The sequence below is a fragment of the Nostoc sp. genome, assembly GCF_036919675.1.
Lineage (GTDB): Bacteria > Cyanobacteriota > Cyanobacteriia > Cyanobacteriales > Nostocaceae > Nostoc.
Window position 1 is genome coordinate 1 of the sequence record NZ_JBALCP010000095.1, and the last position, 42,000, is coordinate 42,000.

The 42,000-nt window shown below is 41.8% G+C and carries 30 protein-coding genes and 1 pseudogene; 21 read left to right on the forward strand and 10 right to left on the reverse strand.

Annotation, left to right across the window (positions count from 1 at the left end):
* Positions 1-18: 18 nt before the first annotated feature.
* The 4 genes from V7K49_RS19765 to V7K49_RS19780 form a co-directional block, all read right to left on the reverse strand.
* The gene (locus V7K49_RS19765; protein WP_335207012.1) at positions 19-1,416 is read right to left on the reverse strand and encodes a PAS domain S-box protein; all 1,398 of its coding nucleotides are present in this window, start codon (positions 1,414-1,416) and stop codon (positions 19-21) included.
* Between the two features lie 4 nt (positions 1,417-1,420).
* Positions 1,421-1,660, reverse strand: a complete 240-nt coding sequence (locus V7K49_RS19770; protein ID WP_334871757.1) for a helix-turn-helix domain-containing protein — start codon at positions 1,658-1,660, stop codon at positions 1,421-1,423.
* Between the two features lie 768 nt (positions 1,661-2,428).
* Positions 2,429-3,904 carry a pentapeptide repeat-containing protein gene (locus tag V7K49_RS19775; RefSeq protein ID WP_335207014.1) on the reverse strand — a complete coding sequence of 492 codons (1,476 nt, stop codon included), beginning with the start codon at positions 3,902-3,904 and terminating at the stop codon, positions 2,429-2,431.
* An 828-nt stretch (positions 3,905-4,732) separates the two neighbouring features.
* A complete protein-coding gene (locus V7K49_RS19780; protein ID WP_335207016.1) occupies positions 4,733-5,359 on the reverse strand; it encodes a pentapeptide repeat-containing protein in 627 nt (208 codons plus the stop codon).
* A gap of 237 nt (positions 5,360-5,596) precedes the next feature.
* On the opposite strand from V7K49_RS19780, the pseudogene V7K49_RS19785 reads away from it, so the two are divergent.
* Positions 5,597-6,047: pseudogene (locus V7K49_RS19785) on the forward strand (FAD-dependent oxidoreductase); the annotation flags it as partial.
* Between the two features lie 115 nt (positions 6,048-6,162).
* Here the strand turns inward: V7K49_RS19785 and V7K49_RS19790 are convergent.
* Entirely contained in the window at positions 6,163-7,983 is a 1,821-nt protein-coding gene (locus V7K49_RS19790) for a tetratricopeptide repeat protein (protein ID WP_335207017.1), read from the reverse strand.
* Between the two features lie 364 nt (positions 7,984-8,347).
* On the opposite strand from V7K49_RS19790, the gene V7K49_RS19795 reads away from it, so the two are divergent.
* The 6 genes from V7K49_RS19795 (at position 8,348) to V7K49_RS19820 (ending at position 13,530) form a co-directional block, all read left to right on the forward strand.
* Positions 8,348-10,138 (forward strand): hypothetical protein, encoded by a 1,791-nt coding sequence (locus V7K49_RS19795; RefSeq protein WP_335207018.1) that lies wholly within the window; start codon positions 8,348-8,350, stop codon positions 10,136-10,138.
* A 168-nt stretch (positions 10,139-10,306) separates the two neighbouring features.
* Positions 10,307-10,624, forward strand: a complete 318-nt coding sequence (locus V7K49_RS19800; RefSeq protein WP_335207019.1) for a hypothetical protein — start codon at positions 10,307-10,309, stop codon at positions 10,622-10,624.
* Positions 10,625-10,814: 190 nt separating this feature from the next.
* The gene (locus tag V7K49_RS19805; protein ID WP_335207020.1) at positions 10,815-11,069 is read left to right on the forward strand and encodes a SemiSWEET transporter; all 255 of its coding nucleotides are present in this window, start codon (positions 10,815-10,817) and stop codon (positions 11,067-11,069) included.
* Between the two features lie 148 nt (positions 11,070-11,217).
* Positions 11,218-12,864 carry a B12-binding domain-containing radical SAM protein gene (locus V7K49_RS19810; RefSeq protein ID WP_335207021.1) on the forward strand — a complete coding sequence of 549 codons (1,647 nt, stop codon included), beginning with the start codon at positions 11,218-11,220 and terminating at the stop codon, positions 12,862-12,864.
* 11 nt (positions 12,865-12,875) lie between these two features.
* Positions 12,876-13,064: a CPXCG motif-containing cysteine-rich protein gene (locus V7K49_RS19815; protein ID WP_334871764.1), complete on the forward strand. Its 189-nt coding sequence runs from the start codon at positions 12,876-12,878 to the stop codon at positions 13,062-13,064.
* A 19-nt stretch (positions 13,065-13,083) separates the two neighbouring features.
* Positions 13,084-13,530 (forward strand): SRPBCC family protein, encoded by a 447-nt coding sequence (locus tag V7K49_RS19820; protein WP_334871765.1) that lies wholly within the window; start codon positions 13,084-13,086, stop codon positions 13,528-13,530.
* A gap of 208 nt (positions 13,531-13,738) precedes the next feature.
* On the opposite strand, the gene V7K49_RS19825 is transcribed toward V7K49_RS19820, so the two are convergent.
* Complete coding sequence (locus tag V7K49_RS19825; RefSeq protein ID WP_335207022.1) at positions 13,739-14,557, reverse strand: SDR family NAD(P)-dependent oxidoreductase; 819 nt, start codon at positions 14,555-14,557, stop codon at positions 13,739-13,741.
* Positions 14,558-14,804: 247 nt separating this feature from the next.
* Here V7K49_RS19825 and V7K49_RS19830 point away from each other — a divergent pair, with 247 nt between their 5' ends.
* The 8 genes from V7K49_RS19830 to gshB all read left to right on the forward strand — a co-directional run bounded on the left by V7K49_RS19830 (position 14,805) and on the right by gshB (position 25,135).
* Positions 14,805-15,005 (forward strand): chlorophyll a/b-binding protein, encoded by a 201-nt coding sequence (locus V7K49_RS19830; protein WP_335207023.1) that lies wholly within the window; start codon positions 14,805-14,807, stop codon positions 15,003-15,005.
* A 311-nt stretch (positions 15,006-15,316) separates the two neighbouring features.
* Positions 15,317-16,078, forward strand: coding sequence for a beta-carotene ketolase CrtW (crtW, locus tag V7K49_RS19835; RefSeq protein WP_335207024.1), 762 nt, complete (start codon positions 15,317-15,319; stop codon positions 16,076-16,078).
* A 68-nt stretch (positions 16,079-16,146) separates the two neighbouring features.
* Complete coding sequence (gene cofG / locus V7K49_RS19840; protein ID WP_335207025.1) at positions 16,147-17,136, forward strand: 7,8-didemethyl-8-hydroxy-5-deazariboflavin synthase subunit CofG; 990 nt, start codon at positions 16,147-16,149, stop codon at positions 17,134-17,136.
* 517 nt (positions 17,137-17,653) lie between these two features.
* Positions 17,654-18,979, forward strand: a complete 1,326-nt coding sequence (locus tag V7K49_RS19845) for an ATP-binding protein (protein WP_335207026.1) — start codon at positions 17,654-17,656, stop codon at positions 18,977-18,979.
* Complete coding sequence (locus tag V7K49_RS19850) at positions 18,976-20,787, forward strand: tetratricopeptide repeat protein (protein WP_335207027.1); 1,812 nt, start codon at positions 18,976-18,978, stop codon at positions 20,785-20,787. The genes V7K49_RS19845 and V7K49_RS19850 overlap by 4 nt, the downstream gene beginning before the upstream one ends.
* Before the next feature lie 233 nt (positions 20,788-21,020).
* Complete coding sequence (gene hflX / locus V7K49_RS19855) at positions 21,021-22,790, forward strand: GTPase HflX (RefSeq protein ID WP_335207034.1); 1,770 nt, start codon at positions 21,021-21,023, stop codon at positions 22,788-22,790.
* A gap of 854 nt (positions 22,791-23,644) precedes the next feature.
* A complete protein-coding gene (grxC, locus tag V7K49_RS19860) occupies positions 23,645-23,917 on the forward strand; it encodes a glutaredoxin 3 (protein WP_298910682.1) in 273 nt (90 codons plus the stop codon).
* A 243-nt stretch (positions 23,918-24,160) separates the two neighbouring features.
* Positions 24,161-25,135, forward strand: coding sequence for a glutathione synthase (gene gshB / locus V7K49_RS19865; protein WP_335207028.1), 975 nt, complete (start codon positions 24,161-24,163; stop codon positions 25,133-25,135).
* Between the two features lie 784 nt (positions 25,136-25,919).
* On the opposite strand, the gene ftsZ is transcribed toward gshB, so the two are convergent.
* The 3 genes from ftsZ to V7K49_RS19880 form a co-directional block, all read right to left on the reverse strand.
* Complete coding sequence (ftsZ, locus tag V7K49_RS19870; protein WP_298910672.1) at positions 25,920-27,236, reverse strand: cell division protein FtsZ; 1,317 nt, start codon at positions 27,234-27,236, stop codon at positions 25,920-25,922.
* A gap of 54 nt (positions 27,237-27,290) precedes the next feature.
* Positions 27,291-27,581 carry a hypothetical protein gene (locus V7K49_RS19875; RefSeq protein WP_334871774.1) on the reverse strand — a complete coding sequence of 97 codons (291 nt, stop codon included), beginning with the start codon at positions 27,579-27,581 and terminating at the stop codon, positions 27,291-27,293.
* A gap of 730 nt (positions 27,582-28,311) precedes the next feature.
* A complete protein-coding gene (locus V7K49_RS19880; protein ID WP_335207029.1) occupies positions 28,312-29,166 on the reverse strand; it encodes a cell division protein FtsQ/DivIB in 855 nt (284 codons plus the stop codon).
* Between the two features lie 679 nt (positions 29,167-29,845).
* On the opposite strand from V7K49_RS19880, the gene V7K49_RS19885 reads away from it, so the two are divergent.
* On the forward strand, positions 29,846-31,177 hold the full coding sequence (locus V7K49_RS19885; RefSeq protein WP_335207030.1) for a P-loop NTPase fold protein: 1,332 nt from the start codon (positions 29,846-29,848) through the stop codon (positions 31,175-31,177).
* A gap of 109 nt (positions 31,178-31,286) precedes the next feature.
* Complete coding sequence (locus V7K49_RS19890) at positions 31,287-36,338, forward strand: nSTAND1 domain-containing NTPase (protein WP_335207031.1); 5,052 nt, start codon at positions 31,287-31,289, stop codon at positions 36,336-36,338.
* Between the two features lie 129 nt (positions 36,339-36,467).
* Here the strand turns inward: V7K49_RS19890 and V7K49_RS19895 are convergent, their stop codons facing one another.
* The gene (locus tag V7K49_RS19895; RefSeq protein ID WP_334871777.1) at positions 36,468-36,815 is read right to left on the reverse strand and encodes a hypothetical protein; all 348 of its coding nucleotides are present in this window, start codon (positions 36,813-36,815) and stop codon (positions 36,468-36,470) included.
* A gap of 1,176 nt (positions 36,816-37,991) precedes the next feature.
* On the opposite strand from V7K49_RS19895, the gene V7K49_RS19900 reads away from it, so the two are divergent.
* From V7K49_RS19900 to V7K49_RS19915, 4 genes are all read left to right on the forward strand, one after another.
* A complete protein-coding gene (locus V7K49_RS19900) occupies positions 37,992-38,825 on the forward strand; it encodes a photosystem II manganese-stabilizing polypeptide (protein WP_334792904.1) in 834 nt (277 codons plus the stop codon).
* A gap of 910 nt (positions 38,826-39,735) precedes the next feature.
* Positions 39,736-40,512: an RNA polymerase sigma factor SigF gene (locus V7K49_RS19905; RefSeq protein ID WP_334871778.1), complete on the forward strand. Its 777-nt coding sequence runs from the start codon at positions 39,736-39,738 to the stop codon at positions 40,510-40,512.
* 166 nt (positions 40,513-40,678) lie between these two features.
* A complete protein-coding gene (locus V7K49_RS19910) occupies positions 40,679-41,539 on the forward strand; it encodes a hypothetical protein (protein ID WP_335207033.1) in 861 nt (286 codons plus the stop codon).
* A 5-nt stretch (positions 41,540-41,544) separates the two neighbouring features.
* Positions 41,545-41,781, forward strand: a complete 237-nt coding sequence (locus V7K49_RS19915) for a hypothetical protein (protein ID WP_334871780.1) — start codon at positions 41,545-41,547, stop codon at positions 41,779-41,781.
* Positions 41,782-42,000 lie beyond the last annotated feature (219 nt).

Sequence of the window (42,000 nt, forward strand, 5' to 3'; positions counted from 1 at the left end):
TTGACCACTCTTCATCTGTTAAACTGCTTGAGTACATAAGTAATAAAAAATACTTTTAATCTCCCGGTACACCAGATCCCAAATGGGTTCTATAAATCCGGCGATGTGGCGAAGCGGTGCTCGCAAGTCGTGAGAGACTGAATAGGAGAAGGATTCTAGTTCCTTATTGGCAACTTCGAGTTGGAGGGTGCGCTCTTGAATCCGTTGTTCCAGCATTTCGTTCAGTTGTTGCAGGGCGGCTTCGGCAACTTTGCGATCGTGGATATCAACACAGGAGCCAATATAGCCGAGAAATTCTCCTGTTGGTGCAAACCGAGGCACACCAGTATCGAAAATCCAACGGTATTCGCCATCAAAGCGTCTGAAGCGATATTCCATTTTGAAATCTTGTCGGGCATCAAAGGCATTGATGTATGTGTCTAAGCAATGCTGAAAATCATCCTCATGAACATTTTTAGCCCACCCGTTGCCCATCTCTTGCTCCAGAGTCCGCCCGGTAAACTCTAGCCAGGGTTTATTGAAGTAATAACAGAGTTTGTCTGTGCCAGACATCCACACCAGTACGGGAGTGGTGTCTGCCAGATGACGAAAACGGGCTTCACTTTCACGCAACGCTGCTTCTGCCTGGTTGCGATCGCGTTGCGCGGCTTGTCGTTCGCTTAAGTCAAGAACAAAACCAATTATAGTCTCTTCCTGCTTGACAAAGCCAAGTAAGGCAGGAATTAGAGAGCCGTCTTTACGGATGTATTCCTGCTCAAAGGGCTTACAACTCCCGGCAATTCTCAGTTCTTGAATTGATCGCTCACTCACCTCAAGGTATTGGGGTGGGGTGATCTCGCCCCAGCGGATTCGACCAGAGCGCAAATCCTCGCGTGTATAATTGAGCATTTGCAGAAAGGCATCATTCGCTTCAAGGATCGAGCCGTTTACATCAGCCATAATGATTCCAATAATATTGGACTCTACTAAGCAACCAAACCTTGCCTCACTTTGGCGTAAAGACTTGAGGCTCGCTTCAGCTTTCCTTTGGGCTGTGCGGCGTGATTCGTTGAGCCAGATAATTAACCCTGCTGTGATCATGAACACGGCCAGCCGCACTAAAATGTCCCGATGTGTAATGTACAGCGGATAGAGCGGCTGAAGAAACAAGTAGTTGACTACCAAAGTAGACAAAACAGTTGCAACTAGTCCTGGTGCGAAACCCCCGTACCAGGCACTCACCATCACCGCTGCAAAAAATAGCGCAGCAGGCGTTGCGCTCAGAAATGGACGCAGCAGCAGCGTTACTCCGAGTGCTAAGGCAACGGATAGCAAAGCAATAGTATAGTGCAACAGTTGCTCTCGAATGATTGCGCCCTTGTTTGTACTGCTAGCAAAGATGTCTTTAGGTTTAGATGTCCTCACTTTATGAGTCATAACCCTACTTTGCTTCTGGAAAATACTGGTTGAGCAGCCTTTTACCAGGTTCACCCATCTTCGGTAACATTTCTTCTATAAGTTTTAATGCTATATTTGAAGGCACTGTATGCCCATTTTGCCAGCGATTGACTGTTTTGAATGAAACTCCTAATCTAGTAGCAAACTGTTTCTGAGAAAGATTGAGTTGCTGCCGAAACTCCCGAATTAAATCTAAACTTTTTAGCCCTTTTGTTACAGACATCTCCTTTTCCTGTTCCCATAGAATTACTAAGATAGGACAGGTGTCCTATTGTTTATCTCTTGCTTAGGGAATATTTATCAGGTTATACCAGGAAGTTAGGTTTTGCAGTCACTCTAGCCAATCTTATATCTTAAAAAGGTCACGTTTGAGGTTCAAAGGCTCGACGTTGAGCTTCAAAGGTTCAACTTTGAGATTAAAAGGCTCAACGTTCAGGTTCAAAGGCTCGACGTTGAGGTTCAAAGGCTCGACGTTGAGGTTCAAAGGCTCGACGTTGAGGTTAAAAGGCTCGACGTCGAGGTTAAAAGGCTCGACGTTGAGGTTCTAAGGCTCAAGTTTCAGAATCGTATAGCAGTTTTTAATTGCATGGAATACAGACCACTCGTAGGGGCACAGCATTAATACCTCGTTTCCAGCCTCTGGCTGGAAATGCTCTTCAATTGCGGCTCTGCCGCTAGTCTTGAGGCGGAGCCTCACATTAGGCATTCCCAGTCAGAGACTGGGAACGAGACAAACGAGACAACGAGACACACGAGACACACGAGACACGAGACAAAGTAAGCGACTATAACGCATGAAATAATAAATAATGCAAATACAGTAAATGAAATTAGAAATATAAATGAATTTCTGGGTGTGTCTGTGTTGTTATCAGACATAGATTATGTTTCTTCCTGATCTCCAGAATTGTTACGGAGACTTTTGGTAAAAACTATAGCATTAAGTGAAAACGGTAGAATGCGCCCAAATAACTAATGATGCTGCGCTAACTTAACCAGACTGCCGCCAATCTGTCGGTACTTCTATATAATCAGGTAGGCGAGTAGTGCGATCGCCAAGTGCCTTTCTAATCTGCTGCAACTCTAAGTTTTTAGCCCCTGTTAAAATTGTCCCTTCCAGTTTGACATTACTAAGGTTAGCTTCTGAGAAATTAGCTCCCATCAGGTTTGCCTGAGTCAGGTTAGCTTGATAAAAGGTTGCCCTATACAGGTTTGCTCCGATGAGGTTTGCTTGATGCAGGTCAGCTTCCGTTAAGCTGGCTTCAGAGAGGTTGGCAAAATAGACTTCTGTTTGGTGAAGTTTTGCTGCATTCAAGTTAGCCCCTGAAAGGTTGGCCCCATTTAAGTTAGCCCCTGAAAGGTTAGCACCAATTAAACCCGTCATGTGCAGATTGGCTTTACCCAGTTTTGCTCCTTGCAAGTTAGCGAGAAACAACTTTGCTCCAGAGAGATTGGCCATTTTTAAGGTTGCTTGTTGCAAGTTAGCTTTATAGAGGTTTGCTCCTTGCAGATTAGCTATACGCAGACTTGCGCCGCAGAGGTTGGCTGAACGCATGTTTGCCCCACAAAGATTAGCGCGGTTGAGATTAGCCCAACAAAGGTTTGCTCCACATAGGCTAGCTTTTTGTAATTTAGTTTCATAGAGAATAGACCTAACGAGTTTAGCGCCATTCAGGTCAGCCTCACTCAAGTCGGCTCCACGCAGGTCAGCCCCACTCAGGTCAGAACCACGTAAGTCTGCTTGTTGGAGATTAACTCCTAGCAGGTCTGCTCGTCTGATGTCGATATTGCGTAAATCAAGTTTCTGATCTTTTGGGTCTTCGAGTAAATTACGCCTGCCGATGACAGTTAGGGCTGCTTGAATATCAGTGCGGATGTTTGGCAATTCTTCATGGAGGTTTTGCTCCAACTGCTGAGTCGGACGCGATCCACCTCTACGCCTACCTGAGTAATCTGCTGGTGAATGTTCCGGCTTTTGTTGCTCTACCCTCACCGGCTGGATAGGTACATTCTCTCGCACAAAGGCAGTGAGGATTTCCATGATTGTCCAGTGTTCAGTAGGAAAATCCTGAGCAACTCTTTCTAATGCATAAATTGCACCTGTTCGGGTTTCAATCTTATCATGACCAAGCTGGGCAATTGCCCCCATAAAGCGTTCTGAAATCAATCTGTCTTGATTGATTTTGGCATTCTGAATGCCAATTTCCAGGTTTTTCTCAGCTGCGATCGCATTTTTCTGCATCGCTTGGGCACGCTTTGATGCATAATAAGTATTAAATATTGCTGCCGATGCTAGAAAAACTATTGCAGTAGTTGTTAATGCTTGGTTTCTATATTGGATTTTTTCCTGAATTGACAACTCCTTAATACTGGACAACGCGAATAAAATTACAGTCAATGAGAAGCCAAATATAACTGTTATAGTTATCAACCAATTCAACGGAGCGTCTGTCTTTTTAGAAGACATGGTAAAGATTTTCCTTACAACCTAGAATTATTACTTAGATATTTGGGAAAAATAGTATAGCATTTAGCAAAAAATTATAATAGGTGTCAAGGCACTCATTGAACTAAGGAATGACATCGAATATACTTATACGTTCCGACAGAAATAAACCACCCATTCCAAAACAATGAAACGCTTGTGGTACAAGAATTACGAATTCCGCCTTATCTACCAGAGCAAAAGCGAACACGTAGCGTCTCGTAGATAAACCGTACTATAGCAATCTTATTTGATATGATGTCCGGGCAATTACAGCAGTTTTCATGTATTTGAACCACATCTGTCGTAGGGGCGCAAGGCCTTGCGCCCCTACCGCGTGGTTTATTTACCTGAAAATAGCTGTAAGCATCATAAGAGAACCCCACCCCGCCCAAGCTGCGCTTGAGCTAACCTAAGAGGCTGCTCTTAGTGGGGGTGGGGTTCTTCTATGGGTAATTTAGCGGACATTATTATGTGAGTTGTAAAAATTATCGTAGACGCGCAGCGGCTTGCCGTAGGCTACCGCCATCTCTGCGAGAGGCTTCCGCCAACGCGTAGCGTCTTTAAGAGTTGCCGCCTTTCCTTCTCTACCAGAGGCTGCGCCAACGGAACGCTACGTGAACGCGCAGCGTCTCGTTAGAGAAGAGCGCCAAAAGAAGAAGGAAAGAAGTTTACGAATTATTTAGGACTGCTATAGTAAACTGTGGCGGAAGTTTGACTACTTTTAACAAGGGGATTTTGCCCGTTGTTAAGCCCCAAGTCTTGTTAATTGAAATGGTAGCTGGATTTACACCTTGCGGTACTAGTATTTTACTTAGAAAATTTGGCTTCCCTAAGATTTGCCCCATCAAGTATGGCATCATCGAGAATAGCCCCGTCCAACCTAGCTAGATATAAGCTTGCACAATGTAGGTTAGCTCCAGAGAGGTTAGCTCCTTTTAGGTTAGCTGCACTGAGGATTGCTCCTTCTAGGTTGGCTAGATATAAGTTAGCTCCTTCTAGGTTAGCTGCACTGAGGATTGCCCCAGCAAGATTAGCTTCTCTGAGATTAGCCCCAGCAAGATTAGCTTGATAGAGATTTGTCTGTTCTAGGTTCGCCCTATTCAGGTTTGCTCCTCTCATGTCCGCGTGACTCAAATCAAGTTGCTCATTTTCTGGGTCTTTATTTAAGTAGCTCGGCATAAATAATTCCAGGTTTGTAGTCAGGGCTTTAGCCCTAACATCAGGGCTAAAGCCCCTACTAAAAGCCAATCTCAATGTTTTCACATTACTTAACATAGTTTGATTTATTCCCGCCGATTTACTTACATCTCTTCTAGCGATAACGGTAAGGGCTGCTTGAATATCTGCACGAACTTTTGCCCCGATATTGCTTGTTACTTCCTTTTGGGGCATGTAATAAGCATTTTCTCGGACAAAAGTAGTAAGAATCTCCATGATTATCCAGTGGTACTGTGGATAATTATGGGCAATTTGCTCTAAATCATTAATAACAGCGAGACTGGTTTCTATTGTCTTATTCCCTAGTTGTTCAATTGCTATTTTTAAACGTTGTTTTTGTAAATTATACTGAGTTTGGTTAACTTTTTGCTGAAAAGCATGTATCCCCAGACATATTTTTGAGAATTGACTGTTATTTGTTGATGAAATATTTTTTGAAATATTTTTTACAGTATGAAAAGAATTAATGATTACTGTCAACATACGATAGTTAAAGACTTAGTGCTGATTGGTGGCAGTCACAGCCATGCAATTGTCCTGATAATGTTTGGAATGAAGCCGTTACCCAAAATCCGTTTGACGTTGATTACTGCAAATCAAAAGACAGCCGACTCTGGAATGTTACCAGAACACATTGCTGGATTTAACAGCCACGATGAATGCCATATTGATTTGCGACCTTTAGCGAACTTTGCTCAAGCACAGTTGTATATTAACAGAGTAGTTGCCCTAGACTTGGAAAATAACAAAGTTGTTTGTGCTAACGGACTTCCGGTAGATTTTGATGTGCTGTCTATTGATATTGGCAGCACTCCGGCCACAGTGTCTGTATCAGGTGCAGCAGAATATGCGATCGCAGCTATTGGAACATTGGTATGAACTAATTGAAGCTGTAGGTAAAAATTGGCGCACGCAATCTCATTTACATCGGATTTTACATCAAACTCAACAACCAATTCAAAATCTGGAAATTCATTTATTCCAGCGTGACAATGCCCAATGCCTAATACCCAATTTCTTCATTGAAGCTGTTCAATTAGCTGAATAATTTGTTGATAATACTGGATATTTCCTTCTTGATAATATAAGTCAGCGGATTTCCGGAAATCGGCAATTGCTCCTTGGGAGTCTCCCAGATTTTGGTAGACATCTGCCCGAAGGATGTAAGCTGAAGCCCAATTAGGCTGACGCTCTAAGGCTTTGTTTAAGTCTGCAAGCGCTCCTTGTAAGTCTTTTAATAAAGAACGGCTACGACCCCGATTGTACCAGTCTTCAGCAAAACTGGGGTCGATCGCGATCGCTCGACTGTAATCTTCTATTGCCCCTTGAAAATCTTCTAAGGCATAGCGAGCATTAGCGCGATCGCTGTAAAATGCAGCAGATTGGGGATTAATTTCCAAAGCTTGGGTGTAATCTGCGATCGCACTTTCATATTCTTCTAAAGCATAGTGGGTTGAACCTCGGTTGTAATATGCTTCAATTAAATTAGGATTAATTTGTAATGCTTGATTATAATCTGCGATCGCCCCCTGTTCATCTCCTAAAAGACGACGAGCATTTCCTCGATTGCAGTACGCTTGAGAAAATTCCGGCACAAGCTCTATTGCTTGGGTGTTATCGTCAATTGCTCCCTGTAAGTCTTGCAGGGCTTCACGGGCAATACCCCGACCATAATAAGCTGCGGCTAAGTTATCATTAATCTCTAATGCCCGATCATAATCTTTAATTGCTCCTTTATGATCTGCTAAAGAACGACGAGCCGCTGCGCGATCGCAATATCCTTCAGCTAAATTAGGATTGAGTTGTAATAGGCGATTGCTATCTTCAATTGCACCTTGATAATCTCCCAGTCGGCGACGAGCATTCGCCCGAAAGCCGTATACTAAAGCTAGAGTCGGATTTTCTTGTAACGCTTGGTCATAATCTGCGATCGCACCCTCATAATCCTCAAGAGTACTACGGACAAGACCCCGCTCACAATAGGCTTGCAGATCATCCGGATTCAACTTTAACGCTTGGTTAAAATCCTCAATTGCTCGGTGATATTCTTTGAGATGAGCAAGAACTAGACCCCGATTGTAATATGCCCCGGCAAACTTGGGGTTAATTTCTAGGGCGCGGTTGTAATTTGCGATCGCACTTTGATAGTCTGCTAAAGCGTAGTGGGCATTACCTCGATTATGATAAGCCTCCGCCAAGTTGGGATTTAATTGTAATGCTCGGTCATGATCCGCGATCGCTTCCTGATAATTGCCTAAGATATGATGAATATTACCCCGATTGCTGTAAGCTGCGGCAAAATGGGGATGCCACTGTAAAGCTTGTTGAAAATCTGCGATTGCTCCTTGATGATCACCGCTCTCAAAACAAGCTACACCCCGATTATGATAGGCATTGGCAATATCAACATTGATATTATCAGCTAATTGGGTACTAGTTTCTATTGTTTGGATATAATCAGCGATCGCTTTGTCGTAGTTTTCTAAGGCAAAGTAAGCATTACCCCGGCTGTGGTAAGATTGGGCCAGATTGGGATCGATTTCTAATGCTCGGTTATGATCCGCGATCGCTCCTTGATAATCGGCTAAAAAGTAACAAGCATTACCTCGTTGACAGTAGGCTTCGGCAAAATTGGGATTGATTTTTATGGCGCGATTAAAATCTGCGATCGCACCACGATAATCTTTAAGTTGACCACTGAGAATAATTCCTCGATTATGGTAAGCTTCGGCATAGTTAGGATTGAGCTTGATTGCTTGGGTGTAAGCTGCGTTCGCTCCTTGATAATCCCCTTGCGAACTGTGGTTTAATCCTTGATTTAAGAAGTCTTCAGCATTCATGTAATTTTTTGGGGTTTCGACATTCCCTAGCTTTCAGGCAACGGGATTTTTAACGATATGTTTTGAAAATCGTTACAGCTACTATTGTGCCTCTTGCTAAGATTTTAATTCCTGATTTTCTATTAGCCCAGATCAGTGCGACGTATTTCAAGCGACTTAAACAGCAGCAAGCACCGCAAATATAGCGTTTCCTAATCACATAAAGTACATCATAGCCCTTTCCTCGCTTGCGGGGTGGGGTTCTTGTACCTCACAACAGCCGAGAACCGCTATAAAAAGGGCGAGTCAGACACTCACCCTTTTTTATTGGTATTATAGTAGCGGATAACACATTTAACTAAGTGCGATCGCATTTGTTAGCAATATGGATAAAGAGGATCAAAACAGGTTAAAACACTTTACTGCCCTCAAGTTTAAATACCAAGCAAATAAATATAAAGATTCATCACCCTCTAGTTTTCTATATCTCATACTACGAAAAGTTGACTTAGGAATTGAACTCTTTGATTTAGAATTTAATTGGTTACAAGAGCATGAGCTTTTTGAAACCCTTGAAATTATCTGGCTACAACAATTTAGGATGGGAGAATCCAAAAGACTAGAAGCTGAATTTTCTCATCTTAGAGCTAAGTATAAAGTTGCCAAAAATTGGGAATCATCAGTAGGCAGTATTTTGTATCCGATACTTTGGAAACTTGAATCAGAAAATAGTTTGACTGATTCAGAAGTTAAATTATTGCAAGAGAATAATCTTAGTCAAACAGTTGCAATTGTTCAAGATATAAAATGCTTTGCTGATTTAAAGGAGAAATATCAAGCCACCAAGTATCAAGATTCATCTCCTGATAACCGACTGTATAAAATACTAAAAAAGTTAGATACAGAAGCAATTTTAAGTGATTCTGAATATGAGTGGCTGCTAAATCATGAACTTTTTGAAGCTATAGAAATTTTTGAAACACAAGAGTCTGCAAAACGAGCTAAAGTTACTCAGCTAAAGAGTAAGTATAAAGCAAGCCAACACCCAGACACATCCTTATTAAGTCAACTATATCAAATACTACAAAAACTTGATGCGGACAAAAAATTAATTTATTCAGAAATTTACTGGCTAGAACGGCAAGGACTTACCGAAACAATTGCTATTGCGGAGGAACTCGAATTAAAACGACAATTTGTTGCATTGAAGGCAAAGTATAAAGCTAGCCAATATGAAGATTTATCACCTGCTAATTATTTATATGCAATTCTGAAAAAAATTGATTCAGAAACTCATTTAAATGAGCAGGATATTATTTTTTTAATCCAGTCTCAATTGCCGGAAACAATTGAAATTGCTAATGACAAATATGCTTCTGTCTTGAAGTCAAAGATAATATCAGGAGTAGTCGTGAGCGATTTAGAAATTGACTGGCTGAGAAAGAATCAATATGAAGATATCGTTATTTTAGCTCAACACAAGCACTTTGCTGCGCTCAAAAGAAAATATGGATTGGCAGATCCTTCACTTCCACTAGAGCCATTTTACGCAATCATGGTCAAACTAGAGAAAAAAGAACGGCTAGATCCTAAGTTGGTTTTGCAGCTTATTGAAGAGGATCTATTATCTCGTGGCGGAAAAATTGCTCTTACATATTATAAACTAGAAGCAGAGTTTTATGAACAAGAACTTGGACGTACTGGACACAAGTGGAATATCCCCACAGCTAGTGGTTATTGGCGCAAAGCAAATGAACCTGAACGGGCTTTAAAACTTACTAACCTGGACTTAAATAGAGTCAATGATAGTAATCTAAAATCAGCTATTTTAGTCACTAGAGGAGCAGCATTTAGAGATAGTGATAAATTAGATGATGCCGAAACTTGTGCAAATAAAGCTATGGAGTATCAGCCTGATAGTCATCAACCTTACACCTTAATGGGTGCTATATGTTATGACAAATATGATTATGAACAAGGTGATTATTGGTTTGAACAAGCTATTGAGCGTGGGGCTGAAACTGAAGATATAGATGCTGAAAGAAAACGAGTAGTCAGGAGTACAAAAGATGAGAATAAACGACATGAAGCAGCAGAATATTTACTAAAAAAAGATTCACAACGCTACTCTTGGGCTAAGTCTTATCTCAATAAATCGTCAGATAATAGTAAATAAACTGGTTTGCATCACCAAACTACCAATATGACCAGATTTATTCACAACCAATTTGCCAAAGACTACCTCGAACAATTACTCGCTCCTTACGGCGAAGTTCAAAAGCAAGCAATTGACTAACTAGAAGCACTTACTCCTGATAATCCTTTCCGAAAAGCAGCGTTAGAATTGCTGTACAACTTGCAACAAAACTTACAAGTCACTCAAAATCAAGACGAGGAAGATAGGGAATTACTTATGCGATTAGCACCACTTTACCAACAAGACCGAGAACAGGCGATACAAGAAGGCGAACAACGGGGACTCGAAACAGGAATTCAGCAGGGAGAACACTTGGTGGTGGAAAACTTGCTGAAAGTTCGTTTTGGTGAAATAGATAATGAGCTTCAAGAAATTATTAAACTTTTATTAGCGTTACCACCAGAAGAGTTTACGCCTTTACTATTGCAGTTATCCCGTGAAGAATTAATTAATCGGTTTTGCTAGTGTTAATCAAATATCCTTTAATGATTAGGAGAAAGCTTAAAAAAGAAGAAAAAAGTTAAACTATCTCCCCTTTTTTTCTCCACTTTCTACCTGGCGTTAAAATGCAAACTTGAAGACATTAATCCAGTATTATAAAAATTATTTTCTAAATTTTTAACTAAGAAAAACTTTATTTTATAGGTTTGTATAAATGGATTTTCTGACAATTATCGGATTAGCTGCTGCCACACTAACCACCACTGCCTTTTTACCACAGATGTTTCAGATATGGCGAACAAAATCAGCAGAAGATGTTTCTTTCATCATGCTGATTACATTTATCCTCGGTGTTTTTTTGTGGTTAATTTACGGAATTTATCTACAAGCCTTGCCAATTATTGTTGCTAACAGCTTGACATTGTTTTTTAACTTGATAATTCTATGGCTTAAAATTAAATATAGATAAAGAAGCCCTGACAACTATAAATAAGTCGCGGCTACACAAACTCTCGTCAGCCTGCGCGGACTAAAATCAAACCCACCTCGTGGGTTTTGCCTGTATAGGCGCGACTTAGAGTCGCCCACATTTTCACAAACACCCGTAAAAAACGCCTGTGACATCATCTGTATTTGACTCTGAACACCTTCTGTTTACACCCACCACCCCAGATACCAACGCTATCCCCATAATCTTCGCCTTTCCCAATGAGTACAGCGTAGGTATCACAAGCCTCGGCTATCAGGTAGTTTGGGCAACCTTGGCAATGCGTGATGATGTGCAGGTGAGTCGCCTGTTTACAGATACTCACGAACAACTCCCCAGAACACCGGAAATTGTGGGATTTTCGATTTCCTGGGAACTGGATTATGTGAATATTTTAAATTTGCTGGAATCTTTAGAAATTCCCATTTTGGCAACTTCTCGTGATGATTGTCATCCGATAATTTTTGGTGGTGGCCCCGTTCTCACAGCTAATCCCGAACCTTATGCAGATTTTTTTGATGTAATTTTATTGGGGGATGGCGAAAACCTACTGGGAAATTTCATTGAGGCTTACAAAGAAGTAAGAAATGCTTCTAGACAAATTCAACTAAAAAGACTTGCACAAGTCCCAGGAATTTATATTCCCAGTTTATATGAGGTGGAATATTACGCAATAGATGGTGCAGTAAAGTCAATTAAACCAATTTCTCCAGAAATTCCCGCAGTGGTGCAAAAGCAGACTTATCGGGGAAATACTCTCTCGGCATCGACTGTAGTCACCGAAAAAGCCGCATGGGAAAATATTTACATGGTGGAAGTGGTGAGAAGTTGTCCAGAAATGTGCCGTTTTTGTTTGGCGAGTTATCTCACACTGCCTTTTAGGACAGCCAGTCTTGAAGGTTCATTAATTCCAGCGATCGCCAAAGGTTTAGAAGTTACAAATCGGCTAGGATTATTGGGGGCTTCAGTAACTCAACATCCAGAATTTGAGACTTTGCTAGATTATATTAGTCAGCCAAAGTACGATGATGTCCGTCTCAGTATTGCATCAGTGCGAACCAATACCGTAACAGTCCAGTTAGCAGAAACTTTGACGAAACGAGACACGCGATCGCTTACCATTGCTGTAGAAAGTGGTTCTGAGAAAATCCGGCAAATCATCAACAAAAAGCTGCATAACGATGAAATCATCCAAGCTGCGATAAATGCCAAAGCTGGCGGCTTAAAAAGCTTGAAACTTTACGGAATGGCAGGTATTCCCGGTGAAGAACCAGAGGATTTAGAGCAAACTGTGGCGATCATGCGTAGTATCAAAAAAGCTGCGCCGGGATTGCGCTTAACATTCGGATGCAGCACTTTCGTACCCAAAGCACACACACCATTTCAATGGTTTGGGGTGAATCGTCAAGCAGAGAAGCGGTTGCAGTTTTTGCAAAAACAGCTAAAACCACAGGGGATAGAATTTCGCCCAGAAAGCTATAATTGGTCGATTATACAAGCTTTGTTATCGAGAGGCGATCGTAGAGTGTCCCAACTTCTCCAACTTACTCGTGACTTTGGTGACTCCTTGGGTAGCTACAAACGGGCTTTCAAACAACTCAAAGGAAAAATCCCCGATTTAGATTTTTACGTCCACGCCGAGTGGTCAACAGAGCAAGTATTACCCTGGAGCCACTTGCAAGGGCCTCTGCCACAGTCTACACTACTAAAGCATTTGGCTGATGCTAAGAGTTATATCAACCCATCCCCAAAGGAATTACAGCCATTGAATTCATAGCTGAAAACTTGATGCAAAACACAGCGGAGTATTACTGCGCCTATTGCGGCGAACCGAACTTAACTTTTATTGATTTGAGTGCTGGAGGACAACAATCTTACATTGAAGATTGTCAAGTTTGCTGTAACCCCAATATTTTGTATGTACGGGTTAATGAAGACACCCTAGATATTGAGATTGATACCGAATCCGAAAGTTGAATTTTAGGTTTTTCTTTCCATGCTGCACTTTAAACATTCCTCAGTAATTAATGCCCCGCCAGAAGTAGTTTGGAAATTTCACGAAAGGCCAGATATTTTGCAACTGCTGAATCCACCTTGGCAGCCAGTCCAAGTGGTTCGTCGTGAGGGAGGGCTGAACGTGGGCGCTATCACAGAATTTCGCTTGTTTGTCGGCCCATTACCCTTAACTTGGTTAGCGCGTCATACTGAATGTGAAAAATATCGCCTATTTGCTGACCAACAAATATCTGGCCCTTTTGAATCTTGGGTACATCGACATGAATTTGAACCGGAAAATGGCAAAACCAAATTAACCGATGCTATTTCCTTCTCTATGCCTGGGGGAGGAACAGTTGAATTTGTCAGCGGTTGGTTAGTGCAAGTGCAACTAGAAGCAATGTTTCGCTATCGTCACTATGTCACTAAACGCGAGTGCGAGTCCTGATAAACTAATGATCCTTCCTTTTTCCCGGATGATTCACTTTTAGGAACGTGGATTAGATAAAATGCAAAACTTCATCCTCTATCTTGCTTCCCTCTCCTTTATAAGCAGAGGGATTGAGGGTGAGGTAAGTCAGGGACATAAATTTGTATGTTATTTAATTCTTATTCCTTAGTAAGCGGCTCTAGCTCTTTAACTTATCTATCAAAAATTAATTATCCTGATTCTTCAAGGCTTGTCGAGAAACCCACTTAATCAAACCAGGAAACAAGCGATACAAAGCCTGCGATAAATTCGCCGAACCAACCATTACTTCTGGCTTCTTATTTTTAACTGCATCCCAGATAGCATTTGCCACATTTTCAGGCTTCTCAACTAGAGGATTTTTAAACACATTTTCGAGTTGTTCGCGCCGACTTTGAGCGTCTTGCTCATCCTTACCTCGAAAAACTGCTCGTTCCATCAAACTACTCTTAATCAAATTCGGATGAATGCCACAAACATGAATACCCTTTGGCTGCAATTCTACTTGTAGTGCTTCTGTTAACCCTGTGACACCAAACTTACTAGTACAGTAGGGAACCAAGTAAGCAGTAGGCACCTTACCACCGATGGAACTTAAATTAACAATGGTTCCACTTCCTCTCTGGAGAAAATGAGGTAGAAGGGCATTAATTGTATGGATATATCCCCATAAATTAGTGTCTATAATTTGATGCCAATCACTCAGAGAAAACTGCTCTACTGGCCCCGATGCGAAGATACCTGCATTGTTTATCAACACATCGATATAACCATAATGCTCCAATGCCTTTTGCACCAATGTGTGTACCTGAGATGCGTCAGTAACATCGCAGATAACAGTCAATGGTGCAGCACTACCAAAGCTTTGTACTTCCTGCGCTACAGCTTCCAAGCCCTCAGCATGACGAGCTGCAATTACAAGGTCATATCCTTGCCGAGAAAATAAAAGAGCGGTTGCTTTGCCAATGCCTTCAGAAGCACCTGTAATCAATACCGTAGGAGCCATAGTATAAGTTTGAAAAATATTATTTGCTCTTTTTTAGTTTGGGCAATAACACTCAGGAAACCTTCTAACTTTCGTTAGATTTTTTCTGATATCTGAAATACTATTTTGCTAATTTAAAAAGATTTCCTGAAAATCTTGAAAATCTCATCCTTTAGCTTGTTTACACTTTAGTACTACAGACAGATAGCTCTAATTTATTGGTTAAATAGGATTAAAAATATAATTTAATTCTTCAGGAAAATCAACAATGGGACTTTACCCAAGTGATGCAACAGAAAACGTCTACAATCGCAAGAATCGTAATGCTTTAGAGTTGGGGTTTACTCCTGGGTCCGAACTTTGGAACGGTCGTTTAGCTATGGTCGGTTTTGTCGCTTACTTAGTTTGGGATCTCAACGGCTACAGCGTAATGCGGGAATTACTCCACTTCATACCCGATTTCCGCTAATTATGTTACCATCTTTTTTCACCATCTTCGGCTGTTTAGTAAGTAATGAATTGAAAAATAGTTTTTATAGTTACGAATAGCCCAGTATTAACACTTATGCTGCCCAACCTCTCAACCGAAAATATTTGTTGGTATCGGCTTGCATGTGTAATAATAGTTAAAGTATCTTAATATTTATAAACAATTTCAAGTATTGGCACTGTCCAATGCGAAACACTGACCACTAAAAGGGTTTTCTGGCTCGTGGTTAGTACTTTTTGTGGTGACTATATTTTAGGAATTTTTACCTGAATACTAGGCGGAGTAAAAGCGTGATTCAATTAGAACAACCACCCAGTCATCAAACAAAACTGACACCAGTAGTGAAAAGTAAATCTCAGTTTAAGGGACTTTTCATTGCTATTGTCATTGTTAGCGCATGGATCATTAGCCTGAGTTTATTACTTTCCCTTGACATCTCCAAGTTAAAATTGTGGATGTTATCGCCTGTTATCCTATGGCAAACATTTTTATATACGGGATTATTTATTACATCACATGATGCTATGCATGGTGTAGTGTTTCCCCAAAACACCAAGATTAATCATCTTATTGGGACATTAACTCTATCTCTTTATGGTCTTTTACCATATAAAAAATTATTGAAAAAACATTGGGTGCATCACCACAATCCAGCAAGTCAAACAGATCCAGATTTCCATAATGGTAAACACAAAAATTTCTTTGCTTGGTATTTTCATTTTATGAAGGGTTACTGGAGTTGGGGACAAATGATTGCTCTGACTCTTATCTATCACTTTGCTAGTTACATCCTTCATATACCCCACGCTAATCTAACAACCTTTTGGGTGATTCCCTCGCTTTTAAGTTCATTCCAATTATTTTATTTTGGTACTTTTCTACCTCATAGCGAACCCATAGGAGGTTATATTCAGCCTCATCGTGCCCAAACAATTAGCCGTCCAATTTGGTGGTCATTTCTCACCTGCTATCATTTTGGCTACCACGAGGAACATCACGAGTATCCCCATGCTACTTGGTGGCAGTTACCAGAAATTTATAAAACAAAATAGTTATTGTTTATCTAATATTATGGCAACAAGAGTCACATGGTAATCTATATAGTTAGATTATCCTGCTTATGCCAATTAATAATTCTTGTCTTGTCACCTATAGCCCTGCTTATACAATCGTTCCCAGTTACGAGTGCTTTAATCGCTGTAGTTACTGCAACTTTCGCAGTGAACCGGGTAAAAGTCCCTGGATGAGTCTCTCAGATGCAGAAAGTATTTTAAAATCACTTCAAAGCGAAAAAGTCTGTGAAATCCTCATACTCAGCGGTGAAGTGCATCCCCATTCGCCAAGGCGTCAGGCGTGGTTTGGGCGGATTTATGATTTGTGTGAATTAGCGCTTTCAATGGGGTTTTTACCACACACGAATGCGGGGCCACTGAGTTTTGAGGAAATGCAAAAGCTCAAGCGTGTAAATGTTTCGATGGGGCTGATGTTGGAACAGTTAACGCCAACATTGTTAAATAGTGTACATCGGCACGCACCGAGTAAATTACCTGAAGTCAGGCTGCAACAATTGCAATGGGCGGGAGAGTTGCAGATTCCCTTTACAACTGGGTTACTGTTGGGAATTGGGGAAACTGTAGATGATTGGTGGGAAACATTAACAGCTATATCTCAACTGCATCAACATTATCACCACATTCAAGAAGTTATCCTGCAACCTCATAGTCCAGGAGATCAGCAAACCTTTGATGCACCACCTTTTGACCCCCATCAGTTACCAGAAGTCATTTTCAGGGCGCGTCAGATTTTACCGCCAGATATTACCATTCAAATTCCGCCGAATTTAGTTAACGATGACCGATGGTTACTCGCTTGTATCGCCGCTGGTGCGCGAGATTTGGGCGGAATTGGGCCAAAAGATGAAGTGAATCCCGATTATCCCCATGTTCAGGAACAGGCATTAAGAGAAATTTTACAACCTGCGGGGTGGGAATTGGTGCGCCGTTTGCCAGTTTATCCGCAATTTGATAGCTGGTTGTCGGGGGAATTACAAACAGTGGTGAAACGCTGGCGAAAGACTATAAGAGGTTGTTTGAAAAGTGTTTCGCTGTGACTTTAGGCACTTTTACATCCCCCCTAACCCCCCAATATATCGCTACGGTGTATACACAAGTCTGAAATAGTTTACTCATTTGGTTTTCGCGTTAGTTTTACCCCACCCTAACCCTCCCCTTAAAAAGGGGAGGGAACTAGATTCCTATTTCCCCCCTTTCTAAGGGGGGATTAAGGGGGGTAATTTGACTTGTGTATAACACAGTAGCTTATTCTGAACTCCGTTAACGAGTATTTGAAGTAGATGAATCCACCTCTGAACTCCGTTAACGAGTATTTGAACTAGATGAATCCACCTCTGAACTCCGTTGACGAGTGTTTGAACTGGATTCATCCACCCCTGAACTCCGTTGACGAGTCTTTGAACTGGATGAATCCACCTTTGAACTCCGTTGACGAGTCTTTGAACTGGATGAATCCACCTTTGAACTCCGTTAACGAGTCTTTGAACTGGATGAACGCACCTCAATTCTCTATAATCTTGATTATTATAAGTATCATTGCTATATTTTTTACTTATGGTTAATAGTACTGACTTACTCGCAAACCTCTACAACGCTTTTAACCCCTTTGAACCCTTACCCGCAGGTGACCCAAAATATGTAGATTGTCAGGATGTGCGGGGAGATGCGGATATTGAGCAAGAGTTGGGAAATCGAATGCGATTGGCAGATACAAATACTTGCCAATTGTATTCTGGTCATCGAGGTGCGGGGAAGTCTACAGAATTACTCAGGTTAAAGAAATATTTAGAAAATCGGCAATTTTATGTTGTGTATTTTGCGGCTGATGAAGAGGATATCGATTCTGAAGATGCCCAATATACAGATATACTCCTCGCCTGTACCCGCCGTTTGCTCAAAGATTTAAAAGAAATTGCCAGTCCTAGTCCGATACTGGATTGGTTAAAAAATCGTTGGGAAGATTTGAAAGATTTGGCCCAGACTCCCATAGAGTTTGAGAGTCTGGGAGTAGAAGCCCAACTTGCTCAATTTGCCAAGTTGACCGCAAATTTAAGAGCTGTTCCGGAATTACGCCAGAAGATTCGCCAAAAAATTGATCCTTACACCGTCACTTTAATTCAGGTGTTAAATGAGTTTCTGGTGGATGCAAAAAAGAACTTACCTACGGGTAAAACTCAACTGGCCGTAATTGTCGATAACTTAGACAGGATGGTGTTAGTCAAAGACGGAGAACGCACCAACTATGAGGAAGTCTTTTTAGACCGCAGCGAACAACTCCAAGCTTTAGATTGCCATTTGATTTATACTGTCCCCATTTCAATGGTCTATTCTACAAGGGCAACAGACCTCAGAGATATCTACGGCGACCCCCAAATTTTGCCGATGATTATGGTAAACACTCTCAAGGGAGATATTTACCAGCCAGGACTCAAGAAAGTTAAAGAAGTAATTAACAAGCGAGTCCGGCAAATTGCACCGGAATTATCACTAGAGAAGGAAATTTTCGACAGTCCCCAAACCTTAGACAGACTTTGTTTAATGAGTGGAGGTCATGTGAGGAATTTGCTATTGTTAACTCAAGATGCCATTGGACGCACTGAAGAATTACCTATTTCAGAAAAGGCGGTGCGACGAGCAATTACTCAAGCCAGAGATACTTATCGCCGCGCTGTCGAAAATCATCAATGGTGTCTGTTAGCAGAAGTGTCTTGTTCTAAGCGGATTATTAATGATGACTTGTATCGGAGTTTGATGTATAATCGCTGTCTTTTAGAATATCGGTATTTGGATGATGAGGGAGAGATGCAGCGTTGGTATGATATTCATCCATTGATTCAAGGAATTCCAGAATTCAAAGAAGCCGTAGCGAAACTTTCATGAACCCAAATTTAAGTGATTGGGATGATGATTTACCCCCAGAACCAGAAGAAGCTTATCAAGACTTGCTTCGCGCATTGAAGCGAAAATCAGGATTTGGTTTATTTTTTGTGCAATGTACACCTGGAGAAGCAGACAATTTCATTGTCAAACTTCCTCAGGAGATTCCGCAGAAGAAAATTGAAGTTTTGCGTTTTGTTGAGTCGATTGATAATTTATATGAGCGAGTAGTTGAGTTTGTTAAAGACAAGCAAGTTGATATTTTATTGATTAAAGGTCTGGAATATTCTTTATATAAATATGAAAAAAGAAGTTTTGGGGAAATTACGGAAGGACAATTTAGTAATTTAACCAGTGTTCCTCATATTTTAAATCACTTAAACCAACAGCGAGAACGTTTTAGAGATGATTTTCCCGTTAGCTTTGTTTTTCTTTTGCGTTCATTTTCGATAAACTATTTTATTCATCGCGCACCAGATTTTTTTGATTGGCGTTCTGGGGTGTTTGAATTATCTACAGCGCCAGAAGTGGTAGAACAAGAATCTAATCGCCTGCTGTTGGAAGGAGACTATGAGGAATATTTGAAACTTAGTCCTGAACAAAAAATTGAGAAAGTTATAGAAATTCAAGACTTGCTATCCGAAAAACATCAGCCAGAGAATCAAAAGCCAAGTTTACTATTTAAACTTGGAAATTTACTATTCGCTGCTAAGGAATATGAAGAGGTGATCGCATCCTACGATCAAGCACTGAAATTTAAACTAGATTATCACGAAGTTTGGAACAATCGGGGCATTTCGCTATTTTATTTAGGACGCAATGAAGAAGCGATCCTATCCTATGACCAAGCACTGAAAATTAAACCAGATTACCACGAAGTTTGGCACAATCGGGGCAATGCGCTACTCGAAGTAGGACGCAATGAAGAAGCGATCGCATCCTATGACCAAGCACTAAAAATTAAACCAGATTACCACGAAGTTTGGTACATTCGGGGCAATGCGCTACTCGAAGTAGGACGCAATGAAGAAGCGATCGCATCCTATGACCAAGCACTGAAAATTAAACCAGATTACCACGAAATTTGGTACATTCGGGGCAATGCGCTAGGCACTTTAGGACACAATGAAGAAGCGCTCGCATCCTATGACCAAGCACTGAAAATTAAACCAGATTACCACGAAATTTGGAACAATCGGGGCAATGCGCTAGGCACTTTAGGACACAATGAAGAAGCGCTCGCATCCTACGACCAAGCACTGAAATTTCAACCAGATTTACACGAAGCTTGGAACAATCGGGCTTATACGCTAAATGAATTAGGACGCAATGAAGAAGCGCTCGCATCTTACGACCAAGCACTGAAATTTCAACCAGATTTACACAAAACTTGGTACAATCGGGGCAATGCGCTAGGCGATTTAGGACGCTTTGAAGAAGTGATCGCATCCTTCGACCAAGCACTGAAAATTAAACCAGATTACTACCAAGCTTGGGTCCTTCGGGGCATTGCGCTACTCGAAGTAGGACGCAATGAAGAAGCGCTCGCATCCTACGACCAAGCACTAAAAATTAAACCAGATTACCACCAAGCTTGGTATTATCGGGGCATTATATTAACAAAATTGGGTCATAGCAAAGAAGGATTTGCCAGCATCAATAAAGCTGCTAAAATCAACCCTGATTTTGTAATAGAGCAGTTCCAGTCTCAGAAAAAACAAGTTATTAGTAGTATGCTTCAAAAATTTGGATGGGAGAAATTAACTCAGGTTTGGATAGGTTTATTGAAGATGATTGGTATTAGACCCTGATTTAATGTCTTTAACATCAGCGCTGACATTGTTGTCAACACAGCAAATTTTGTTTTGAGGCAGTGTGTGTTATTACGATTGCTCAATGAGGTGCATCAATATAGCTTCAAATCAATACCCTACACGACAAATTCCCAATGCATCCCTCAGAAGATAGAGATGGCAGTCTAAACCCTGTTGTAAAATAGACTTAATAAGGATTGGGGGGGCCATTTAACTGGTCATAAACGCCTATAGAGACTATTTTTGGAAATCTCCAAGGTCTGAAGTCCAGCCAGCTGAAACAACTACAGCGGCTCTATCACCAGCGCATACCAGGCGATCGCATCACCACGCCTGAGTTTTCTCAGCGTCTGGCAGCAATTAGCACAGAAGTCAATCAGCCTGTGTGCGCCTACATCAACCGTCGCGGGCAAGTGATTCGCGTCGGGGTAGGCACACCGCGTCAAACGCAAATACCACCGCTGGAATTGCCCCGTTACGGTGCAGAACGACTCAGCGGTATTCGTTGTATTGCCACACATCTGAAGCCAGAACCGCCAAATGAGGCGGCGCTCACGGCTATGGCACTGCAACGCTTAGATGCCCTAGTTGTCCTAAATATTACTGGAACGGGATTTACACGGCGGGGAGGCGGTGCGACTGGGTATGTCAAAGAAGCTTATCTAGCTCATCTGACACCCCAAGAGTCTCGCACCCTGATTCCTAGTCCTGCTGCTGTCAAATTAGAGGAAAGCCAATTCGGCTTCGCTCACTCTAAACAAATCCAATCCCCAAGTTGGAATATATCGCCACCTCTGGACTTGGATGATCTGGCAGACCAGGATTTAGTAGACTTGGTAGAAAATCTGGAAGCGGAATTTCAGCGGGAATTTGTCGCCCAGGAAGTAGATGCTGACCACGATCGCGTGCTGATTGTGGGGCTGATGACCAGTGAGGTGACTCCCCTACAATTCCAGGACACCCTAGTGGAATTGGCACGTTTAGTTGACACAGCTGGCGGAGATGTATTACAGACAATACAACAAAAGCGATCGCGCATTCATCCCCAGACAGTAGTTGGCGAAGGTAAGGTGCAAGAAATTGCCCTAACAGCCCAAACACTAGGAGTCAATCTCGTTGTCTTCGACCGCGACCTCTCACCCTCCCAAGTCCGCAACTTAGAAATGCAAATTGGTATCCGGGTGGTTGACCGCACCGAAGTGATTTTGGATATCTTTGCCCAACGCGCTCAGTCCCGTGCTGGTAAATTGCAAGTAGAACTAGCCCAGTTAGAATACATGCAGCCGCGACTGGCTGGTAGAGGTCGCACCATGTCCCGATTAGGTGGTGGTATTGGGACTCGTGGCCCTGGTGAAACCAAACTGGAAACTGAACGCCGTGCCATTGGGCAGCGCATTTCCCGATTGCAAAAAGAAGTCGATCAGTTGCAGGCCCATCGTTCGCGGTTACGGCAGCGACGGCAGCATCGGGAAGTTCCCTCAGTGGCTTTGGTTGGATATACCAACGCTGGCAAGTCCACTTTGCTGAATGCTCTCACGAATGCAGAAGTTTATACAGCCGACCAGCTATTTGCCACTCTCGATCCCACTACGCGCCGCCTGGTAATTCCTCATGGCGAAACAGATGAACATCAGGAAATTCTGATTACAGATACAGTAGGGTTTATACACGAGCTGCCTGCATCATTAATGGATGCCTTCCGCGCCACCTTGGAGGAAGTCACAGAAGCCGATGCCCTACTACATTTGGTGGATTTGTCTCACCCGGCTTGGTTGCGTCATATTCGCTCAGTCAGAGAAATCTTGGCGCAAATGCCAATAACTCCTGGCCCGGCGCTGGTTGTTTTTAACAAGATTGATCAAGCTGATAGTGAGACACTGGCTTTAGCTAGGGAAGAATTTCCCTTAGCAGTGTTTATTTCTGCGAGTCAGCGTTTGGGATTAGAAACCCTACGTCACCGCCTTGCCCAGCTAATTGAATATGCCGTTGACTGTGGGTAAATACTGAAATTAAAGTTTTGTATTTCAGTTAAAAATGCCGTAGTTCTATTGACTACGGCATTTGCTATTTAAAGATAAAGAATATTTCTACTCCACTAAGCTCAAATAGACTAAATATAGTAAAAAAGCTTTTGCCGTAATAGTTTGAGCGATTATGATCAAAACTGTATACTTTTATAGACTCCTTCTATGTACAAAATTTTCCCTTTTAACAGGATAGGCATTTACATGGCTAAAAAACTTGTATTTAGTCCTCTTGAGAAGAATACAAGCTATTAGCCTCGGAATTTATTCCCAAGCGGGATGACAACGAAGCCCAAAATTTATTTAATGTTGGTAATGACAAGCTCTTAAAGCTTGCTATACAATCGCTAAAAAGCCTCTAAAACAAGCTAGTACCGCAAGGCGGAAGTCAAAAGTCAAAAGTCAAAAGTCAAAAGTATTATGGAATAAGCTCTTTAGGGATTTTAAATGGTTGCTCTATTTACGCCGTGGCGTACTAGCTTTTTAGCAATTTTGATTTTTGAACTTTACGTACTCCTGCAAAGAAGCAAGCTTGGCGTAGCATGTGTCAAAGGGACTCATCTGTACTATAGGACTTACGCACACTCTACGAATTCTCGGCGCTCTTCTCTACGAGACGCTGCGCGTTGGCAAAGCCTCTCGCAGAGAAGGCGTCTTGGCGGTTCGATAAATTAAGCTTTTTAGCAATTTTTGCGTAAATCCTGTACTAGTAACTTAATGTGGCAAATTTAGTTAGCCACTTCTGAGGATAAAGTCAAAACGAGATAGAGCCGCTACAGCAAGTGGCAAAGTTCTAAAATTAAGAAGTATTAAATCAAGTTGAGGACATTATGGCTGCAAACGTAGAAATTTACACTTGGAGGACTTGCCCTTTTTGCATCCGTGCCAAAAGTTTGCTGAACAACAAGGGGGTTGAATTTATCGAATACAGCATTGACGGAGATGAGGTAGCCAGAAATAAAATGGCTCAAAGAGCAAATGGACGCCGCTCTTTACCGCAAATTTTCATCAATGATGAACATATTGGTGGTTGTGATGATATCCACGCTTTAGACCGTCAAGGCAAGCTCGATGAGCTACTAACTTCTAGCAATAGCGTGTAGATTCAGAAGGTTTTGCGATCGCTAGCGACAAGCCGCTGCAAATTACCCGGCAGTCGCAACAACTCTGGGAGGGAGAGCAACGCTGCCTTGTTTACAGACTTTTTTATCACAAAAGTCATATCTGTCCACAAGACTTTACCCTCCAGGTTCTACTCAGCAGTACACATGTACGTCAATTGGTGAGAGCATCAAGAGATAATAATTGAATAACCATTTAATTTCTTGGTGATTGAGGTATAAAGGGTGAAACTGGCTTTTATCATTGATCCTATCCATCAGCTTGACCCGTGTCATGATACCAGTGTTGCCCTGATTGAAGCAGCGCAAATCTTGGGACACGAAGTCTGGATAACTCAGGGAAACCTGCTGAGTGTGGTGGATAGCAAAGCTTGGGCTGTACTACAGCGAGTTGAAGTTGTACCAGTGCAGTTGGTAGAAGGACGCTGGATAGCGGCAAATCCTTGGTATAAGTTGAGCGATTCCTCCTTTACTTTTTTAGAGACAATGGATACCGTATTTATACGGACAGATCCACCAGTCAATGATTCCTACCTCTATGCCACCTACATTCTGGATTACATTGACCAAAATAAAACCCTGGTGGTTAACAGTCCCGGTGGCATCCGAGGGGCAAATGAAAAAATGTATGCCCTCCAGTTTACCAAAGCGATTCCAGAAACGATTGTCAGTGCTGATAAGCAGTTTATTCGGCAATTTGTCGAAGCAAAGAGAGCTGCGGTTCTCAAACCACTGGGCAACAAAGCTGGGGAAGGAATTTTATTTTTGCAATCAGGCGATCGCAATTTTAACTCCATTGTCGAACTCAGTACCCTCCAAGGTCGAGTGCCAGTAATGGTGCAGAACTATCTACCGCAGGCAAAAGAAGGAGATAAGCGAATTATCCTGCTGAATGGCGAACCGATTGGTGCGCTCAATCGCCTCTCTAGCGGAACTGATTTTCGCAATAATATGGCAACTGGTGGTACAGTGGCTCAAACTGAAATTACCCCAAGAGAAAATGAAATTTGTACCCAAGTAGCTGAACGCTTACGCCAAGATGGCTTAATTTTTGTGGGTATTGACGTTATTGGTGGTTATCTAACTGAAGTTAACGTCACTAGTCCTACCGGAATTCGTGAGATTGATCGCCTAGATGGTACTCACCTTGGTCATCAGGTTATTCAATGGATTGAACAGACACTAAAAAGCAAAAAATAAATATAAATTATTTTTTGCTTCGTGTCTTATTCTACGTGAGTTCGACGGCTGATGTGATATTCGCCTAATCAACTGAATCAAAAAACCTCTAAGAGGATGTTTGAAAACTATTGTTAGTAACAGCAATACCTGCCAAACCTAACTCCCCTTCCCGATGTTAGCGTTGGCGAACGCAAGAGCGTCTCTAAGAGTTGCGGCATCAAGTACGGGAATGGGGATTTCAAAGCCTCTCTCCCTCTGGGGGAGGGGAGTCTATAGTATACTTTGCGACTTTTCAAACATCCTTAAAGAGGTTTTACTACGCAAAACCGTCCCTCTCCAACTCTTAGAGAGACAGACTTGAACTTTAGTTCAAGTCTGGGAGAGGTTCATCGAACTCACGTTATTCTCCAGGAAACAGACTTCCTTCAACGCTTGCATAGGCGAGTTCCCCACGCAACTTTCTTTAAGTAAATATATTTACTTGTACCGAATATGAGTTTAATGGATCGCGGGGGTAGATGTAGCGATGTCTACACGGGCTGTTCAGCGTCGTATCTGTAGTCGGACATGCCTTCCTGTTTTTTATTTCAAAAGCACATCTGGACATGTGAGCCAGCAGACTCCTGCCCAAGTTCATTCTATAAGTAGCGTTAACGAGTTTCTTTACCAATTAACAAAATTGGGGATGGCAACGAATTGCTTACCCCTGCTTTTGGTAAAACCCTGGAACTAGCAGATTTTATACAGCACTCAGCCTAACCTGAAACTGCTAATTTAATCTAAAATCTCAAATCAAAATCTTTTAATTCCGTGGTGTTCGTCGGTTTCTCAAGAAGTCAGGTATATCCAATCCAGGTTTTTCTTTTGGTTCTGGAGTTGGAGTTGGGGTTGGAGTTGGAGTTGGAGTTGAGGTTGGGGGATTAACTGGGGGTTGCTGTGTTGTTGGTCGCTTCGAGGTATTAGGTGCGACTCGAACGTTAGCCACGCTTTGTTGTGGTACAGCTTGCACTTCACCTGTAAATCCAGTAGCAATTACAGTAATTCTTACCTCACCTTGAAGTCTGTCATCAATTACGGCCCCAAAAATAATATTGGCGTTGGGATCAACTACTTCATAGATTGCTTCTGCGGCTGCATTCACTTCATGCAAAGTCAGGTCAGTACCACCTGTAATATTAAAGACAACACCTCTGGCACCTTCAATAGAACATTCTAGTAACGGCGAAGAAATAGCTGCGATCGCAGCTTCTCTGGCTCTAGATTTACCAGAGCTAACGCCAATTCCCATCAATGCCGATCCCGCATCTGCCATCACAGCTCGGACATCAGCAAAGTCAACGTTTACCAAGCCGGGGATCGTGATGATATCAGAAATACCTTGCACCCCTTGACGCAGCACATCATCTGCATAGCGAAAAGCTTCTTGTACAGGCGTTTGTTCGGGGATCACTTCCAGTAGTTTGTTGTTGGGGATAATGATCAGTGTATCTACTCTACTTTTTAGTCCTTCGATACCTTGTTCCGCTTGGCTGGTGCGGCGGCGTCCCTCAAAGACAAATGGGCGTGTGACTACACCAACAGTGAGAGCGCCCATTTCTTTTGCTACTTCTGCCACAATCGGGGCTGCACCTGTCCCAGTGCCACCCCCCATACCAGCGGTGATAAATACTAGGTCTGCTCCCTCTAAAGCTGTAGCAATTTCGTCTCGTGATTCCTCAGCTGCCTTTTGACCAATCGCAGGATTACCACCTGCTCCTAAACCCCGCGTTAGCTTCTGTCCAATTTGCAATCTACTGGGAGCGCCTGCCAGAGTTAATGCTTGGGCATCAGTATTAATTGACCAAAACTCTACCCCAGAGACATCAGATTCGATCATGCGGTTAACAGCATTACCACCGCCACCACCTACACCAATTACTTTGATGTTGGCAACCCGACCAGGAACAATCTCGCCAATTCGACTATTTTCCGCAAAAATCTTCTTATTTTCGTGATTTGGTCCAAAGTTCACCCCAGAGTTATTAAAGGGATTGGTCGAGTTAACTGCCAGCGAGAACCCCGGCTGTCCCGTAGATTGGGCATTTTTATAGGTAAGTCCTTGGTTATTATCAAGTGTCATTGGATTTGTGAAAGGGTAGATAAACGACTTTTTCAGGTGTTATTCACTTAAGAGTCAACTATAGTTTGACACTGCCACAATACTATGGCACTGTTCTTTATTGTTTTCACTACTGCCAAGCCTAACAGAATTGGTAGTGTGAAAATTTGCTATGCGATAAGCTTTTAAGGCAGCCGATCGCACAGCCAATTCTAGAGAAGTATACTGACATTTATCTAAAAGTGTTCTGTATAACTTCAACCAGACATTAATCTCTTCATTCTTCTCAACAGAAGACATAGCTTGTAAAGACACGCCACAACGCATCTTATCTGCCTCAATAATATTGTTAATAGGTTTCACCATTGGGAATGATTGCAACTTTAAACACAAAATTTACCTTCTACTTACTTATTTTTAAGGTTGAAGTAAGTAAAAATTTACTTGTCAGACTATACCTGATTAATTTGTTGTTTGGGGGGTCTTAATGGACACTTTGTTAGAGCAATAGTCTATCTTACGAGAACCCCCACTAGTGTGGTCAACAAATCAAGATTTTCTCAGAGGTTTCGTAACCCAATAAGAATTACGGTACAGAATAGTCTAAACTGATTGCCCAGAAGCACTGCTTACGCAACTTGGGGTGGCATTTTTCGTTACAGATTGAAACTTCGGTAAACTGTCTTTGGAAGTGTCCTCAACAGACCAAAGCTAGAGCGTTTTTGGCTCTGCACTTGGATGGCGGCATAAACCGTTCTCATCAGTGCCCTCTGAAAAGCGAGTCTGATCTTAATGAAAAACTCAAGCATTTTTCTCTTTTCCGCACTGGGTTTAGTCAAATAATGTATGGGCAGAAGGCATTTTGCACGCCATAGACCATGATCAGATTGTCCGACATCTTGCACCCCACCATTAGATGTTAGGGTCACAATTGAGAGTGTTTTACTCGCAATGGAGACTTTATGATTGATCTTCTCATTTTAATTAGAAGTTAATGCCGATTTTCGTGCGGTTTGCTGGAAAACTGAAAATAATAAATATATTTATCAGCATAAAGCTTCTTAATTTACTAGGAGCGCTCAATACATTAAACATGCTAGATGTTTTTAGGGATTTTAGGGGTTAATTTTTGGTCTTTTTGGTTCATCTGTACTAATGGAAATTCCGGATTTTTCAGATCAATATACTCTATTTGGTCAGAATTGAGTTTTGCTGTTAAATGGCGCATTTGGGCGAGTACCTTAATTTGTTCAGACAACTGGGGTCCTGGAACACCGAGATGCACATCTCCTAGTTCTGTTTTCAAAATTAAATTCGTTGGATTTTGGCAATCAATTTCCATCACTTTCACAGGACTTTGGCTGACAGCTTGATGAAGCTGAGTCCAGTAGAGGCAGTATTGTTTTGGTAATCCAATTACTCTGAGATTGGGTAATTTCCTTGTGGGATTCAGTGATGTGTATTTTTCTAAAGGCATCCAGACCCCACTTGCATCTAGTAAGCCGATTATGACTTTTTTGTTGCTAGTACCCTGATTTTGCACATTTGGTGTTTGAGTCACCGCTACAGGGACTCGTTCTTGGATTTCGATGATTAATCCAGGAGGAAACAGGCGGCGTCTAACGATCGCTTGGGCAATAGTTGGTTGTTTTTTCAAAGAGTTAGCGATCGCTCCCGGTTCAATCCGCCACAAAGACTGGGGGTAAGATAGCACCAACAGTGACTGAGTTGTCTCATCCGACAGTAATTGATTGCCTGATTTCATCACTATTTGTTTGGGAGTTTTTAGCACCCACACTGGTTGAACTGCCACCCACAGCAATCCACCCGCCAAACCGATAATGGCAAAGGTTCGCCAAATAGCCTGAATAATTCTCATCTGCCGCTGCCGACGTAATTTCTGACGACGCTGGGCTAGATCTGTGCGGGAAACTGATATTATGCCAGCCATTCAAACCCCTTTCTGGTTGCAGTCCAAATTCCTTCATCCGCTTGTATCATTATTAATTTCAGTAAACACTGTTGGCATCTATTAGCCACTCTCCTCCAGACTTTTTTTATTTTTAGTAACACTTTACAGTAACAACACAAAGATCGTGGCGCTAGTCATCATTCCGATTAAAGTTTCCGGTGTCTATTCTTAACTGACTGTTGTCTTTTTGACAAGTGATCATCAAATATTTTTTCTCTAAAGATTACAAAATATTAATTTAGATATTTATAATTTTTTTTTCTTGACAAATAGAATGTGAAATGATAGACAAGTATTTCGGAATCTCTGTATAGCTTGCTATAATTAATACCAGTTCTCCCTGATCAGCTATACAAACTGAGAACCATCTAGTCTAGTAGCTTTTTTACTGATTTACTCAGCCATAAAGGTTTGTGCCAGGTCAAACAAAAGCTAGAGATTGTCAAAACCTCAATAGCAGGTGTAAAAAGGACAGACATGCTTAAGGTTATTAGGGTCAATTAAATCTCTATTATACTACTGACAGTGATCCAGCACTAAGTACTGTCACTTGCAAGACACTACCAACTTGCGAGTTAATCGTGCGCCTACATCCCGGCTAGAGATTTTTTGTATAAAAAATACGAATTAAACTGCATCTACACACACATCTACATACATGAAAACGACATTAAATTTGTCACGTTTTTATAAAGCATGTAACCCAAGCTACACGCTCAATATAAGTAACCTGCTAGATCGCCAGTATTACATAGATTTTGCTGATGTCCGTGGTTGCAAAATTGTCGAAGAATTGCAGCGGACTATCTGCCGGATTTCTCCTGATGAGCCAACCTGCCAGTTATTTACGGGTCACATTGGCTGCGGTAAGTCAACGGAATTGCAGCGCCTGAAGACAGAACTAGAATTGGCGGGATTTCATGTGGTTTATTTTGAGTCCAGTCAAGACTTAGACATGGCAGATATTGATGTCAGCGATATTTTGCTGAGTGTAGCCCGTCAAGTCAGTGCGAGTTTAGAAGGGATTAGCATCAAATTCAAACCTGGTTATTTTACCAATTTGTTTAAAGAAGTAGGCGATTTTTTGCAAAGCCCCATAGAGCTTTCTGGACAAGCAGAATTGTCCTTGGGTATTGCCAAAATTACCGCTAAAACCAAAGACAGCACCCAAATGCGGAATCAACTGAGGCAATATCTGGAACCACGTACCAGTAGTATTTTGCAAGCGATTAACGAAGAAATTTTAGAAAAGGCTATTGAACAGCTAAAGCTACGGGGTCAAAAAGGACTGGTAGTGATTGTAGATAATTTGGATCGAGTGGATATGCGTCCTTTAGCATCGGGGCGATCGCAACCCGAATATCTCTTCATCGACCGAGGTGAACAGTTACGCCGACTTAAATGCCACCTAGTTTACACCATTCCCCTGACGTTAATTTTCTCCAATGAGTACGAGACACTAAAAAATCGCCTGGGGGGAGGGATTGCGCCAAAAGTACTGCCGATGGTATTAGTGCGACAAAGAGATGGCAGTGATTACGAACCAGGGATGTCACTAGTGCGCCAGTTAGTCTTAGCAAGAGCTTTTCCTGAAGTTCCTTTGAATGGAAGGCTTTTATTAATTACAGAATTATTCGATCACTCTCAAACCTTAGATCGTCTATGTCGCGTTAGCGGTGGCCATATTCGTAATTTATTGGGTTTACTTTATAGCTGCCTGCAACGACAAGATCCACCTTTTTCTAGGGACTGTTTAGAAGCCGTGATTAAGGACTACCGCGACGATCTGCTATTAGCTATTGATGAATCCCAGTGGGAATTATTGTTTGAAGTAGTGCAGCAGCAGAGAGTTAAAGGTGAGTCTGACTACCAGAGCTTACTACGAAGCATGTATCTGTTTGAATATCGTGATCCTCTGGGGCGCTGGTTTGGTATCAGTCCAGCTTTAGCAGAAACAGAAAAAGTCCTTGCTTGGCAACAAAATAAGTAACAGTGCTGGGTGAGTCAATTGTCATTAGTCCTTTGTCGTTTGCCATTGGACTAATAACTAATAACTAATGCCCAATGCCCAATAACCAATGCCCAATGTCTAATAACCAATGATTAATGATAAGCAGCTACATGTCTACACCAAAGAAAATCAGCATACTTTGCAAAGACTGATTAGAGCGATCGCGCTTTCCGAAGGTCAATTCGCCCTGATTTTAGTTCGGTGTAACTATGAGCAATTACGTGAGCAAATGTTAGAAAATATTCGCTCCATCACCAAAGACATCAATATCAGAGAAATCGTTCTCAATCCACCAACTACTTCCTTACACAGCACAATAGTCTCAGAACTATTTCTAGATAATCCTGCCGTCGTTACAGACTCTTTGCCATCTGCTGTTATGGTTTTCGGCATTGAGTCAGCCATTGACCTGGAAAACTTACTTACAGGCATCAACCAAGCACGAGATATCTATGCTGCAACTTTTCCATTTCCAGTGGTATTGTGGCTACAAGATGAAGTGGCGTCATTACTGTCCAGATTAGCGCCTGATTTCAAAAGTTGGGCTGCAACCACTATTAAATTTGAAATGGCAAAAGCAGATTTAATTGCTTTGATCCAGCAAGAGGAAGAATCTCTATTTGCCAAAGTTTTAGAAGCAGGTGCTGAAACATTTTTATCTAATGCCTCCCTAAATTTAGATCCTAAGTCCCAACACCGCCACGAAATAGAATCAGCCCGTAATGATTTGCTGCGCCTCTATGGCTTTCAATTAACACCAGGATTAGAAGCTAGTTTAGAATTTGTGTTGGGGCGAGATAAATACGCCAACGATCAAATTAATGGTGCTTTAGCCAATTATCAAAGAAGCCTAGCATTGTGGCAGCAGGAAATGAGGATAATAACAGAGTGGGAGAGTAATTCTTCTTTACCCGTCTCATCTCCTCATCCTATACCCCCCTCATCTTTACTCAAGCAAGCAATTGTACTATTCCATCTGGGGCTGTGTTATCACCGAATGGCAGACTTACACCAGAATAATAATAGTAGCTATTGCGAACATGCTCTCTTGTGGTTTAAACAATGCTTGGAAGTATTGGAGGAAGTACAAAGAGAAGACTTAGTGGCTAAATTTATTTTGCCTGCTTGTGAAATGCTGCAACGTTTACAAGCTTGGGATGACTTAAAAAAATTAGCTCAAAAGTCATTACTTCTACATAAAACTTATGGAAGTTCTGCACAAGTTGCTCAAAATTATGGCTTTTTGGCAAATGTGGCAGCTTCTGAGTCGAATTGGGTACTGGCTCATGAATTAGCGAATACAGCACTTTCTATCTCCGAAGAAGCAACAGAAGTTTCTCTGCGAGATGCTTTGCAAACACGAGGACAAGAAAGTTGGTATCTTCTCTTACTAGCACGTACACAGCGGCATTTAGGTGAGTCGGAGGAAGCTATCAATAATTTAGAATGGGCGAGGGTAGTTTGTGAGCTACAACATCAACCATCACTTTATTTAGAGATTTTAGAGGAATTGCGATCGCTTTACTTTTTTGAGCGTCATGACTATACAGAAGCCTTTAAGCTGAAGCAAGAAAAAATTCAAATAGAACATCAGTATGGCTTTCGTGCTTTCATTGGGGCAAGTCAGTTGCAGCCGCAACGCTCTAGAATTAACCCAGCATTAGATCCTCAAAAAATACCGTTTATTCCTGAGGGAGTTGCCCAAGAAATATCTGCTTCTGGACGACAGCAAGATGTCAATCGTTTGATTGAAAGAATTACTCGTGCTGACTACAAACTCACAGTTATTTATGGACCATCGGGTGTAGGTAAAAGTTCAATTCTCAAAGCTGGTTTAGTACCAGCATTGAAAGGAAAAGTTATCGGTGAACGCATTCCTATACCTATTGTTTTGTCTGTTTACACTGATTGGATTACAGTCTTGGCAAGCAGTATAAACCAAGCCTTGGCACACACAGAAATATCAGTTAATCTGAACTCTACACCTACTATACTGCTCGAAAAAATTCGGTTAGCAGCCGAGCGCAATTGTACAATAATTCTCATATTAGACCAGTTTGAAGAATTTTTCTTTGTTAGTAATCCTCGCACACAAAGAATAGAATTTTACAAATTTTTGAGTGAATGTTTAAATATCTCATTTGTAAAAATTATTCTTTCATTAAGAGAAGATTATTTACATCATTTATTAGAATTTGAACGGTTGAGTCAAAAAAATAGTATTGGACTATATGATTTAGGCGTAATTAATAAAAATATTCTCGATAAGGACATTCGCTACTATTTAGGGAAATTCTCTAGCCAAGATGCTAAAGCCATAATTCACAGTCTTACTCAACGTTCCCATTTTGAACTGAGTGATGAATTAATTAACCGATTAGTCCAGGATTTGACAGGAGAACTAGACGAAGTACATCCAATTGAATTACAAATAGTAGGTGCTCAACTACAAATAGAAAACATTACCACACTTGGACAATACAAGCTTTGCGGTGGCTCGGCAAAATTGGTGGAACGCTGGCTTGGGGAAGTTATCAAAGACTGCGGTCAGGAGAATGAAGAATTAAGCTGGAAATTATTATTTGAATTAACTGATGAAAAGGGGACGCGACCGTTAAAAACTAAAGCTAATTTAGCAACTGCATTAGTTAATAATCAGGATATAGATACAATATCAAGCTTTGACACAGTTGGGGAACTGATTTTAGAAATATTGGTGGGTTCGGGGTTGGTGTTGCTAATCAGAGATGAATTAGGCGATCGCTACCAGCTAGTTCACGATTATTTAGTTGAACCAATTCGCCAAAAAAATAACTATGGCATAGTTGCCGAATTAGAAAAAGTCAAACTTGAAAAAACTAGAGCCGAAGTAGCCCAAAAACTTAGTCAAAAGCAACTCAATTTGGTATTGCAACGGCGACTGCGGGAAGCACGGATAGCAGGCGCAGTGCTGGCAATCATGGGGGGAACAATAGCAGCATTATGGTGGCAAGCTGACTTGCAAAAAAGAGTAGCAATCCGCCAAACTGTACGAGCTGAACGCAGTGAAACCAACTTGAGGATTAGTGGAATCACTGCTGCTAGCGAAGCTCTTTTTGCCTCTAATAAAGAGTTTGATGCTTTATTAGAAAGTTTGCGGGCTTGGAGAGGACTTAAACAGGCAGATGGAGTGCAGCCAGATACCCGAATGCGGGTGGTGACAGCCCTGCAACAGGCAGTTTATGGGGTAACGGAGGTTAACCGCCTGGAAGGGCATACTGATATTGTCTGGGGAGTAACTTTCAGCCCGGATGGTCAAACCCTAGCGTCAGGTAGCCGAGATCAGACGGTGAAAATTTGGCGTCCTGACGGTACCTTACTCCAAACCCTCAAAGGTCACACTGATGCTGTCACCTGTGTAAGTTTCAGCCCAGATGGTCAAACCCTAGCGTCCGCCAGCCTCGACAAAACAGTGCAAATTTGGCACAAAAACCCGATTACGGGTGAATTTGACCCCAAGCCATATAAAACCCTGAAAGGACATAAAGATTGGGTTTACAGCGTTAATTTCAGTCCTGATGGTGAGTTGTTAGCTACTGGCAGTAAGGATACAACCGTAAAACTCTGGCGCAAAGACGGTAGCTTAGTAAAAATACTGAGAGGACATCAAGGGTGGGTTAACTGGGTAAACTTCAGTCCTGATGGTCAATTCATCGCCTCAGCCAGCGACGACAAGACAGTGAAAATCTGGCGACGGGACGGTAGCCTCGTCACAACTTTACAGGGACATCAGCAGGGTGTGACTGTAGCTGTTTTCAGCCCCGACGGCAAACTGTTGGCGTCAACAGGTCGAGATAAGACAGTGAAACTTTGGCTGCGGAAGATTAACAGCACTAAAGACGGTTTTGACTTTATTCTTTACAAAACTTTACGCCAGCATAGCAGTACAGTGTGGAGTTTAAGCTTTAGCTCCGATAGTAAAAAGTTAGCTTCCGCAGGTGAAGACAATACCATAAACCTCTGGAGTATCACTGGCACCTTACTCAAAACCTTCAAAGGACACAGTGATGCTGTTGTCAGTTTAGCTTTCAGTCCAAATAACAAATTACTGGCTTCAGGAAGTTATGACAAAAGCGTAAAACTATGGAGTTTAGATGCCCCAACACCGTCTATTCTTCAAGGGCATCAGAAGCGAGTTTTGAGCGTTGCTTGGAGTCCTGATGGTCAGATGCTAGCTTCTGGTAGTAGTGATCGCACTGTCAAACTTTGGCGACGATACACCAGTAGTGGCGAGGTCAAAACCCGACTTTACAAAACTTTGGTGGGGCACACAGATAAAGTTCCTAGTGTCAGTTTTGACCCCAAAGGTGAAATGCTGGCTTCAGGAAGTTATGACAAAACTGTGAAACTTTGGCGGCTTGACGGTACTTTAATTATGACTCTCCACGGGCATAGCGATAGTGTGATGAGCGTGAATTTCAGCCCTGATGGCCAGTTTTTGGCATCAGCTAGCAAAGATAAAACGGTGAAACTTTGGAACCGTGAGGGCAAGTTGCTCAAAACCTTAGTGGGGCATCAAGGTTGGGTAAATAGCGTGAATTTTAGTCCTGATAGTCAGGTTCTAGCCTCTGCCAGTGATGACCAAACTGTGAAACTCTGGGGGCGAGATGGTACTTTGCTCAAAACTTTCTCGCCCCATGACAGCTGGGTGTTAAGTGTCAGCTTTAGTCCCACTGACGAGTTGCTGGCTTCTGCCAGTTGGGATAACACCGTGAAACTATGGCGACGGGATGGTACGTTGTTAAAAACCTTATTAAAAGGGTATAGCGATAGCGTCAATGCTGTAACTTTCAGTCCCAATGGTGAATTCCTCGCCGCCGCCAGTTGGGATAGTACAGTGAAACTCTGGAGTCGTGAAGGCAAATTAATTAAAAGTCTCAATGGGCATCGCGCCCCAGTGTTAAGCGTCAGTTTTAGCCCAGATGGTCAAACATTAGCATCAGCTAGTGATGACAACACGATAATTCTGTGGAATTTACATCTTGATGATCTGCTTGTTCGTGGTTGCGATTGGGTGGGTGATTACCTCAAGCACAACCGCAATCTTGAAGAACGCGATCGCCTTCTTTGTGATGGCATAACCAGTACAAACCCTTTTTAATTTATGAATAATTATTAATTTATAATTATGAATTAAGTTGAAGCCTCAATCAGCAACCGCTCTTGGTTTAGCGGTTGATGAGGCGATCAGAGTTGTTAATTCAAAGCTAGAAAATAATTTTCGAGATGATCAGCCAAAGGAACGATCGCTCTCCAAAACTTCATGCCTATTTTCTGCGGGAGCTTCTTGGGGCAAATTTGCCAAAAAGGCTTGTACTCTCATGCGCTCAATATAAGGCCAACCTCCCTCAGACTCAATATCTTTTAGCAGTGAGTAGAGTTGCTGACGGTTAACAGGCAAACTCTCTTGAAAAACCCCATCCCGGATCTCTCGATGTAACTGCTCCAATTGCCGCAGCAAAGCCAAAAGAGCTATAGTATCGTCTTCACAACCCTGAACTGCATCATACACCACAGTTGCGATCGCTTGCAGTTTACAGGACAACTCCCCTGATTCAAGATTTTTCTGATCGTTCATTCCACCCTTTCCGTATAAATGAGGTCAACTCAAATTTACCGGAGATTTTTAATTTTCCCTAGTTTGCCAGTGTTGATTAGCTGTTACTCTACACCAGAAACTCTGCGGCAGGGTAGCCTATAGCCCATTACTATCTATTTTGTAGTAGCTGTAATAGCCTCAGAATCAGAAAAAGAAAATAATCTTATATTCTGCTAAAATTTTTAGAGATTAAAGCCGCCGTCAAATCGGATGGTAAGCAGTACTTTATCTATTTGCTAGCCAAGACAACTTCCACAAGTTGAATCACTGAGCGACTTGTGCCGAGCAAAGCCGAGGTAAGCCGAAGTTTTAAGAAGTAATTCCCAATGTTTTTGATTGAATAGCGGAGCCAGCGCTGTGCGGGGGTTCCAAGAATTAAAGCGACTGGCGTGGATGGCCGTTTATCCCCGTAGTTTTAGGCATTTGGACTAAAATTACCAACGTGGAAGTCTCGGCAATGAGTACTTTTAGGTAGCTTTGTGCAGATTTCTCAGAGCGGTGAATATAACTAGATTTGTATCTTTATTTAAGACAATTGCGATCGCTCCTAAAAGGGAGCGGTAAAGTTTAACATAGCCTCCACGGCAGCTAGATGTGATCAGGACGAGACAATCTTTGATTTTGAGTACTTTGATTTTGAGTTAAAAAAAATCGTATGATCTGGCTGATTTCCCCATCAAACAATGGGCTGTATGTAGTGGCGTCACATACATAATACAAAAAGACTTGGGCGACGCCGCTTTTGCCACAGGCAAGAGCAAAGTATGAAGTAGACTCCTCTCTTCGTGCTCTTTGAGGCAAGCACTTATACCACTCTGTGTAGGGCTTACTCATCCACACGCCCAACCCTAACAAAGGCCACCAACAGTCAAACTGCTGGTTTTTTGCTCCCCTAGTTACACACATCCAAAATGGATGCGGTGTGCTACTTAGTCTGGGGCTTCTTACACCCCAAGCTCAAGAGAGCGAAACGTTTAAGTACGTTTAGCAGAGAAAAGTTTGAGCGGCGACTTCCAACCTATACGCCCGGACACTTGTTTCAACTCCTGCAATCAGAGCAACGCAGTGTCCGAACAAGGATGGCTTCTCGTCAGAGATCAAAGCTTCGATGCAGTTTTACAACTTAGATATTAATTTTTGAGATTGAGGTTAACCATGAGGTATCGCGCTTTAATTGTTGCATTCTTGGCTTTGTGCCTGGGGCTAATAACTGCTTGTAGTGATGCTCCTGCTACTAGTAGTAGAGATGTACTCACTTACGATCAAATTCGTGGCACTGGCTTGGCGAACAAATGCCCCCAACTAGCAGAAACAAGGCGTGGCTCCATTCCCATTGATTCTAGCCAGTCCTATGCCATCAAAGAACTTTGCTTAGAACCAACAAGCTTCTTTATCAAAGAAGAACCTGCTAATAAACGGCAAGAAGCAGAATTTGTTGCTGGCAAATTGTTGACCAGATACACTTCCACCATTGACCAGGTGCAAGGCAACCTAAAAATCAACTCAGATAAGAGCCTCACCTTTGTGGAAACTGATGGTCTTGACTTCCAAGCCATCACTGTGCAACTTCCTGGTGGTGAGCGAGTGCCTTTCCTCTTCACTATCAAAAACTTGGTTGCTCAAACCCAACCCGGTTTGACCACTATTAACACCTCCACGGACTTTGAAGGTACCTTCAAAGTTCCTTCCTATCGTGGTGCTGCCTTCCTAGATCCCAAGGGTCGCGGTGTCGTCAGTGGCTACGATAATGCCGTGGCTCTCCCCGCCCAAGCGGATGATGAAGAACTTACCCGCACTAACGTTAAGCGTGCTGAAAATCTGAATGGCAAGATTTCTCTGCAAATCGCTAAAATAGATGGCTCTAGTGGTGAAATTGCTGGTACTTTCGAGAGCGAACAGCCATCTGATACAGATTTAGGTGCTGGCGAACCGAAAGAAGTCAAGATTCGCGGTCTATTTTTTGGACGGATTGAACCGACTCGTGGCTAAATTCTTTGGAGTTAGGTAACTGAGTAGTATTCAGAACTACAATTCTGTAAGCATCAGGTTTGATCACCAAAGTTAACTTCTTTGCCCCCATTTTCAGGGCTGTTTCATTTCTATAGAAGCCTTACAGAGACGAAAAGAGACAAAGTTTCAAGGGGAGACAAGAGAAAAATTCTTCCTTCCCTTGTCCCCAGCTTTTCAGGAGGCTTTGAAAGAATGAAACAGCCCTGCCTTTTTTGAGGAGGTAAATAGGTTTTTTACAAACAGGGGGAAAGGTTAAAGCCGAGCAAAATTGTGGATGAAATAATCATTGCAATTGGGAAAAGCTTGATACCTCGTTCTTATAGGCGGCTTGATTCATCCCTTTATCCCGTACCCTTTAACCTTTTGCCTTTCATTAAAAGACTATGGACTTAAGTACAAAAAAGGGCGAGATGCCCTTTTTTTATTACCTTACGTAAATATACATACGACTTTCTAAATATTATTAGTAATTTTTAATTATTGGATGAGTTTCGGTTGAAGAGACACGTAATTATACTGTAAATAAAATTTTTGCTTCTCTACAAACATTGTGACTACTGTTGTTTTGTTTCTATAAATTAGCATGAATGATTAATTAATTAAAGTTAAGTAAAATCTCGGTTTGAGATTTAGTAATTAATTTTATATTTTGTTTCTATGTAGTTCTAAAAACAGCTACAGAGCATACCAAAGATCAATAACAATTTCGCCCATTTAAATTTTGCTCGATTGTCAAGCAACTCTATGGAATTTTTTCTAGGAAAATTTTGTTATTTTCCATAGGATTTTGCGATGACATATAGTCCGATATTATCTTTGATATTGTGCGATCGCAGCTAAGTTTAAAAGTGAGTAATTGGTTATTAATTTACTCAATAAACACGGTGCTATGCCTACCACAGTCACCAATGAACTAAAACATGAAATTTGGCAGTTGTTGCGAGAATATCAGCAATCTCGGTCAGAAAATGTTCGCAATCAGCTGGTAAAACTCAACTTTGGACTTGTGAGAAAAGAAGCTCACTACTGGACGAATCAATGTCATGAAACCTACGATGATTTGCTTCAGGTTGGGTGTTTGGGTTTAATCAGAGCTATTGAAAAATTTGAACTTTCCAAAGGACATGCCTTTAGTTCCTACGCTCTTCCCTATATTCGGGGTGAAATTCAACACTATCTCCGAGATAAAGGTGTCACGGTGCGAATTCCTCGGAAGTGGTTAGCACTACAACAGCAAGCAATAGGAGTGTCACGTTCTTGGCGTGAAAAGCATAATCGCCAACCAACAGACTCCGAACTAGCAACTGCACTGGAAATTTCTCCAAACGAATGGCAAGAAATTAAATTAGCATGGGTAAATCGTGCTCCCTTGAGCCTTGATGTGCCAATCCAAGATGGAGAAGAAGGCTCTACCTGTTTGGGAGAATTGGTTCCAGATCCTCACTATCGCAGCTTTCAATTGGCACAAGAAGACCAACTTCGCTTGCAACAAGCATTGGTTCAGCTCGAACAACGCACCCGCGATGTGTTGGAATGTGTATTTTTACAAGATTTGACACAAAAACAAGTTGCAGAACATCTGGGAATCAGTGTTGTAACGGTTTCCCGTAGAGTCAAGAAAGGTCTGGATTTGATGAAAGAGCTTATGGGTGTAGGAGAGGATTAACTGCAAATCAACACCAAGCCGCAGTTATGCTGAGTAGGCAGTGCTAAAAATAACCCTTGAAATGTAAAAAATTAGGTTATAAAGGGAACAGACTTTGCCTTTGATCCAAATTTCAGGCATGTTGATTTCCACTTTTCAATTTTCCAATGGCTTTTGAGAACAGCTCATGGGCAGAAATTCAAAAATTACAATTGCAGCTATTTTAACTTTGGCGATCGCTGGATGTGCTTCTGAAGATACACAACAAGCCATCAATCCTGCGCCGATTCCCAAAATAGCAGCAAAGTCGCCCCCAGCGGCTCAATCCTTTAACAATCCAGTGATACCTGCCAAACAGGTTTCACTAGTTACTCCTGCATCTGTTAACTTGATTCAATCCACTAATGCTACAGAGCGGGCACGGCTAGTTGTGCTATCAAAAGACCGAAGTGACCCGTTTGCACAAATTTTTGGGCAGGCGGTTGCCGGAATGCCTAAAACATCTGGAAGACCTGTTCCTGTGTTGCCTAAGCTACCTACTGCATCACTAGCAAGACGAAAACTTCCAACACGCACCATAGCACGTAGCATACCTTTAAATCCGAAGAAAAATAACATTGCTTCTGTACCAAAAAAAATCAATCCTACCTTGACTTCAGTCTTGCCTAAGGTTTTGCCTCAAGTTATCCCCAACCCCACTTTAGTATCTGTATTGCCACCACCAGCACAACCTGACTTAGCAAGGGCAGTTGTTGTGACTGGTGTAGTTCTAATTAGTAAGGAACCGCAGGCAATTATCAAAGTACCGGATGAGCCGACAAGTCGCTATGTGCAGGCGGGACAGCGATTAGCAAATGGCGTACTGGTTAAACGGATTGAAATGAATCAGGGCTACAACCCCATTGTGATTCTGGAACAATATGGTATTGAAGTTGCCAAAATGGTAGGAGAAGGGGCTGTCAATTCAACACCGTCAGCTGCATCTGCTACCGTCAATCCTAGTTCAGTGACAACGCCCCCCTTAAATTCTTTTAATGTTGGAGCTTGATAAAGATGGAGATTAAGGAAAAAATTGAGTTTCCTGGTTTGCCTTTAGCTGTCTATAGAGAGATAGCAGCTCATTTACGTCAAGTCGAAGGGGTAGAAGTGGATTTAATTCCCCAGTCATCCCAACAGTTTGATTACAATCAAAGTCAAATTGATGGCTTGTCCATCTCGTGGACAGCAAACTCTGGTTTAGAAAGTCGGCAACGAGTTAAGCAAATTTTGGCTTATTATCAAAATCGCTAGATAAATCCTATTTGATTTCGTTCAAATCGAAGCCTCAAATTCCCGATTTTTTACAGAAGTTGGGAATCTTGTTGTTCACGAATAATTAAGTACGTCTATAGTGGATGAGGACTTCATACCAATTCTTTAGAACTCTTGCATAAATATTTTGTGGTATGATTAAAGGTTATTTCAATTTCAGTTCTTGGCAATTAAAATAGTCAGAATTTATCAATTTCT

Bases quoted from the DNA above. Each gene is read 5' to 3' on its own strand.
- V7K49_RS19765 (WP_335207012.1), bottom strand. From the start codon at position 1,416: ATGACTCATAAAGTGAGGACATCTAAACCTAAAGACATCTTTGCTAGC.
- V7K49_RS19770 (WP_334871757.1), bottom strand. From the start codon at position 1,660: ATGTCTGTAACAAAAGGGCTAAAAAGTTTAGATTTAATTCGGGAGTTT.
- V7K49_RS19775 (WP_335207014.1), bottom strand. From the start codon at position 3,904: ATGTCTTCTAAAAAGACAGACGCTCCGTTGAATTGGTTGATAACTATA.
- V7K49_RS19780 (WP_335207016.1), bottom strand. From the start codon at position 5,359: ATGGAGATTCTTACTACTTTTGTCCGAGAAAATGCTTATTACATGCCC.
- V7K49_RS19790 (WP_335207017.1), bottom strand. From the start codon at position 7,983: ATGAATGCTGAAGACTTCTTAAATCAAGGATTAAACCACAGTTCGCAA.
- V7K49_RS19795 (WP_335207018.1), top strand. From the start codon at position 8,348: ATGGATAAAGAGGATCAAAACAGGTTAAAACACTTTACTGCCCTCAAG.
- V7K49_RS19805 (WP_335207020.1), top strand. From the start codon at position 10,815: ATGGATTTTCTGACAATTATCGGATTAGCTGCTGCCACACTAACCACC.
- V7K49_RS19815 (WP_334871764.1), top strand. From the start codon at position 12,876: ATGCAAAACACAGCGGAGTATTACTGCGCCTATTGCGGCGAACCGAAC.
- V7K49_RS19820 (WP_334871765.1), top strand. From the start codon at position 13,084: ATGCTGCACTTTAAACATTCCTCAGTAATTAATGCCCCGCCAGAAGTA.
- V7K49_RS19825 (WP_335207022.1), bottom strand. From the start codon at position 14,557: ATGGCTCCTACGGTATTGATTACAGGTGCTTCTGAAGGCATTGGCAAA.
- V7K49_RS19830 (WP_335207023.1), top strand. From the start codon at position 14,805: ATGGGACTTTACCCAAGTGATGCAACAGAAAACGTCTACAATCGCAAG.
- cofG (WP_335207025.1), top strand. From the start codon at position 16,147: ATGCCAATTAATAATTCTTGTCTTGTCACCTATAGCCCTGCTTATACA.
- V7K49_RS19845 (WP_335207026.1), top strand. From the start codon at position 17,654: ATGGTTAATAGTACTGACTTACTCGCAAACCTCTACAACGCTTTTAAC.
- V7K49_RS19850 (WP_335207027.1), top strand. From the start codon at position 18,976: ATGAACCCAAATTTAAGTGATTGGGATGATGATTTACCCCCAGAACCA.
- grxC (WP_298910682.1), top strand. From the start codon at position 23,645: ATGGCTGCAAACGTAGAAATTTACACTTGGAGGACTTGCCCTTTTTGC.
- ftsZ (WP_298910672.1), bottom strand. From the start codon at position 27,236: ATGACACTTGATAATAACCAAGGACTTACCTATAAAAATGCCCAATCT.
- V7K49_RS19875 (WP_334871774.1), bottom strand. From the start codon at position 27,581: ATGGTGAAACCTATTAACAATATTATTGAGGCAGATAAGATGCGTTGT.
- V7K49_RS19880 (WP_335207029.1), bottom strand. From the start codon at position 29,166: ATGGCTGGCATAATATCAGTTTCCCGCACAGATCTAGCCCAGCGTCGT.
- V7K49_RS19885 (WP_335207030.1), top strand. From the start codon at position 29,846: ATGAAAACGACATTAAATTTGTCACGTTTTTATAAAGCATGTAACCCA.
- V7K49_RS19890 (WP_335207031.1), top strand. From the start codon at position 31,287: ATGATTAATGATAAGCAGCTACATGTCTACACCAAAGAAAATCAGCAT.
- V7K49_RS19895 (WP_334871777.1), bottom strand. From the start codon at position 36,815: ATGAACGATCAGAAAAATCTTGAATCAGGGGAGTTGTCCTGTAAACTG.
- V7K49_RS19900 (WP_334792904.1), top strand. From the start codon at position 37,992: ATGAGGTATCGCGCTTTAATTGTTGCATTCTTGGCTTTGTGCCTGGGG.
- V7K49_RS19905 (WP_334871778.1), top strand. From the start codon at position 39,736: ATGCCTACCACAGTCACCAATGAACTAAAACATGAAATTTGGCAGTTG.
- V7K49_RS19910 (WP_335207033.1), top strand. From the start codon at position 40,679: ATGGGCAGAAATTCAAAAATTACAATTGCAGCTATTTTAACTTTGGCG.
- V7K49_RS19915 (WP_334871780.1), top strand. From the start codon at position 41,545: ATGGAGATTAAGGAAAAAATTGAGTTTCCTGGTTTGCCTTTAGCTGTC.